The sequence below is a fragment of the Pseudomonas sp. FW306-02-D09B genome (assembly GCF_058782685.1).
Genome location: NZ_JBYSXY010000021.1, coordinates 1 through 57,671, shown reverse-complemented (window position 1 = coordinate 57,671; position 57,671 = coordinate 1). Strand labels below are relative to the sequence as shown.

Annotated in this window: 46 protein-coding genes and 2 pseudogenes (1 of these 48 running past the window's edge); 24 read left to right on the top strand and 24 right to left on the bottom strand. The window is 58.2% G+C overall.

Annotation, left to right across the window (positions count from 1 at the left end; genetic code table 11):
* A protein-coding gene (gene recB / locus AC3WK5_RS26095; protein WP_103319019.1) for an exodeoxyribonuclease V subunit beta crosses the window boundary here: on the top strand, positions 1–74 show its end. Its footprint begins 3,616 nt before the window's first position; the window shows 74 of its 3,690 coding nt (coding positions 3,617–3,690); the start codon falls outside the window, past its left edge; the stop codon is at positions 72–74.
* The gene (recD, locus tag AC3WK5_RS26090) at positions 71–2,158 is read left to right on the top strand and encodes an exodeoxyribonuclease V subunit alpha (RefSeq protein ID WP_103319016.1); all 2,088 of its coding nucleotides are present in this window, start codon (positions 71–73) and stop codon (positions 2,156–2,158) included. Before recB ends, recD begins: the two co-directional genes overlap by 4 nt.
* A gap of 65 nt (positions 2,159–2,223) precedes the next feature.
* On the opposite strand, the gene AC3WK5_RS26085 is transcribed toward recD, so the two are convergent.
* The 4 genes from AC3WK5_RS26085 to AC3WK5_RS26070 form a co-directional block, all read right to left on the bottom strand.
* The gene (locus AC3WK5_RS26085) at positions 2,224–3,762 is read right to left on the bottom strand and encodes an amino acid ABC transporter permease/ATP-binding protein (RefSeq protein WP_103319014.1); all 1,539 of its coding nucleotides are present in this window, start codon (positions 3,760–3,762) and stop codon (positions 2,224–2,226) included.
* Positions 3,763–3,861: 99 nt separating this feature from the next.
* Positions 3,862–4,662, bottom strand: coding sequence for an ABC transporter substrate-binding protein (locus tag AC3WK5_RS26080; protein ID WP_103319013.1), 801 nt, complete (start codon positions 4,660–4,662; stop codon positions 3,862–3,864).
* Between the two features lie 42 nt (positions 4,663–4,704).
* Positions 4,705–5,763, bottom strand: coding sequence for an isopenicillin N synthase family dioxygenase (locus AC3WK5_RS26075; protein ID WP_103319011.1), 1,059 nt, complete (start codon positions 5,761–5,763; stop codon positions 4,705–4,707).
* Between the two features lie 12 nt (positions 5,764–5,775).
* Positions 5,776–6,627, bottom strand: coding sequence for a sugar phosphate isomerase/epimerase family protein (locus tag AC3WK5_RS26070; RefSeq protein WP_103319009.1), 852 nt, complete (start codon positions 6,625–6,627; stop codon positions 5,776–5,778).
* 350 nt (positions 6,628–6,977) lie between these two features.
* Here AC3WK5_RS26070 and yfiR point away from each other — a divergent pair, with 350 nt between their 5' ends.
* The 3 genes from yfiR to yfiB all read left to right on the top strand — a co-directional run bounded on the left by yfiR (position 6,978) and on the right by yfiB (position 9,345).
* A complete protein-coding gene (gene yfiR, locus AC3WK5_RS26065; RefSeq protein ID WP_054594133.1) occupies positions 6,978–7,553 on the top strand; it encodes a regulatory sequestration protein YfiR in 576 nt (191 codons plus the stop codon).
* Positions 7,550–8,818 carry a diguanylate cyclase DgcN/YfiN gene (gene dgcN / locus AC3WK5_RS26060; protein ID WP_103319007.1) on the top strand — a complete coding sequence of 423 codons (1,269 nt, stop codon included), beginning with the start codon at positions 7,550–7,552 and terminating at the stop codon, positions 8,816–8,818. The genes yfiR and dgcN overlap by 4 nt, the downstream gene beginning before the upstream one ends.
* A 74-nt stretch (positions 8,819–8,892) precedes the next feature.
* Positions 8,893–9,345 carry an outer membrane lipoprotein YfiB gene (gene yfiB, locus AC3WK5_RS26055; RefSeq protein WP_081013854.1) on the top strand — a complete coding sequence of 151 codons (453 nt, stop codon included), beginning with the start codon at positions 8,893–8,895 and terminating at the stop codon, positions 9,343–9,345.
* A gap of 118 nt (positions 9,346–9,463) precedes the next feature.
* Here yfiB and AC3WK5_RS26050 read toward each other — a convergent pair whose 3' ends face one another.
* Positions 9,464–10,027 (bottom strand): histidine phosphatase family protein, encoded by a 564-nt coding sequence (locus AC3WK5_RS26050; RefSeq protein WP_103319005.1) that lies wholly within the window; start codon positions 10,025–10,027, stop codon positions 9,464–9,466.
* 290 nt (positions 10,028–10,317) lie between these two features.
* Positions 10,318–11,265: a LysR family transcriptional regulator gene (locus AC3WK5_RS26045; protein WP_054594129.1), complete on the bottom strand. Its 948-nt coding sequence runs from the start codon at positions 11,263–11,265 to the stop codon at positions 10,318–10,320.
* A 150-nt stretch (positions 11,266–11,415) separates the two neighbouring features.
* Between AC3WK5_RS26045 and AC3WK5_RS26040 the strand changes: the two genes are divergently transcribed.
* Both AC3WK5_RS26040 and mmsB read left to right on the top strand, forming a co-directional pair.
* Entirely contained in the window at positions 11,416–12,939 is a 1,524-nt protein-coding gene (locus AC3WK5_RS26040; protein ID WP_103319004.1) for a CoA-acylating methylmalonate-semialdehyde dehydrogenase, read from the top strand.
* 10 nt (positions 12,940–12,949) lie between these two features.
* The gene (gene mmsB / locus AC3WK5_RS26035; protein WP_103319002.1) at positions 12,950–13,834 is read left to right on the top strand and encodes a 3-hydroxyisobutyrate dehydrogenase; all 885 of its coding nucleotides are present in this window, start codon (positions 12,950–12,952) and stop codon (positions 13,832–13,834) included.
* Positions 13,835–14,068: 234 nt separating this feature from the next.
* Here the strand turns inward: mmsB and AC3WK5_RS26030 are convergent, their stop codons facing one another.
* The 3 genes from AC3WK5_RS26030 to AC3WK5_RS26020 form a co-directional block, all read right to left on the bottom strand.
* On the bottom strand, positions 14,069–14,413 hold the full coding sequence (locus AC3WK5_RS26030; RefSeq protein ID WP_019691702.1) for a cupin domain-containing protein: 345 nt from the start codon (positions 14,411–14,413) through the stop codon (positions 14,069–14,071).
* Positions 14,414–14,517: 104 nt separating this feature from the next.
* On the bottom strand, positions 14,518–14,889 hold the full coding sequence (locus AC3WK5_RS26025; RefSeq protein ID WP_103319001.1) for a MerR family transcriptional regulator: 372 nt from the start codon (positions 14,887–14,889) through the stop codon (positions 14,518–14,520).
* A 54-nt stretch (positions 14,890–14,943) separates the two neighbouring features.
* Positions 14,944–15,519: an NAD(P)H-dependent oxidoreductase gene (locus AC3WK5_RS26020; protein WP_177474891.1), complete on the bottom strand. Its 576-nt coding sequence runs from the start codon at positions 15,517–15,519 to the stop codon at positions 14,944–14,946.
* A 221-nt stretch (positions 15,520–15,740) separates the two neighbouring features.
* Between AC3WK5_RS26020 and kynB the strand changes: the two genes are divergently transcribed.
* Positions 15,741–16,406: an arylformamidase gene (gene kynB, locus AC3WK5_RS26015; protein ID WP_103318997.1), complete on the top strand. Its 666-nt coding sequence runs from the start codon at positions 15,741–15,743 to the stop codon at positions 16,404–16,406.
* Positions 16,403–17,269, top strand: a complete 867-nt coding sequence (gene kynA, locus AC3WK5_RS26010) for a tryptophan 2,3-dioxygenase (protein WP_103318995.1) — start codon at positions 16,403–16,405, stop codon at positions 17,267–17,269. The genes kynB and kynA overlap by 4 nt, the downstream gene beginning before the upstream one ends.
* Positions 17,270–17,336: 67 nt before the next feature.
* On the opposite strand, the gene AC3WK5_RS26005 is transcribed toward kynA, so the two are convergent.
* The 4 genes from AC3WK5_RS26005 to antA form a co-directional block, all read right to left on the bottom strand.
* Positions 17,337–18,737 (bottom strand): amino acid permease, encoded by a 1,401-nt coding sequence (locus tag AC3WK5_RS26005; protein WP_103318994.1) that lies wholly within the window; start codon positions 18,735–18,737, stop codon positions 17,337–17,339.
* Positions 18,738–18,814: 77 nt separating this feature from the next.
* Complete coding sequence (gene antC / locus AC3WK5_RS26000; protein WP_103318992.1) at positions 18,815–19,837, bottom strand: anthranilate 1,2-dioxygenase electron transfer component AntC; 1,023 nt, start codon at positions 19,835–19,837, stop codon at positions 18,815–18,817.
* An 18-nt stretch (positions 19,838–19,855) separates the two neighbouring features.
* Positions 19,856–20,347: an anthranilate 1,2-dioxygenase small subunit gene (gene antB, locus AC3WK5_RS25995; RefSeq protein ID WP_103318990.1), complete on the bottom strand. Its 492-nt coding sequence runs from the start codon at positions 20,345–20,347 to the stop codon at positions 19,856–19,858.
* A gap of 2 nt (positions 20,348–20,349) precedes the next feature.
* Entirely contained in the window at positions 20,350–21,738 is a 1,389-nt protein-coding gene (antA, locus tag AC3WK5_RS25990; RefSeq protein WP_103318988.1) for an anthranilate 1,2-dioxygenase large subunit, read from the bottom strand.
* A 562-nt stretch (positions 21,739–22,300) separates the two neighbouring features.
* Here antA and AC3WK5_RS25985 point away from each other — a divergent pair.
* Positions 22,301–23,314, top strand: a complete 1,014-nt coding sequence (locus AC3WK5_RS25985) for an AraC family transcriptional regulator (protein ID WP_103319023.1) — start codon at positions 22,301–22,303, stop codon at positions 23,312–23,314.
* Between the two features lie 21 nt (positions 23,315–23,335).
* Here the strand turns inward: AC3WK5_RS25985 and AC3WK5_RS25980 are convergent, their stop codons facing one another.
* Entirely contained in the window at positions 23,336–23,809 is a 474-nt protein-coding gene (locus AC3WK5_RS25980; protein WP_054594119.1) for an Lrp/AsnC family transcriptional regulator, read from the bottom strand.
* Positions 23,810–23,985: 176 nt separating this feature from the next.
* Between AC3WK5_RS25980 and kynU the strand changes: the two genes are divergently transcribed.
* Positions 23,986–25,236, top strand: coding sequence for a kynureninase (kynU, locus tag AC3WK5_RS25975; RefSeq protein WP_103318987.1), 1,251 nt, complete (start codon positions 23,986–23,988; stop codon positions 25,234–25,236).
* Positions 25,237–25,441: 205 nt separating this feature from the next.
* Positions 25,442–26,854 (top strand): amino acid permease, encoded by a 1,413-nt coding sequence (locus AC3WK5_RS25970; protein ID WP_103318983.1) that lies wholly within the window; start codon positions 25,442–25,444, stop codon positions 26,852–26,854.
* Positions 26,855–26,924: 70 nt separating this feature from the next.
* Here AC3WK5_RS25970 and AC3WK5_RS25965 read toward each other — a convergent pair whose 3' ends face one another.
* On the bottom strand, positions 26,925–27,824 hold the full coding sequence (locus AC3WK5_RS25965; protein ID WP_103318982.1) for a LysR substrate-binding domain-containing protein: 900 nt from the start codon (positions 27,822–27,824) through the stop codon (positions 26,925–26,927).
* A gap of 87 nt (positions 27,825–27,911) precedes the next feature.
* On the opposite strand from AC3WK5_RS25965, the gene AC3WK5_RS25960 reads away from it, so the two are divergent.
* A complete protein-coding gene (locus tag AC3WK5_RS25960) occupies positions 27,912–28,676 on the top strand; it encodes a sulfite exporter TauE/SafE family protein (protein ID WP_103318980.1) in 765 nt (254 codons plus the stop codon).
* On the opposite strand, the gene AC3WK5_RS25955 is transcribed toward AC3WK5_RS25960, so the two are convergent.
* Positions 28,666–28,980 (bottom strand): putative quinol monooxygenase, encoded by a 315-nt coding sequence (locus AC3WK5_RS25955; protein WP_019691724.1) that lies wholly within the window; start codon positions 28,978–28,980, stop codon positions 28,666–28,668. The genes AC3WK5_RS25960 and AC3WK5_RS25955 overlap by 11 nt on opposite strands.
* Positions 28,981–29,181: 201 nt before the next feature.
* Here AC3WK5_RS25955 and mdaB point away from each other — a divergent pair, with 201 nt between their 5' ends.
* The 9 genes and pseudogenes from mdaB to AC3WK5_RS25910 form a co-directional block, all read left to right on the top strand.
* On the top strand, positions 29,182–29,772 hold the full coding sequence (gene mdaB / locus AC3WK5_RS25950; RefSeq protein WP_103318978.1) for an NADPH:quinone oxidoreductase MdaB: 591 nt from the start codon (positions 29,182–29,184) through the stop codon (positions 29,770–29,772).
* A gap of 257 nt (positions 29,773–30,029) precedes the next feature.
* Positions 30,030–30,941, top strand: a complete 912-nt coding sequence (locus AC3WK5_RS25945; RefSeq protein ID WP_103318976.1) for a LysR family transcriptional regulator — start codon at positions 30,030–30,032, stop codon at positions 30,939–30,941.
* Positions 30,942–31,150: 209 nt separating this feature from the next.
* The gene (locus AC3WK5_RS25940) at positions 31,151–32,500 is read left to right on the top strand and encodes a GntP family permease (protein WP_103318974.1); all 1,350 of its coding nucleotides are present in this window, start codon (positions 31,151–31,153) and stop codon (positions 32,498–32,500) included.
* A 16-nt stretch (positions 32,501–32,516) separates the two neighbouring features.
* Positions 32,517–33,377 carry a MurR/RpiR family transcriptional regulator gene (locus AC3WK5_RS25935; RefSeq protein WP_054594111.1) on the top strand — a complete coding sequence of 287 codons (861 nt, stop codon included), beginning with the start codon at positions 32,517–32,519 and terminating at the stop codon, positions 33,375–33,377.
* Between the two features lies 1 nt (position 33,378).
* Entirely contained in the window at positions 33,379–34,836 is a 1,458-nt protein-coding gene (locus AC3WK5_RS25930) for a D-aminoacylase (protein ID WP_103318972.1), read from the top strand.
* A gap of 120 nt (positions 34,837–34,956) precedes the next feature.
* Positions 34,957–35,325, top strand: a complete 369-nt coding sequence (locus tag AC3WK5_RS25925) for a glyoxalase superfamily protein (RefSeq protein WP_054594109.1) — start codon at positions 34,957–34,959, stop codon at positions 35,323–35,325.
* Positions 35,326–35,407: 82 nt separating this feature from the next.
* Positions 35,408–35,653: a FitA-like ribbon-helix-helix domain-containing protein gene (locus tag AC3WK5_RS25920; protein ID WP_054594108.1), complete on the top strand. Its 246-nt coding sequence runs from the start codon at positions 35,408–35,410 to the stop codon at positions 35,651–35,653.
* A complete protein-coding gene (locus tag AC3WK5_RS25915; RefSeq protein ID WP_103318970.1) occupies positions 35,650–36,069 on the top strand; it encodes a type II toxin-antitoxin system VapC family toxin in 420 nt (139 codons plus the stop codon). The genes AC3WK5_RS25920 and AC3WK5_RS25915 overlap by 4 nt, the downstream gene beginning before the upstream one ends.
* Before the next feature lie 17 nt (positions 36,070–36,086).
* Positions 36,087–36,191, top strand: a pseudogene (locus tag AC3WK5_RS25910) (VOC family protein); the annotation flags it as partial.
* 43 nt (positions 36,192–36,234) lie between these two features.
* Here AC3WK5_RS25910 and AC3WK5_RS25905 read toward each other — a convergent pair.
* The 6 genes and pseudogenes from AC3WK5_RS25905 to AC3WK5_RS25880 form a co-directional block, all read right to left on the bottom strand.
* Entirely contained in the window at positions 36,235–39,036 is a 2,802-nt protein-coding gene (locus AC3WK5_RS25905; RefSeq protein WP_103318968.1) for an RHS repeat-associated core domain-containing protein, read from the bottom strand.
* Entirely contained in the window at positions 39,033–43,520 is a 4,488-nt protein-coding gene (locus AC3WK5_RS25900) for a SpvB/TcaC N-terminal domain-containing protein (protein ID WP_103318966.1), read from the bottom strand. Before AC3WK5_RS25900 ends, AC3WK5_RS25905 begins: the two co-directional genes overlap by 4 nt.
* On the bottom strand, positions 43,520–47,599 hold the full coding sequence (locus AC3WK5_RS25895) for a Tc toxin subunit A-related protein (protein WP_256585286.1): 4,080 nt from the start codon (positions 47,597–47,599) through the stop codon (positions 43,520–43,522). The genes AC3WK5_RS25900 and AC3WK5_RS25895 overlap by 1 nt, the downstream gene beginning before the upstream one ends.
* A 28-nt stretch (positions 47,600–47,627) precedes the next feature.
* Positions 47,628–50,189, bottom strand: coding sequence for a Tc toxin subunit A (locus AC3WK5_RS25890; protein ID WP_103318964.1), 2,562 nt, complete (start codon positions 50,187–50,189; stop codon positions 47,628–47,630).
* Positions 50,190–50,412: 223 nt separating this feature from the next.
* Complete coding sequence (locus AC3WK5_RS25885; protein ID WP_404943199.1) at positions 50,413–51,126, bottom strand: methyl-accepting chemotaxis protein; 714 nt, start codon at positions 51,124–51,126, stop codon at positions 50,413–50,415.
* 144 nt (positions 51,127–51,270) lie between these two features.
* Positions 51,271–52,197 (bottom strand): annotated as a pseudogene (locus AC3WK5_RS25880) (methyl-accepting chemotaxis protein); the annotation flags it as partial.
* 392 nt (positions 52,198–52,589) lie between these two features.
* On the opposite strand from AC3WK5_RS25880, the gene pmrG reads away from it, so the two are divergent.
* Positions 52,590–53,264, top strand: a complete 675-nt coding sequence (gene pmrG / locus AC3WK5_RS25875) for a lipopolysaccharide core heptose(II)-phosphate phosphatase PmrG (RefSeq protein WP_054598184.1) — start codon at positions 52,590–52,592, stop codon at positions 53,262–53,264.
* A gap of 86 nt (positions 53,265–53,350) precedes the next feature.
* On the opposite strand, the gene AC3WK5_RS25870 is transcribed toward pmrG, so the two are convergent.
* Together AC3WK5_RS25870 and AC3WK5_RS25865 are read right to left on the bottom strand one after the other, a co-directional pair.
* Positions 53,351–54,805, bottom strand: a complete 1,455-nt coding sequence (locus tag AC3WK5_RS25870) for an ArnT family glycosyltransferase (RefSeq protein ID WP_103318960.1) — start codon at positions 54,803–54,805, stop codon at positions 53,351–53,353.
* Positions 54,806–54,972: 167 nt separating this feature from the next.
* A complete protein-coding gene (locus AC3WK5_RS25865) occupies positions 54,973–56,382 on the bottom strand; it encodes a DUF2252 domain-containing protein (protein ID WP_103318958.1) in 1,410 nt (469 codons plus the stop codon).
* A 231-nt stretch (positions 56,383–56,613) separates the two neighbouring features.
* Here AC3WK5_RS25865 and AC3WK5_RS25860 point away from each other — a divergent pair, with 231 nt between their 5' ends.
* Positions 56,614–57,540 (top strand): YeeE/YedE thiosulfate transporter family protein, encoded by a 927-nt coding sequence (locus AC3WK5_RS25860; protein ID WP_103318956.1) that lies wholly within the window; start codon positions 56,614–56,616, stop codon positions 57,538–57,540.
* Positions 57,541–57,671: the final 131 nt, after the last annotated feature.

Genomic DNA, 57,671 nt, shown 5'->3' with positions numbered 1-57,671 from the left:
GACTGGACCGGCTGTTCCAGGGAAAACCAGAACCCAAGCCTGAACCGGCCTGGGAGCAGGGTATATTGCTATGAGCCGTTCCTTTTCCGATTTGTTACCCACACCGTTGACGGCTGAGAGCCTTGCGCAACTGACACCGCTGAGTCGCGCCGATGACCTGTTGCTGTTACTCGAGCGCTGGGTCGAGCGTGGCTGGCTTCGGGCACTGGACAAAGCCTTTGTCGCCTTCCTCCACGAACTGGCACCCGATGGCGATCCGCTGGTATTGCTGGCGGCAGCCTTGACCAGCCATCAACTGGGACACGGGCATGTGTGCCTCGATCTGTTCGAAACGCTCAAGGAGCCGGACTTCGCGCTATCCCTGCCGCCGGAGGGCGATCTGCAGACCGGAAGCCTGTTGTTGCCATCGCAATTGCTTGAAGCATTGGAGGGCGCTCACTGGTGCAAGGTCCTGGCGTCCAGCAGTCTTGTGGCACTGGCCGTCGATGGGCGTGATGAATCACAGCAGCGCCCATTGGTATTGTCTGGGAAGCGACTGTATTTACGCCGTTACTGGACGTACGAACGGCGCATCGACAGTGCGCTGCGCCAACGACTTATCGTCCATGAACCAACACCCGATGACCTGTCCGAACGCCTGAGTGGCCTGTTTGGCCAGGCCAGTTCCAGTGCGCAGATCGATTGGCAGAAACTCGCCTGTGCCCTGGCCACCCGTGGTGCATTCAGCATCGTTACGGGCGGGCCTGGAACCGGTAAAACCACCACGGTTGTGCGTTTGCTGGCCCTGCTCCAGGCGCCAGCCGTGGAGGCGGGCAAGCCACTGCGGATTCGACTTGCCGCCCCCACGGGCAAGGCCGCCGCGCGGCTGACAGAGTCCATCAGCCAGCAAGTTCGCACACTGCAAGTTGCCGAGAGCGTCAGGGACAAAATCCCCTCTGACGTGACCACGGTCCACCGTCTGCTCGGCAGCCGGCCGGGAACCCGGCATTTCCGCCATCACGCCGGCAATCGCCTGCCGCTGGATGTGCTGGTGGTCGACGAAGCCTCGATGATCGACCTGGAGATGATGGCCAATCTGCTTGATGCGTTGCCGACGCATGCCCGGTTGGTCTTGCTCGGTGACAAGGATCAGTTGGCGTCGGTGGAGGCCGGCGCCGTTCTCGGTGATCTGTGCCGCGATGCCGAGGCCGGTTGGTACAGCCCGCAGACCCGCGACTGGCTGGAGGCCGTCAGTGGTGAAAATCTTGGTTCCAGCGGTTTGCAGGAAGACATCGACGCCACTCACCCGCTGGCCCAGCAGGTCGTGATGCTGCGTCATTCGCGGCGCTTTGGCGAAGGCAGCGGCATTGGTCAACTGGCGCGCTGGGTCAATCAGCAGCAGGCCGATGAGGCCCGCAAGCTGCTGGCTGCCCGCAGTCATGCCGATCTTTTTTCGCTGCCCCTCAAGGGCGAGCAGGACAGGGCGCTGGAGCGTCTATTGCTCGAAGGCCATGGCGAAGGTCCGCAGGGTTATCGGCATTACCTGAGTCTCTTGCGCAACCAGCGTCCGTCCTTCAACTCACTTCCCGACGATCCTTGCTGGATCGAGTGGGCACGCAATGTCTTGCAAGCCTTTGATGCGTTCCAGCTGCTGTGTGCCGTGCGCAAGGGACCGTGGGGTGTCGAGGGGCTGAATCAGCGGATTACCGGCGCGTTGCTCAAGGCGCGGCTGATCGACAGTGATCAGCAATGGTACGAAGGGCGTCCGGTACTGATGACGCGCAACGATTATGGTCTGGGCCTGATGAATGGCGACATCGGTATCACCCTGAAATTGCCTGAGCGCGATGGCCAGGAGGGCGGACGCCAGGTGCTGCGCGTCGCTTTTGCGCGTAACGATGGTCAGGGCGGTGTGAGGTTTGTTTTGCCCAGCCGACTCAATGACGTGGAAACCGTCTACGCCATGACCGTGCACAAATCCCAAGGCTCCGAATTCGCCCACACGGCGTTGATCCTGCCAGATGCGCTGAACCCGGTGCTGACCAAAGAGCTGATCTACACCGGAATCACTCGCGCCAAGAACTGGTTCAGCCTGATCGAACCACGTACCGGGATTTTTGAAGAAGCCGTACGACGCAAGGTCAAGCGCTTGAGCGGGTTGATGCTGGAATTGGGGTGAGCAGGTGCAGTGTGGTGGCGAGAGGACTTGACCTATCGCCACCAAGACCCGGCCCGCTCCGAGGTCTACTCCGCTGCCAGCAGCATCTCGGTCTGGGCGGTCAGGCCCATGAAGCGTCGAACACGTTCGCCGGTCTGCTTGTTGCGTATGGCATACGGGCTGGCATCCAGCTGAACATTCCCGTTTTCCATGAAGATCACCCGATCGGAAATCGACATCGCGAAGTCCATCTCGTGGGTCACGATCAGCATGGTCATGCCTTCTTTGGCCAAATCGCGGATCACATTCAACACATCGCCCACCAGTTCCGGATCGAGGGCCGAAGTCGGTTCGTCGAACAGCATGATCTTCGGTTCCATGGCCAATGCCCGAGCAATCGCTACCCGTTGTTGCTGACCGCCGGAAAGCTGATGCGGATACTTGTGCGCGTGAGCCAGCAGTCCGACCTTGTCCAACAACGCATAGGCGCGTTGTTCACTCAAGGGTTTTGCGCTGCCGTGGAAGCGCGGTGCCAGAGTAATGTTGTCGAGAATGCAGCGATGGGGAAACAGGTTGAAGTTCTGGAATACCATCCCGATATGCCGCACGCCACTACGAACCTTCGCGCTGTTGGGGGTGTCGTTGGAACCGATGAAGCTTTCGCCAAATAGCATGATCTCGCCTTGATCAATACTTTCCAGTCCATTGATGGTGCGAATCAACGACGTTTTACCTGAGCCTGACGGGCCGATGATTGAAATCACCTGACCACTGCCGACAGTCAGGTCGATGCCCTTGAGCACTTCGTGATTGCCATAGCGCTTGTGGATCTTCTCCAGTTGTAGAACGGGTACCGCACCGCGATTGACTGGGAGGCCGGCAGTGCTGGTCAGCGGTTGGGATTGGGCCTTGAGTCGGCTTACGGCGGTTTCGTCTAGGGTTTGCGGCTTGCGTTGGTTCAGATCCAGATGGCGCTCCAGTCGCTGCAAAAACCAGCCGAACACGCTCACGATAAACACGTAATACACCGCTACCGCACCGAGGGTTTCCATGACCAGGAAGTTCTGCGCGTACAGGCGCTGGCCGACGGTGAGCAGTTCGGTCAGGGAGATCACCGAGATCAGCGACGTCAGTTTCACCACCGTGATGTATTCGTTGATCAAGGTCGGCAGGGAAATGCGAAAAGCCTGAGGAATCACGATCAAACGCTGCAAGCCCAGGAAGCCGATACCCAGCGCGCGCCCGGCCTCTTTCTGACCCTTGGCGACCGAAATCAGGCCACCGCGATGGATCTCTGCCATATACGCCGCTTCGGTGATCACCAGCGCGAACAACCCGGAGTAGAAGGGGTTGGACAGGACCGAGCCGGTCATCGGGAATAACTGCGGCAGGTTGTAGACGAAGACCACCAGCACCAGCAGCGGAATGCTGCGGAAGAACCAGATATAAGCGGTCGCCGGAAGTCTGAGCCAGACCGAAGTCGACAGTTTGGCCGAGGCCAGTAGAAAACCAAGAAGCATGCCGATGAACCAGGCCAGGGCACTGAGTTCGATTACGGTGACGCAGGCTTGCCAGAAGGCGGAGTCAGCGAACAGGGAGAAAAAGTACGTCCAATCGAATTGCATAAGTACCTCGAACCGCATTGAAATCTTCGCGGGTAAGCCGCTCCCGCGCTGGGAGCGGTACTTTTGTAGGCGCGTGCTGGCCCGCGAAGGGGCGTCGCCTTAGTTGGACGCTTCTTCCAGGTTGTACTTCTTCAGGATAGCTGCGTAGTCACCGCTTTTTTTCGCACCATCAAACGCCTTGAGCAGCGCCTGATAGGTCTCCTCGTTGCCTTTCTTGACGAAGATGCCGAGGGTTTGCGGATAGACCAGATGCTGGGAGGTGACCACCACACGACCGTTGGTGTGTTCGGCGATCATCTTCGCTGCGCCGGCGATTTCCATTTGGGCCTGGATATTTTTCGACAGCAGGGCCTGGGTCACTTCCGGTGCCGACGGGAACTCGCTGACAGTGATGGCGCCCTTGTTGTTCGGCACGCAATAGTCGGTCGAGAGTTTCTTCAATTGAGCGACCCAGGTGGTGCCTTGTTCCAGCCCGACTTTCAGGCCGCAGAGGTCCTCCGGGGTTTGCGCATTCAGACCGCTGTCTTTCGGTGCCATGATTGCCGCGCCCGTCACCGCGTAGCCAATGGTCATCGCTTGAGTCTGACGCTCTGGCGTGATGTACATGCCGGAGATGATCGCGTCGTAGTGCCCGGAGTTCAGGCCGGAAATCAGATTGGGGAACTTGGTATCGACGAACTCCGCCTTGGCTTGCATCTGCTTGGCGAGGGCTTGAGCCAGTTCCGGATCGGAGCCGACGATATTTTTCTGGCTGTCATAGGACTCGAACGGCGGATAGGTGATTTCCATGCCGATTTTCAACTGGCCCGGTGTGGCGGTGGAAGCCATGCTGGCGGTTGCACAGAACAGGCTGGCGGCGAGCAGGGACAAACGGGCAGCACGGTTATTTTTGTAAAGCATTTTCGGTGACTCCGATTAGAAAGTAGTGGCCGACAGCAATGATCAGGACGGTTGTGTCTGATTTTTCAGGTGCCCGAAGCTCGAAGGCTTACGCGCCTTCTCCGGCAACGTGATTTCTCCGTTTTCCACCCGCTTGCGCAGGTATTGGTAAGTCTGCAGCGCCTGGCTGTACATGTGTTCGCCAATGGCGATCTGCTCATACTCTTGCCCGGTCTTGGCGAAGCCCGGCAGGGGTTTGATCTGGGTATGGAAGTCGCAGGCATAGAACAGCGGGAAGGAGTAGCGCTCTTCGCTGACACTGCGGACACGGTGAGCCGTCGCAACGAATGCACCCGCGGTCATGACTTCGAGCATGTCGCCGATGTTCACCACGAACGCCCCTGGAATAGGCGGTGCATCGATCCACTGGCCAAGATTGTTCATCACCTCCAGCCCGGGTTTGTCTGCCAGCAAAATGGTGAAGCACTCGTAGTCGGTATGTGCACCAATCCCGGGTGCATCCTGAGCCGTGCCGTCGAACGGGTAGTGGATCAGCCGCAACTTCGAGGGCGGCCGGGTGACCATGCTGTCGAAATAGTCTTCCTCCAGGCCCAATGCCAGGGCGAAGCCCCCGAACAGCCGTCGACCGAGGGCGAAGATCGCGGCGTAGTAGGCCTGCACGGCTTCCTTGAAACCTGGCAGTGACGGCCATTCATTCGGCCCGAGCAGCGGCGTGTTAGCCAGCACCAGCGGATCGTTTTCCGGGACTTCGAAGCCGATGTCGAAGGCTTCCTTATGATCCGGTTTGCCCTTGGCGTAAACCTCTTCACCTTCCGGGACAAAGCCCTTGTGGGTCTTCGAGGTGCCGATGTAGTGCTGCATCTTGGTTTCCAGGGACTGATCGAAATAGTCCTTGGCTGCCTGGCGCAAGTTGGTGATCAACTGCGGATCGATGCCGTGGCTGGTGATATAGAGAAAGCCGACGTCACTGGCGGCCACCCCGAGCTGCTCTGCGACGACTAGCCGATGTTCCCGTTCGATGCTGAACAGACCGGCGATATCCACCACCGGAATGCTCTTGAAGTTCGCTTGGGGCGTAGTGTTATTGATCTGCTCGGACATGTTGCAAGCACCTCACGCGAGGGTTGAGTGATTGAAGCGATCGAAGTGTTCGCGCTCTGTGTTGGCCATCCAGATATTCAGCGACCACAGGTCGGCGACCGGCACATTGGTGAAGGGCAAGTGGTGCAAATAGCCGTCGGCACCGAACTCAGGCGTCAGGGTGCTGACCTGATAGCCGCGAGCCTGCTGGGAGTGCCAGATGGCTTCCCAGTGCTGCTGATGGAAGGCCAGTTCCCGGGCGTATTCCGGGGCGGCGGGATGGGGAACCTGCGGGCCTTGGTCATAACCGACGCGGGCCTGGATATGGTGTACGCGCTCGACGAAGGCACTCAGATCATCCGCCGGATCATTCAACAACCGCTCGCACGTCACGACCCAATGGCTGATATCGCTGGTGAACCGCAGGTCGGGTAGCTGCCGGATCAGTTCAAGCGTCAGCCAAGGGTTGAACAGTGACCGTGAGCGGTGGGTTTCGAAACTGCAGAATTGCCCGTGCTTGCGTGCAAGCGCCATGGCCTGGCCGAAGAACTCCACCTGCTGCGACAGCGGCCAACGGTCATTGCCGGCCAGCACATTGACGAAGCGTGGATTAAGCTCGGCAGCCCAAGTGAGTTTTTTGTCCAGGTCAAGAAGGTGTTCGGTGGGCGACGCGGATTGTTCCGGCAGCACGTCATAAGCGGTAAACACGGTGCTGATGTAAGCCAGTTCATTGGCTTTTAGAAAGGCGCCGAACTCGGTTCGTTCGCGGACGTCCAACGGCAGGCGAGCTTCCATGCCATCGAAGCCGGCTTCCAGCAACTCGTCGAGCGCCTGGGCCTTGCTCGCGCTATAGCCCCAGAGGGTACGAAATATTTCCAGTTTCATCGGTGAACCTCCACGACGCCTTCAACTACTCAAGGCTCGACGCCGGTGCATGACCGAATCGAGCTGTTATGGCAGTAGCAAAAGGTGTTCATGAGTCGGATCTCGGTGTATCCGCTCTCACTTACGTCGCTGTCAGCTTTTATTGTTATTAGGACCGCAGTGCGGTTACAGGTCACGTTGGTGCCGATGGTAGACATGGGGTGAAACAGAGAAAAATAGGAAACCCCAAATTGTTACTTCAGGATTTTATAAACAAATAGGCGCCTATCAATACTCGCTGCTTTCGTGAGCATTTCACCGGATATGCTATCGTTGCGGCATCATCCATGACGATCAACGAGAATTCCCGCATGAAGCTGGCTGTCTGGACGACAGAACGCATTGCTGGCTGGAAGCAGCTGCTGCTGGCCGGCCTTTTCTGTTTGTTGAGCCTTCCTGTATTCGCTGAGTTGCAGGCGCCACCGAGCATGGCTGATCAGCGCGCCATGTCGGTTACTCAAGTGGTGTTGGGAATCCTCAGCTACGCTCGCTGGCCGGTGGAGCCAGCGCAATTGCGTTTGTGCGTGGTCGGTCCCACCGAGTACACCGACGATTTAGTCAAAGGCACCACTCAAGCCACGGGGCGTCCGGTGGTCGTTCGGCGACTGTTGGCCAATTACCCGGCGATCGCCAGTGAGTGTGACGCAATCTACATCGGTAAACTGACCAATGAAGAGCGCAGCACGCTCTTCGCTTCTTTGACAGGCCATCCGGTGCTGAGTATCAGCGAGGGGGGCGATCAATGCACGGTAGGCAGCCTGTTCTGCCTGCGGGTCAGTGACCATCAAGTCTCGTTTGAGGTCAACCTCGACTCGGTAGCCCGCAGTGGTGTGCGCATTCACCCCAGCGTCTTGCAACTCTCTCGCCGTAAAGCGGCGGCCCCATGAACCTGTTCAGGTCCGGCAACCGCCCAACTTTGCAATCGGTCATTGGCCGTGGACACCTGATCGTTGCGCTGGTTGGCGTGGCCATGGCCAGTCTGTCCCTGACCTTGCTCGGGGTACTGGCCTTGCGGGTGTATGCCGATCACAACCTGCAGCTGATTGCCCGTTCGATCAATTACACGGTGGAAGCTGCAGTGGTGTTCAACGACAGCGCGGCGGCGACCGAAGCGCTGGCGCTGATCGCGTCCACAGAAGAAGTGGCCGATGCCCAGGTGTTCGATGAAAAGGGCCAACTGCTCGCTCGTTGGCAGCGACCGGAAACCGGTCTGGTTTCCGAATTGGAAATGCAGATCGCTCGATCGCTTCTGGAAAAGCCGATCAACATACCGATCCTCCATCAAGGTCAGGAAATCGGCAGCATCCTGCTGACCGGGCATGGCGGCAGTCTGATGCGCTTTTTGCTCAGCGGTCTGGCCGGGATTGTCTTGTGTACGGCGGTTAGCGCCTGGGTCGCGTTGTATCTGGCACGCCGTCAGCTACGCGGGATTACCGGCCCACTGCGCAGCCTGGCCGAGGTCGCTCACGCCGCGCGCCAGGAGCGGGTCCTCGATCGTCGTGTGCCGCCAGCACGCATTGCCGAACTCGACAGTCTGGGCAATGACTTCAATGCCTTGCTTGATGAGCTGGAGTCCTGGCAAACCCACCTGCAAAGCGAAAACGAAACGCTGGCCCACCAAGCCAGTCATGACAGCCTCACCGGTTTGCCGAATCGGGCGTTTTTCGAAGGTCGACTGATTCGCGCGTTACGTAATGCCAACAAACACGATGAACGGGTTGCCGTGCTGTTTCTCGATAGCGATCGGTTCAAGGGTATCAATGACAACTTCGGCCACGCTGCTGGCGATGCCGTGCTGGTTGCCGTGGCAACCCGAGTCCGGGCGCAATTGCGTGAAGAGGATCTGGTCGCCCGCTTGGGCGGTGACGAGTTTGCTGTGCTGTTGACGCCGTTGCATAAAACCGAAGACGCCGAACGAATTGCCGAAAAGATCATCGCCAGCATGGAGCTGCCGGTTCAGTTGCCAGGCGATACCCAGGTGTTGACCTCACTCAGCGTTGGCATTGCGATTTATCCTGAGCATGGCGCCACACCCGGTACCCTGCTCGATGCCGCCGATGCGGCAATGTATCAAGCCAAACGCCTCGCCCGAGGCGGGCAATACACGGCCGGGTCGGAGCACCTTGTCGCCAATGTTCAAACCAGGAGTTAACAGCCTTGTTTTCACTGACCCAGCGTTCCCTGCGATTCTTTACCTTTACCTTTACCTTTACCTTTACCTTGCTCATGGCCGTGCTGGCAGTGAGCGGTTGCCAGACCGCGCCGCAAAAAGGCCTCAGCCCGGCGCAGATCGTGGTGCTTAAACAGCAGGGTTTCGAATTGACCGAGGAGGGCTGGGCCTTCGGTTTGTCGGGCAAGGTGTTGTTTGGCAGCGACGTTGATCACTTGAACCCGCAAAGCACCGAAATCGTTGAGCGAATCGGTAAGGCATTGCACGGTGCCGGCATTGAGCGCGTGCGGGTCGATGGTCACACCGACGGGTCGGGTAAAGAGGCCTATAACGAGCAACTTTCCCTTCGCCGCGCCAAGAGTGTCGGCGCGGTGCTGACCAGCGTTGGCCTGCGCGAGGAGAACATTCGACTGCGCGGCCTTGGCAGCGCCGAGCCGGTGGCATCCAACACCACCACCGCCGGACGCACCGAGAATCGCCGGGTATCGATTGTGGTGATCGCGGACTAGTCGGCGAAGTGCATCGTGCGGGTTTCCTCCCATCAATAGCGCTTGATTCTGCTCTGTCACTTCACGGATGCATTTGCATGTCATAAGCCGGGTGTGTCCCGGTTTCTATCGACGTGCCTTAACTCTGATTCATTCGATAGACCATTGCGCTCCAGTAACGGTTGCCATTGCGTTTCTGGCGAGTCCATCCGGCAGCCTCCAACTGCTTGGCGATCATTCGATTCATGACTCCATGACCGAGCAACAGGACCGGGCCTGCGCTCGCAAGGGATCGAAGTTGTTGAGCGGCCTCGTTGGCCCGAATCCTGGCCTGACGGAAAGACTCGACCGTCCCTGAAAAGCCGCATAACCATGAGACTCGAAGGATAAATGCCCACGTAAACGGTGAAAGACGCGGCAGCGTCCAGCGGCCATGGGGCAACTGCGCCTCGCAGAAAATCGCGTCTACCAGGGTGGGCTGAAGGCCCAACGCCCGAACGGATGTCAGAGCCCGAGGCGCACTGCTCGATACAATCACTTGGGCGGTAGCGGCCAGTTGCACACTCGCCTCTGGGGCGGGCTGGTTGATGATTTCGGATAGATTGTATTGCTCGATCCAGCGTTTCATATCAAGCGCTGAAACCTTGTTGGTCACGGCCAGATTCGGCTGCCCATGGCGCATCAGGATGATCTCCCTGCTCATGTGTTTACGTCCTTGTTTTACTGCCCAAGAAGTGTTGAAAATGCACCCGGCGGGCATTTGAAGCATGGTGATCGTGCCGGTATAAACCGCACATTGAGGCGTGAGATTATCATCTGGACGTTAGGTGAAGGGAGCGACAATTGCGGCTTGCGTGAACGAGCCCCATACCCCCAAAGGCACCTGCCAATGCTCTTCGATGTCACAAGTTGCGTACCAATCCCTGTCACAAAACCTTGGCAAAGGCCTGCTGACCTCGTTACGACGCCGCTACCTGATTCCTTGAGAGGTTGTCAGTCGGCGAAGTGCATCGTTCGGGTTTCCCCCATCAATAGGGCCTGATTCTGTTCGGTCACGGCGCGGATGTAGTCCCACAACAACGTGATTCGCTTGAGCTTGCGCAGATCCTCGCGGCAGTACATCCAGAACTGCCGGGTGATGTTGATTTCCTCCGGCAGCACCGGCAGCAGTCGTGGATCCTGGGCCGCGAGGAAACACGGCAGAATTGCCAGTGAACGGCCTTGCTGCGCGGCCACGAATTGCGCAATTACGCTGGTGCTGCGCAGGTTGGCGCTGGCGCCGGGCAGTACATTCGCCAGGTACAGCAGCTCCGAGCTGAATGCCAGATCGTCGACATAACTGATGAACTGATGCTTGCCCAAATCTGCCGGGCGGCGGATGGGCGGGTGTTGGTCGAGGTAATCCTGGGTCGCGTACAGCTGCAAACGGTAGTCGCAGAGTTTGCAGCAGACGTAAGGGCCGTGTTCCGGGCGTTCCAGGGCGATGACAATATCTGCCTCGCGCTTGGACAAGCTGATGAAGTGAGGCAGCGGCAGGATATCTACCGAAATCGCCGGATAGGCATCGACGAAGTGGCTGAGCTGCGGGGTGATGAAAAAACTCCCGAAACCCTCGGTGCAGCCCATCCGCACATGGCCGGATAACGCCACGCCCGAGCCGGACACCTGCTCGCACGCCATGTGCAGCGTGCTTTCTATGGATTCGGCATAACCCAGTAAACGCTGGCCCTCGGCGGTCAATACAAAGCCATTGGTCCGTGATTTTTCGAACAACAATGTCCCCAATGCACCTTCCAGCGAACTGATCCGCCGTGACACGGTGGTGTAATCCACGGCCAGGCGTTTGGCAGCGCTGCTGGCCTTGCGGGTACGGGCGACCTCGAGGAAAAACTTCAGGTCGTCCCAGTTCAACGAGCCTAACGATGTGATGTTTTTTTGCATGTTGGACCGGCTTTTATGTGCGTTCTTATTAGAAGTTTGCACATCTATACTCCAAAAACAGTCCGACAACCAACTCGCGACACACGCCTCATCACAAGGCGACTTTTCTCGCCTTGGCTCCCTGCATAACAACAAGTCCAGGAGACCGTCATGAACGCATCGCTCACGCCAGAAACCACTGTGCAAAAGGTCAAGCTGTTGATCGACGGTCAATGGGTCGAGTCCCAGACCACCGAGTGGCACGACATCGTCAATCCGGCAACCCAGCAAGTGCTGGCTAAAGTGCCGTTCGCTACGCCTGCGGAAGTCGACGCTGCGATCAGCGCCGCTCATCGCGCTTTCCAGACCTGGAAGCTGACGCCGATTGGCGCGCGGATGCGCATCATGCTCAAGCTTCAGGCGTTGATTCGCGAGCACTCCAAGCGCATCGCCGTGGTCCTCAGCGCCGAGCAGGGCAAAACCATTGCCGACGCTGAAGGCGATATTTTCCGTGGCCTGGAAGTGGTCGAGCATGCGTGCTCCATCGGCAGCCTGCAAATGGGCGAATTCGCTGAAAACGTCGCGGGCGGTGTTGATACCTACACCCTGCGCCAACCGATCGGTGTCTGCGCCGGTATCACGCCGTTCAACTTCCCGGCGATGATCCCGCTGTGGATGTTCCCGATGGCCATCGCCTGCGGCAACACCTTTGTGCTCAAACCGTCCGAACAAGACCCGATGTCGACCATGCTGCTGGTGGAACTGGCCATCGAGGCGGGCATTCCAGCCGGCGTGCTCAACGTGGTTCACGGCGGCAAGGATGTGGTGGACGCGCTCTGCACCCACAAAGACATCAAGGCCGTATCGTTCGTCGGTTCGACGGCAGTCGGTACTCACGTCTACGACCTGGCCGGCAAACACGGCAAACGCGTGCAATCGATGATGGGCGCCAAGAACCACGCGGTGGTACTGCCCGATGCCAATCGTGAGCAAGCTCTCAATGCGCTGGTCGGTGCCGGCTTCGGCGCCGCCGGTCAACGCTGCATGGCCACCTCGGTGGTGGTGCTGGTGGGCGCGGCCAAGCAGTGGCTGCCAGACCTCAAGGCATTGGCGCAAAAACTCAAAGTGAATGCCGGCAGCGAGCCGGGCACTGACGTTGGTCCGGTGATTTCGAAACGGGCCAAGGCGCGGATTCTTGATCTGATCGAAAGCGGCATCAAGGAAGGCGCAAAACTGGAGCTCGATGGTCGTGATATCAGCGTCCCGGGGTACGAAAAAGGCAACTTTGTCGGCCCGACCCTGTTCTCCGGCGTGACCACCGACATGCAGATCTACACCCAGGAAATCTTCGGCCCGGTGCTGGTGGTGCTGGAAGTCGACACTCTCGATCAGGCTATTGCGCTGGTCAACTCCAACCCGTTCGGTAACGGCACCGGCCTGTTCACCCAGAGTGGTGCGGCGGCGCGTAAATTCCAGAACGAAATCGACGTCGGCCAGGTTGGCATCAACATCCCGATCCCGGTGCCGGTTCCGTTTTTCAGCTTCACCGGTTCGCGGGGCTCCAAGCTCGGCGACCTCGGTCCGTATGGCAAGCAAGTGGTGCAGTTCTACACTCAAACCAAGACCGTCACCAGTCGCTGGTTCGACGATGACAGTGTCAATGACGGTGTGAACACAACCATCAATTTGCGTTAAGGAGCCGGACATGAAAATCGCTTTTATCGGTCTCGGCAATATGGGCGCGCCGATGGCGCGCAACCTGATCAAGGCTGGCCATTCGCTGAACCTGGTCGACCTGAACAAAGCCGTACTCGCAGAACTGGCGCAACTGGGCGGCACTATCAGCGCCACGGCGCGTGAGGCAGCCCAAGGCGCAGAACTGGTGATTACCATGCTGCCGGCCGCTGTCCATGTGCGCAGCGTCTGGCTGGGTGAAGATGGCGTGCTGGCCGGGATCGCCAAGGGCGTTCCCGCCGTGGATTGCAGCACCATCGACCCGCAGACCGCCCGCGATGTCGCCGCGGCGGCGGCCAAGCAAGGTGTGGCCATGGCGGATGCGCCGGTTTCCGGCGGCACCGGTGGCGCTGCGGCCGGGACGCTGACCTTCATGGTCGGCGCCACGCCGGAATTGTTCGCCACCCTGCAACCGGTACTGGCGCAGATGGGCCGCAACATTGTGCATTGCGGTGAAGTCGGCACCGGGCAAATCGCCAAGATCTGCAACAACCTGTTGTTGGCGATTTCCATGGTCGGCGTCAGCGAAGCCATGGCCCTGGGTGATGCCCTAGGCATCGACACCAAGGTGCTGGCGGGGATCATCAACAGTTCGACCGGTCGTTGCTGGAGTTCGGAGATGTACAACCCGTGGCCGGGTATCGTCGAAACAGCACCGGCATCGCGTGGTTATACCGGTGGTTTTGGTGCCGAATTGATGCTCAAGGACCTCGGGCTGGCGACTGAAGCTGCGCGTCAGGCGCATCAACCGGTGATGCTCGGCGCGGTGGCTCAGCAGCTGTATCAGGCGATGAGTCAGCGTGGCGAAGGCGGCAAGGATTTCTCGGCAATCATCAACAGCTATCGCAAACCCTGATAGGGGGCGGGACTGTGGCGAGGGAGCTTGCTCCCGCTTGGCTGCGAAGCAGTCGTCAATCCTGAACACGCGGCGTATCTGACAAGTAGAATTGGCTTCATGGGTCCGCTTCGCGAACCAGCGGGAGCAAGCTCCCTCGCCACAAAAGCCGCGCTCGCCACAAGTGCGGCGCATTCCAATAGATATCTTTCCGAGAGCCCACGTCGGGTGGACTCTCGGTTTTTTATTGCTGAATCAGGCGAAAACGAAGTACTTGCGTACGGTCTCGACCACTTCCCACGTACCTTTCATGCCCGGCTCAATGACGAAAATATCACCCGCGCGCAGATGGATCGGTTCCATGCCGTCCGGGGTGATCACGCAGTAGCCTTCCTGGAAGTGGCAGTATTCCCACTTCACATACTCCACGTACCACTTGCCGGGTGTGCAGATCCAGGTGCCCATGATCTTGCTGCCGTCTTCGCTGGTGTAGGCGTTGAGGTTGACGGTGTGCGGGTCACCTTCGAGTTTCTCCCATTTGCAGGCGTCAAGCACTGGCAGTGGATGGGTATCGCGAAGAACGGTAATGGGTTTGGACATGCTGACTCCGAGCGTTAGGCAGGACTGAAGTCGCACCCTATAGCGCCCGGCTCGGTGTCAGTTGTCTGTGCTCGACACTCAGCTGTCCAGAAACGCGCTATCGATCAAACCCGCTCAAGCGGACAGTCAGATTGAGCCTGCTTCAGGCTGGCTTCGAACTCAGTCAATTGCATGTATTGGCGGGCCAACGCTGTAATTCTGTCCGCCAACTCCTGCTTTTTATCGGCAATCGCCTGATGCGCCAGATGCCACGGCAGTGCCTGCCCGTGTTGACCCTGAAGCACCGCCTGCAATTCCTTTAGCCTGAACCCCAGTTGTTGAGCGCATTTGATGAAGGTCAATAGCTCGACGCTCTGCTGATCATAGAGGCGGTATTTGCCTTGGCGTTGCGCGGGCGGCAAGAGACCGATGTCCTCGTAATGGCGAATGCTTTTGACGGTCGTGCCCGACAGTTGCGCGGCTTTGCCGATGAACATGAAAAATCCCTTTTTGTGAGTGTCTCCGTTGATCCGCGCGATTATCCGCGAGAGTCAGCCAGCACCGATAGCCTGCGCCTGCATGAGCCAGAGTTCCCGTTGATGCTCACTCGAGCCCAGGATCGGGCCGAAGGTTAGGGTTTTTAGCGGTGTGATGCCGCAGAACGCCAGTGTGGTTTTGCGCATCTGATGCAGTCCGGGCATGCGATAGATCCAGCGGTAGTACCAGGGCGGGGTATCCATGGTTACCAGCAAGTCGGCTGTGCGCCCGTGCAGGAGTTTGTCCGGGAAGGCTTTGCCCTGGCGGTACTTGAAGGCGAAACCGGGAAGAAATGTTCGGTCGAAAAAGCCCTTGAGTAACGCCGGAATCGCCCCCCACCAGATCGGATAGACAAAGGTCAGGTGTTCCGCCCAGATGATATCCGCCTGAGCTTTCAGCAGATCGTCTTCCAGCGGCTGAATCTGTTGATAGCCCTCGCGCAATATCGGGTCGAACCTCAAGGTTCCCAGGCGCAACTCACGGACCTCATGCCCGGCGTTTTTTGCCGCCTGTACATAGCGGTCGGTGAGGGCGCCGCAGAAACTGTGGCTTGATGGATGGCCGAGAATCACCAGTATCCGTTTGCTCATCACTTCGTCCCTGGGTAGCAAAGCGATAAGGATAAAGTCGGCCCCTTGGGGGAGAGTCAAGCATCGCCCAGGTGCCTGTTTCGGGCATTGAAATTTTCACCCGCTAAACTTCAGGTTCTTGGCAGTAAGTGCGAAACATTTGGGCGTTCCCGACGGATTTCGCAAGAATCTTCACAGGCATCACTCGTATCATTCACGCGAGAGTTGTCGAGAGCTATGCAATGAAAAAAACAATGTCGTGGTGGGATATCAGCCCGCCCTTAAGCACCGCAACACCGACGTGGCCGGGTGATACGCCGTTTCAGGAAGAGCGCGTCTGGACCTTCGGGCCTGAATGCCCGGTGAATGTCGGCCGCATCACCCTGTCTCCCCACACTGGCGCCCATGTCGATGCGCCACTGCATTACAGCGCTGACGGCGCGGCCATCGGCGATGTATCGCTGGATGTCTACATCGGTCCGTGTCGCGTCTTGCATTGTCTGGACAGTGGTCGGCTGGTTCAGCCCGGGCAACTGGAAGGACGCCTTGCCGATCTGCCCGAGCGCGTCTTGCTGCGCACTTATCAACAGGCGCCGCTGACGGCCTGGGATCCGGATTTCACGGCAGTCGCCAAGGAAACCGTCGACCTGCTGGCGAGCCTTGGCGTGCGGTTGATCGGTATCGATACACCGTCGCTGGACCCTCAACAGTCCAAGACCATGGATTCGCACAACGCAGTGGCCCGCCATGGCATGGCGATTCTCGAAGGCATCGTGCTCGATGACGTGCCGGAAGGCGACTATGAACTGATTGCGCTGCCGCTGCGGTTTGCCAACCTGGACGCCAGTCCGGTCAGGGCTATTTTGCGTCCACTGAACAAACCGCCACTTGAGGAGCCTGCTCAATGAGCCAATGTCCCTATTCTTCAGATCAGTCACCTTCAAACCCGCCAGAAGAATGGCATAACGCCGAGCTGAATTTTTCCGACTCCATGAGCTACGGCGATTACCTGGATCTGGGGAAGATTCTCAGTGCCCAGCACCCCTTGTCGCCGGACCATAACGAGATGCTGTTCATCATCCAGCATCAGACGTCCGAACTGTGGATGAAGCTGATGCTGCACGAGCTCAAGGCGGCTCGTGAGCATGTCAGGCTGGGAGAGTTGCCACCGGCGTTCAAGATGCTGGCGCGGGTCTCGCGGATCTTCGATCAGCTGGTGCATGCCTGGACGGTGTTGGCGACTATGACGCCGACCGAATACCACGCGATCCGGCCGTTTCTGGGCCAGTCATCGGGCTTCCAGTCGTTCCAGTACCGCGAGATCGAATTCATCCTCGGCAACAAAAGTGCAACGCTGTTGCGTCCGCATGCGCACCGGCCGGAACTGTTGGCGGAGCTGGAAAAGGCGATTGCCACACCGTCGCTGTATGACGAGGCGATTCGGTTGATGGTCAGTGCAGGATTGGCGATTGATCCGCAGCGCTTCGAGCGCGACCCGGCCAGCCCGACCGCTTATGACGCCTCGGTCGAAGCCGCCTGGCGTGTGGTCTACACCGACCCTTCGCAGTATTGGGACCTGTACCAGTTGGCGGAGAAACTGATCGACCTCGAGGACTCGTTCCGTCAATGGCGCTTCCGCCATGTCACCACGGTTGAGCGGATCATCGGCTTCCAACCGGGTACCGGCGGCACCGAAGGTGTGGGTTATCTGCGCAAGATGCTCGACACCGTGCTGTTTCCGGAGTTGTGGCGCGTGCGTTCGACCCTCTGACCCGAGATACAAAAAAGCCCCGGCATTCATCGAATGCCGGGGCTTTTTGTCGACTGGCTGAAGGCTATTAAGCGACCGACAACGCACGAGTCCGTGCAACCCGAATCCGGTAGAACACGAACAGGATCAGCACCCAGACCGGGATCGCGTAGACCGACGCACGCACCCCGGGAATCAACAACATCACGTAGATGATCATGGCCATGAACGCCAGGCACAGGTAATTGGTGTACGGCGACCAGAATGCCTTGAAGCCCGGGACGATGCCGCGTTGGCCCATGGCCTTGCGAAACTTCAGGTGCGTCAGGCTGATCATCGCCCAGTTGATCATCAACGAAGCGACCACCAGCGCGAACAGCAACTCGAGCGCTTCATTCGGGGCGACGTAGTTGACCACCACACACAACATCGTGATCAGCGCCGATACGCCCAGCGCCAGTAACGGCACCCCCTGTTTGTTCAGCTTCATCAGCGCTTTGGGTGCATCGCCTTGTTCCGCCAGGCCGTAGAGCATCCGGCTGTTGCAGTAGACACCGCTGTTGTAGACCGAGAGCGCCGCGGTCAACACCACGAAATTGAGGATTTGCGCTGCGGTGTTGCTGCCGATCAAGGCGAAAATCTGTACAAACGGACTGCCGCTGTAGGCATCGCCGGAAGCGCCCAGTGTCTGAAGCAGTTGGTCCCATGGGTACAACGACAGCAGCACGGTGAGTGCACCGACGTAGAAGATCAGCACGCGGTAAACCACCTGATTGATCGCCTTGGGAATGACCTTCCTCGGCTCGCTGGCTTCGGCGGCAGTGATGCCGACCAGTTCCAGGCCGCCAAAAGAGAACATGATGAACGCCATCGCCATCAGCAAACCGTTGGTGCCGTTGGGGAAGAAACCGCCGTGACTCCACAGGTTGCTTACCGAGGCCTGCGGGCCGCCGGTGCCGCTGACCAGCATGTAGCAGCCGAGGGCGATCATGCCGATGATTGCCACGACCTTGATGATGGCGAACCAGAACTCCATTTCACCGAAGACTTTGACGTTCATCGTGTTGATCAGGTTGACCAGTACGAAGAACACCGCCGCGCTGACCCAGGTCGGGACCTCGGGCCACCAGAACTGCACGTATTTGCCAACGGCTGTCAGCTCGGCCATGCCCACCAGCACATACAGCACCCAGTAGTTCCAGCCGGACAGGAAGCCGGCAAAACTACCCCAGTAGTTGTGCGCGAAATGACTGAAGGACCCGGCGACCGGCTCCTCGACAATCATCTCTCCCAGTTGGCGCATGATCAGAAAGGCGATAAAACCGGCAATGGCATAGCCGAGGATCATCGACGGGCCTGCCGATTTGAGCACGCCGGCGGAGCCGAGAAACAGCCCTGTACCAATCGCGCCGCCCAGTGCGATCAGCTGAATATGCCTGTTTTTCAGCCCCCGCTTCAGTACGCCCTGTTGCAGTTGTTCATCCGCCATCTGGATACCTTCTAGTTGTTATGGTCAGGCTTTGTTGCAGGTCGACAGCTTATTCAATTGGCGCGCGTTTGTGAGCCTCAAACGTTACTTTCAGTGAACTTTTCGTAATACAGCTGCACGTTGTCGAGGGTTTGATCCTGCAACCAGCTCTTGATCGACTCGACCATCGGCGGTGGCCCGCAGACGTACATGTCGACTGCGGCATCGCGCAGTTTGCTGGCATCGAAATGCTCGGCAATGTAGCCGCGTTTTCCCTCCCAGTCCGCTGATGGATCGCTGACCACCGGCGTATAGCGAAACCCTGGAATGCGTTGAGCATAGGCACTGATCCGTTCGCCTTCGCACAGATCGGCCGCGTCCCGTACACCGTAGTACAAATGCACAGGCAGCTCGCAACCGCGCGCGACGATTTCGTCGAGCATCCCCAGCAGCGCGGACAGTCCGGTGCCGCCGGCCACCAGAATCAGCGGCCGGGCGATGTGGCGAAGATAAAACGCGCCCAACGGTGCCTCCAGAGCGATTTCATCGCCGACCTGGCAGCGCTCACGAATGTAATTGCTCATCACCCCGTCGGGTAACAGGCGAATCAGAAATTGCAGCTGATTGCTGCTACTTGGGCGGTTGGCGAAGGAGTAGGAGCGCTTGCTCATGGTCCCTGGAATCAACAGGCGCGCATATTGCCCCGGCAGGAAATCCAGTGGCTGGGTGGCCGCGCCCAAATCCAGATGGAGGATCGCGGTGCTGGCCGAGACCTGACGCACATGCGTGACCATACCGCTGAGCTGTTCAGGCCCCGCGGCATTGCACAGGCTGGAAGCAAAGTCGAAATAAAACGCGGCGTCGGACTTCACTCGGGTCTGACAAGTCAGCATTTTGCGTTGTTGCAGGTCGAGGCTGGAAAGGGCTTCCTCATCCACATAATCCTGGCTGTAGTCGCCGGATTCGCAGCGGCCCTGACAGGTTCCGCAGACACCCTCGCGGCAATCCAGCGGAATATTGATGCCGTTGCGCAGGGCGGCATCGAGCAATATTTCGTTGGCCTGCACGGGAAAAAACAGTGTTTTGCCGTCGGCAAAACTGAACGCGACCTTGTGGTTCATGCCCCGGTCTCCATAGCTTCAGAGGTGGTAGAAATCGAGCACCGAGTTGATGGTGTCGTTGAGCAGCAACACGTGTTTGCGGGTAATCAGCCAGCTGTCTGCGTGAGGCTTGAGGCGATAGGTCGCGTTCCCGTAGAACTGCTCGGAGGTGGCCAGGCGATAAAACAAGGTGTGCCAGTTCAGCCGCACCTCCAGCTCACCGGCTTCGAGTTCGCTGATCCGCACGTTGTTGATCAGGTGCAGGGTGCGCGGCATCGGCGTGGCCGAGGCAGCCTTGCCGGTGCGCAGGCGGAATACACGGTCTTCCAGGCCCGAGCGATTGGCGTAGTAGATCAACGACATTTCGCGCTTGGGGTCACGGGTGTAGACGTGTTCGGAGTCCCATTGCGGCAGGTGAAACTCACTCTGCTCGTCGAAGAGCTGGAGGTAGGCGTCCCAGTCCTTGGCGTCGCAGAGTTCGGATTTACGGTAGAAAAACTGCTCGATCTGATACTGCAATTGCGGATTCATGTTCACACCTCACGTAGCTTCAGGGATTTCGCGTCCAGGCCGTCGAGCAAGAACTTCTGCCAGTTGCTGTGCTGGTTGACGTAAAGCCCTTCGTGGGTGAATTCGGTGCCGGTCATGGCCGGTGCAATGCCGATCGCCTCGCTGTTGGGCGTGGCGCCGGTTGCCCACTGGTGGCTGCCGCGCGAGATATCGCTCCAGCGTTCCAGTCGTGCCTGGAAACCGCGCTGGGCTTCGCGAAACTCCACCAGGTCATCCGGGGTGCCGAGTCCGGACACGTTGAAGAAATCTTCGAACTGGCGAATCCGGTTTTCCCGATCCGCGTCCGACTCGTTTTTCACACCCAGGCACTGGCTGATGATCTCGGTCTTGTTCCAGGCCACCGGACGGATGATCCGTAGCTGGGAGCTGATTTGATCGAGGAAAAACAGGCTCGGGTAGATGTTCAGGTTGCGCAGCCGATGCATCATCCATTCGGCTTTTTCCTGACCGTGTTCCTCGATCAGGCGCGGCATGATCGTCGCGTAGCCGGAACGCACCGTCGGGTTGGGCATGTCACTGAACAGCACGCTGTGACCGTTATTGAAGGCGAACCAGCCGTCATCGGTATTGGCGTCGCCAGCCCCCAGCTTGCTGTAGTCGAGCGTGCCGCTGGCGCGGGTGCCGTTCTCGTTGTCGACCTGCTGGCGGTGTTGCACCGTGGCCACATAGTTATAGTGGACCGTGCTGACGTGATAGCCGTCCAGGCCGTTTTCGTTTTGCAGTTTCCAGTTGCCGTCGTAGGTGTAGGCCGACTTGCCGGGCAGTACTTCCAGCTCCCCGGTGGGCGATTGGGCGACCATCATGTCGAAGAACACTTTGGCATCGCCGAGGAAGTCTTCGAGGCTGTTATCGCCATGAACGTCCAGGCTGATGAAGACGAAGCCCTTGTAGCTCTGGATGCGGGCTTTTTTCAGACCGTGTGTGGCTTTGTCGAAACCTTCCGGGTATTCGCCGGGGGCCTTGACCTTGACCAGGCGTCCGTCGCTTTTGTAGCACCAGGCGTGGAACGGGCAGGTAAACGTCGATTGGTTGCCTTTGCCGACGCGGGTCAATGTGGTGCCGCGATGCTGGCAAGCGTTGATCAGCGCGTTGAGTTGGCCGTCACCGTCACGGGTGATGATCATCGGCTGGCGACCGGCGCGCATCGTGATGAAGTCGTGGTTGTTGGCCAGCTCGCTTTCGTGACAGGCGTAGATCCAGTTCTTCTCGAAGATCAGCTCCATCTCCAGATCGAACAGTTGCGGCTCGGTAAAGATATCCCGAGCGATGCGGAATACGCCTTCTGCCGGACGGAAGTCCAGGCTGCCTTCAATGAACGCTTTCCACTGCTCGACGTTTTTTTCGCCACTCATGGGTGTGCACCTTTTTTATTCGGGTCAATCGGTGCGCCCATTAGAGAGAGTGGGGCGGGCAGGGGTCTATCCGGTTTGTCGACGAAGGCAGTCCACAAAGTTCGGCGGCCGCTGGCTGCACTGCCCCTGTGGCGAGGGAGCTTGCTCCCGCTGGGTTGCGAAGCAGCCCTAAAGTCGGCAATCGCAATTTTTCAGATAGGACGCATCCGAAGGTTTTACGACTGCTGCGCCCGAGCGCGGACCGGTCGGCGGGAGCAAGTGCCTCTCACTGCGATCTTTGCGGGTAACACCCGCGTGTATCAAGGTGGGCAGCTAATACTCAAGACCCTGCACCATTCGATGAACGGCCGCCCCTGTTTGCAGCATTGAGGTACTGTCTTGGGCAGCCTTGAGCGTTGTTCGAAGGTGAGCTCCGGTTCCAGAACAGCTGTGTTATCCACTTAGTCGATGATTGCTATCCACTGGGTTGGCGCAGGCGTTCAGTGGTCTGGAACTTGCTCGGCTCAAGTCAGAGGTGCGCCGTCAGAGCGTGCTGAAAAAATATTGCCGTGGGTGCGCCGTGATGAGTAGCAAAGCCGATCCGCAGTTTCGCGATATTCGTATCGATCACTATGACCTTGAGGGCGCGCGGACCTGGATGTCAGGGATCTGCGGGCCGCACCGTCTCGAAACCGCGACGCCCGAGCGGATTCGTTTTCATCACACGGCCAATGTGTTCAAGTCGATGGCCACGACCCTGGGCACTATCGAATACGGCACTGACGTGACCGTCGATATCGAAGACGCCGAACACTTCAGCAGCTACAGCCTCAGCCTGCCTTTGGTCGGTGAGCAGGAGTTGAGCAAGAACGGCACGTTGCTCAAATCCAATCGCGATCAAGGCGTGATCATCTCCCCGAATGAAAACCAGATGCTGGCGATCTCCGGTGACTGCCGCAAGGTCCAGGTGGTAATCACTCGGGCGGCCATGAGCGAATCCCTTGAGGGGATATTGCAGCGCCCACTGGATGTACCGCTGCGCTTCGAGCCGGTGATGGATGCGGTGGACGGTGCGTCGGCCTCGTGGTGGCGCATGGCGCGGTATTTCATCGGCGAACTTGAGCGCAGCAGCGCGCTGTTTGAGCAGGTGGTCTTCACGCGGGACATCGAGAGCTCATTGATCAAAGGCCTGATCCTCGCCCAGCCGAACAATTACTCCGATGAGCTGCGGGACGTGTTGGGTGTGAAATTGCCGCACTATCTGGTCAGGGCCAAACAGTACATTCACGATAACGCCCGCGAAGCCGTGCACCTGGAAGACATCGAAGCGGCGGCCGGGGTTTCGCGTTTCAAGTTGTTCGAGGCTTTCAGAAAGTACTTCGCCCTGTCGCCGATGGCCTATCTGAAAAAATACCGCTTGCATGCGGTGCGCCAGGACATTCTTGAACAGGGGCTGGCGCGCAATATCTCGGAGATTGCCATGGGCTGGGGGTTCACCCACATGGGGCGTTTTTCCGCCGAGTACCGCAAGTTGTTCGACGAAGCCCCGAGCGCAACCTTGCAGCGCAACGAGGCCCGGCGCATGCGCGGGCTTTGACGCAGAGGCAGTCAATAAGGCTTATTTGCGGGCGACCAGATCCAGCAGATCGTCGCGTTCCTTGATTTTCTGCAGGACGATTTCCGAGCGAATATCGGTCACCCCCGCGGTGCGATTGAGCTTGTTGACGATGAAATCCGAGAAGTGTTTCAGATTGCGCGCCTGAACCCGCAGCACATAGTTGCTGGCGCCGGTAATCACGTACGCGGTGGCGACTTCCGGCCACTCTTGCACCTTCTTGATAAAGGTCTCGTGCCAGTCCTCGACGTCCTGTCGCAACGACACATGGACGATGGCTTCCAGCTCGATGCCCAGCCGTTCGGCGTTCAGCACCGCGCGATAGCCGGTGATGATTCCCTCGCTTTCCAGCAGCCGCAAACGCCGCAGGCAAGCCGACGGCGACAGCGCAACTTTCTCCGCCAATTCCTGATTGCTGATACGCCCGTCCTGCTGCAAGTAATGCAGGATCCGCAGGTCTGTCGAGTCGAGGGTCATGGTTTGAATAAATCCGCGATTTTTGGAGTTGGATTCGAATTATCTTCGAGACAACTACTATATGACCATCCACTTTGCACGAAAATTCTCCGAAGCTTCGTTCATTATTTGCTCATTGTGCCGGCGCAAAAATGCTGAAAACACGGCGGCATGTCATCTAGAGAACAGGACCGACCATGATCACAAGAAACGATTGCCTGGCGCTTGATGCGCAAGACCCTTTGGCCCATCTGCGTCACCAGTTCGCGCTTCCCGAAGGCGTGATTTACCTCGACGGCAACTCCCTTGGCGCGCGTCCGGTTGCGGCGCTTGAGCGTGCTCAGGCGGTCATCGTCGAGGAGTGGGGCAATGGCTTGATCCGCAGCTGGAACAGCGCGGGTTGGCGCGATCTGCCGGAGCGTCTGGGCAATCGGTTGGCGGGGCTGATTGGTGCCGGTGAGGGCGAAGTGGTGGTCACCGACACCACCTCGATCAACCTGTTCAAGGTCCTCGGCGCGGCCCTGCGTGTGCAGACGATGCGGGCACCGATGCGGCGGGTGATTGTCAGTGAGTCGAGCAACTTCCCGACGGATTTGTACATCGCCGAAGGGCTGATGGATTTGCTCCAGCAGGGCTATAGCTTGCGTCTGGTCGACAGCCCGGAAGAGCTGGCGCAGGCGATTGACCAGGACACCGCGGTGGTGATGCTCACCCACGTCAACTACAAAACCGGCTACATGCACGACATGCAGGCCGTGACGGCGTTGATCCACGAATGCGGCGCGCTGGCGATCTGGGACCTGGCGCATTCCGCCGGTGCGGTTCCGGTCGATTTGCGTCAGGCGGGCGCGGACTACGCCATCGGTTGCACCTACAAGTACCTCAATGGCGGCCCCGGCTCGCAAGCGTTTGTCTGGGTTGCGCCGCAGCTGTGCGATCTGGTCACGCAGCCGTTGTCCGGCTGGTTCGGTCACTCCCGACAGTTCGACATGGCCTCAGGCTACGAGCCGAGCAGCGGTATCGCTCGCTACTTGTGCGGCACTCAACCGATCACCTCATTGGCCATGGTCGAGTGCGGCCTGGAGATTTTCGCCCAGACCGACATGCCCAGCCTGCGCCGCAAATCCCTGGCACTGACCGACCTGTTTATCCAGATGGTGGAGCAGCGCTGCGCCGCTCACGATTTGAAACTGATTACCCCACGCGAACACGCCAGGCGTGGCAGCCATGTCAGCTTCGAACACCCGCAAGGCTACGCGGTGATACAGGCCTTGATCGCCCAAGGCGTGATCGGTGATTACCGCGAGCCGCGGATCATGCGCTTCGGTTTCACCCCGCTGTACACCAGCTTCACCGAAGTCTTTGATGCGGTGCAGATACTTGGCGAAATTCTCGATCAGCAAACCTGGTCGCAAGCGCAGTTCCAGATCCGCCACAGCGTCACCTGATCCCAGCACTGTCCGTGGCGAGGGAGCTTGCTCCCGCTTGAGTGCGCAGCACTCACAAAATCGATACTCACTGCGAAGATTTTTGGGCCGCTACGCAGCCCAGCGGGAGCAAGCTCCCTCGCCACAGGGTTTAGTTCGACCGTGTGACCCGGTTTATCCAAACGATGTGCTCTCTAAAAAAACACAATATTCAGAGGACAGAGAAATGACCGACACCCTCGGTTTTGAAACCATCTCCAACCGTGAGCACGGCCTCAGGCGCCAGCTCACCTCGGGGCAGATGAGCATGATCGCCATCGGCGGTGCGATAGGCACCGGCCTGTTCATGGGCAGCGCCTATGCGATCGGCTATGCCGGGCCGAGCGTGCTGCTCAGCTATGCGATTGGCGCGGTCATCACGCTGCTGTTGATGGGCTGTCTGGCGGAAATGACCGTGGCCCATTCGACCTCGGGTTCGTTCGGCGCGTATGCCGAGTTCTATATCAGCCCGCTGGCCGGGTTTCTGGTGCGCTACGCCTATTGGGCGGCGATTGTGTTGGCGGTCGGCACCGAGGTGACGGCGGTGGCGATGTACATGAAGTACTGGTTCGCCAACGTGCCTGAGTGGATCTGGATCGTCTCGTTCTCGAGCATTCTGATCGTGCTCAACGCCATCAGCGTGAAGACCTTCGGCACATTTGAGTACTGGTTTTCGACCATCAAGATCGGCGCGATTGTCGGCTTCATCATCCTTGCGGTGTACGTTGTGTTCGGCTCGGGTAACCCGGAGTACGGCGTGCATCACTACACCAGCCACGGCGGGTTTTTCCCCAATGGTTTACAAGGGATGTGGGTGGCGGTGATCGTGTCGATCTTCAGCTACCTGAGTGTGGAAATGATCGCGGTGGCAGCCGGTGAAGCCGAGGATCCGGAGCGGGCGGTGAAGAAAGCCTTTCGCGCGACCATCGTGCGACTGGTGGTGTTTTACCTGCTGACCCTGGCCCTGATGCTGGCGATTGTGCCGTGGGTTCAGGCGGGTCATGCGCAGAGCCCGTTCGTCACGGTCATGCAAACCATCGGCATTCCCGGCGCCACCGGGGTGATGAATTTCGTGATTCTGATTGCCGCGTTGTCGGCGATGAACAGTCAGCTCTACATCACCACGCGGATGATGTTCAGCCTGTCCCGTGGCGGTTACGCGCCCAAGGCGATGGGCGCGTTGAGCAAGAGCGGCATCCCGCTCAACGCCTTGCTGCTGTCGAGCTCGGGCATTGCGCTGGCGACGCTGTTGAACGTGATGTACCCGGAAAGCTCCTTCACTTTGATGATGGCGATTTCCATGTTCGGCGCGATCTTCACCTGGTTCATGATCTTCCTCACGCACTACTGTTTCCGTCGCTATCACCAGCGTCACGGCGAGCGGAAGCTGTCGTTCCGCATGCGCCTGTTCCCTTACACCACGCTGTTGGGGCTGGTGCTGATGGGCGCGGTGATGATCACCACCTATTTCACCGAGGCGTTCAAAATGACCTTGGTGTTTGGTGTGCCGTTCCTGTTGATTCTGTCGTTGGTCTACGGGGTGTTCTTCAGAAAAGCCAAGGTGTTGGTCAGTAGTCTCGATAACGCCCCGGCCCCGTAGGAGCGGGGGGACGCCTGGTTCTTGCCCGCGATGACACCCGCAAAATCGCCATCGCGGGCAAGCCTTGCTCCTACAAGTTTGTGTCAGCGGTTTCGGATAACGCCTCAAGCAGGGCTTTGGCATAAAGGGGCAGGGCGTCGAACGAGCGTGCGCACAGCAGCAGTTTTCGCTGGGCCCATGGCTCGTTCAGCGCGAGATGTTTGAACGCTTGCCTACCCGCCCAGCGCTCGACCGCTGCCAGCGGCACAATCGCCAATCCCGCGCCATGGGCGACCATGCGAATAACCCCATCGAAACCCTCGGCGCGAATGCGGATCTGCATGCGCAGTCCGGCATGCAGCGCCTGTTCTTCCAGATAGATCGCCAACGCGCTGTTGGCACTGAGCCCGACGTAATCGTGAGACAAGGTCTGGCTGAAGTTCGGTGCTTCCCCTTCAGCCAATGGATGATCGCTCGGCATGATCAGCACCAACGGATCATCGCGGAATGCTCGGGTGTCGAGGTCATGGGTGTCCACTGCATCGGAAACGATACCAAGGTCCGCCGCTCCCTGACGCAAGGCATGGGTGATGCGCAGGCTCGGCAGTTCTTGCAGGTCGATGTCGAGGTTGGGGTGCTCTCGCAGAAAGTCCGCCAGCAACTCGGGCAGGTATTCAGTGATTGCCGTGGTGTTGCACAACAACCGCACCTGGCCTTTAACGCCTTTGGCGTATTCCGCCAGATCCTGTTGCATGCGTTCGGCCTGTCGCAGCAATACCCGGGCATGTTGCGCCAGTGCCTTGCCGGCCGGGGTAGGGCTGATGCCGCGACGCCCACGCTCGAAAAATGCTGTACCCAGCGAAGCTTCCATCGCACGGATTCGCGCACTTGCCGCCGCCAGTGACAGGTGGCTGCTGGTTGCGCCAGCGGTGATGTTGCCGGCGTCGAGGATGTTCAGGTAGAGCTTGAGGTCGATCAGGTCGAAGTGCATGGGCGTTTCCAAGGCTCTGTTAAAACAAGAGGCTGGCTCAGTATATGGCAGATTTTCAGGGCCGCCGGGAAGGCCCAGGATAACGCCATGAATACACTTCTCGCGTTCTATAAAAACCTCGGTCTGGCCTTGTCTTTATTGGTGATCATCACCTTTTTGATGGCCGGAATGATCAAAGGCGTGATCGGCCTTGGGCTGCCGACCGTTGCCATGGGCTTGCTCGGTCTGGCTATGGCGCCGGCACAGGCTGCGGCATTGCTGATCATTCCGGCGACGCTGACCAACGTCTGGCAACTGGCGTTCGGTGGGCATTTGCGTCCGTTGATCAAACGGCTGTGGCCCATGCTGCTGGCGATATTTGTCGGTACCGGTGCGGGTACGTTGTGGGTGGGGATTGGAAGCGGGGAGTGGGTGGTGCGAGGACTTGGGGCGGCGCTATTGCTCTATGCCTTGAGCGGATTGTTTCTGCCCACCTTACGGGTCAGTAGCAAAACCGAAGGCTGGCTCGGCCCGCTCAGTGGTGCGCTGACTGGCATCATCACCTCGGCCACCGGCGTCTTTGTGATTCCGACGGTGCCGTATCTGCAAGCGCTGGGGTTGAACAAGGATCAACTGGTGCAGGCGTTGGGCCTGGCGTTCACCGTGTCGACCCTGGCACTCGCTGCCGGCTTGATGTGGCGCGGGGCGCTCGGCGGCGGCGAATTGAGTGCTTCACTGCTGGCGCTGATCCCGGCGCTGCTCGGCATGCTGCTGGGGCAATGGTTGCGAGAGCGGATCAGCGCCGTGTTGTTCAAGCGGGTGTTCTTCGTCGGCCTTGGAATACTCGGCGGCCATCTGCTGATCAGCGGCTAGCCGATGATGGGCTGAGCATGTCGATGCGGCGGATATCGAAATCGCGTTCCAGGTAATCCATGCGGTTCTCGAAAAACTGCTGCATGTGCGGCAGGTTCGAGTGCACGTCCAGATGGGCCCGGGATTGCCAGATCTCGTAGAAGATAAACAGTGTCGGGTCTTGCTGGTCGCGCAGCATGTGGTACTCGATGCAGCCAGGTTCGGCGCGACTGGGTTCGACGTAAGCGCGGAACAGGGCTTCGAAGGCGTCGGCTTTTTCCGGGCGGGTTTTGGCGTGCAGGATGAAACCGTGTTGCTCGCTCATGCAGAACTCCTCAAGTCAGGGTTGAGAAAATTCTATGGCAACAATCAGCTGGTGATTCGTGCGTTTCGGTCAAATGTATTTTGCCGGCTTCGGGCTTATTCATGGGAAGGGTCATCGATACCCTGCCGCCATCACATTTGAAACTTCTCGATCCCGCGACTTATCCACAGCGCGGCGCATCGGACCCTGATGAGGCTTCCCATGAAAAAAGTTCTGTTGCTCAACGGTGGCAAGAAATTCGCCCACTCCGATGGTCGCTACAATGCCACCCTGCACGAAGCCGCCTTGAGCGTGCTGGATCGCGGTGGTGTCGACGTGAAAGTCACCCACATCGACGAGGGCTACGACGTCGCTGAAGAAGTCGCCAAGTTCCTCTGGGCCGACGTGATCATTTACCAGATGCCGGGCTGGTGGATGGGCGCGCCATGGATCGTGAAAAAGTACATCGACGAAGTCTTCACCGAAGGCCACGGCAGCCTCTACGCCAGCGACGGCCGGACCCGCTCCGATGCTTCGCAGAAATACGGCAGTGGCGGCCTGGTGCAGGGCAAGCAGTACATGCTGTCGCTGACCTGGAACGCACCGCAGCAAGCGTTCGACGACCCGAGCGACTTCTTCGAAGCCAAGGGCGTGGATGCGGTGTACTTCCCGTTCCACAAGGCCAACACCTTCCTCGGCATGAGTGGCCTGCCGACCTTCCTATGTGTCGACGTGATGAAGCGGCCGAACATTGAAGCCGACGTCGCGCGCTACGAACAGCACCTCAGGCAAGTGTTCAACTTGCCGGCGTAACCTGCGTTATGTCTCGCATCCGGCTACTATCGAACACCTGAGCAGTGGCACGTTTTTACTTGTGGCGAGGGGGCTTGTCGGAACGCCGCACCGCCCCGTTGGAGCGCGAAGCGGTCCTGACATCAGTCACCGTGTATTTTCAGACTAAGTGCGGGCAGTGAGTTTACGACTGCTGCGCAGCCGAACGGGGGCGAGCCCCCTCGCCACAAGGAATGCCTGACTCCCGCCACAAGGCGCATTCGATAGGAAGGACATACGTGAAAGCCAGATCCGATGAGTTGCAGATTTTCGTCTGCGTGATCGAGTGCGGTTCGATTTCTGCGGCGGCCGAACAGGTCGGGCAAACGCCCTCGGCGGTCAGCCGCACGCTGTCGCGTCTGGAGGCCAAGCTCGACACCACGTTGATCAACCGCACCACGCGGCGCATGGACCTGACCGAGGAGGGCAAGTACTTCTTCGAACAGGCCAAGCTGATTCTCGACCAGATGGACGAGCTCGAAGAGCGTCTGTCCTCGCGCCAAAAGACACCTTCCGGACGGCTGCGGATCAACGCGGCGTCGCCGTTCATGCTGCATGCCATCGTGCCCTACATCGATGAGTTTCGCCGTCTGTACCCGGACATCCAGCTGGAACTCAACAGCAACGACCTGATCATCGACCTGCTGGAGCAAAGCACCGACATTGCGATCCGCATCGGGCCGTTGGCGGATTCGACCCTGCACGCGCGCTCGCTGGGGGGCAGCCCGCTGCACATCCTCGCCAGCCCCGCGTACCTGGAAAAACACGGCACACCGACCACGGTTGCCGAACTGGTCGGCCACTCGCTGCTGGGTTTCACCCAGACCGAAAGCCTCAATCACTGGCCGCTGCGTCATGTGCACGGCGACCGCTGGCAGATTCAGCCGAGCCTCAGCGCCTCCAGCGGTGAAACACTGCGTCAGCTGGCGCTGGAGGGGCAGGGCATTGTGTGCCTGTCGCATTTCATGACCATCAATGACATCAAGGCCGGACGGCTGAAATTGCTGCTGGCGCAGGCCAACAGTGGCTATCGCCAGCCGATCAATGCGGTGTACTACCGCAACTCGCAACTGGCGTTGCGGATTCAATGCTTCCTGGACTTCATCCAGGGCAAGCTGGCGAGTTACGCGAACGAGGTGTTTGAAGGCTGATCCTTGCCATCACCAGCAGCCGTCGGTGTTCTCGTTCTGCCCCATGAAAATACTCACCGCGCATTTTCATTAATCACGACATGGCATATCTGTGAGCGACATTTCTTGTCTCTTCACGAAAATTACTTTCATCGGGTTTGAAAGCTGCTCCTCGAAATGATTTATGGGTTTCACAACACATCGACGTGACCCTTTTCGAGGAGTACCGCATGGCACCGTCCTTCGGCTATTGGCTGCTGGTTTATGCCGCTATCGCCATCATTGCGCTGATCGTTCTGATCGCCCGTTACCGACTCAATCCGTTCATTGTCATTACCCTGGTTTCCATTGGTCTGGCGCTGCTCGCCGGGATGCCGCCGTCGGGAGTGGTGGGTGCGTATGAAGCGGGCGTCGGCAAGACCCTGGGGCACATCGCGCTGGTGGTGGCGCTGGGCACGATGCTCGGCAAGATGATGGCCGAGTCCGGTGGTGCCGAGCAGATGGCGCGTACGCTGATCGAGCGTTTCGGCGAGAAAAACGCGCATTGGGCGATGGTCTGCATCGCCTTTCTGGTGGGCCTGCCGCTGTTCTTCGAGGTCGGCTTTGTGTTGCTGGTGCCGATTGCCTTTACCGTGGCGCGGCGGGTAGGCGTGTCGATTCTGATGGTCGGTTTGCCGATGGTTGCCGGGCTCTCGGTGGTGCATGCGCTGGTGCCGCCGCATCCGGCAGCGATGCTCGCGGTGCAGGCCTATCAGGCCTCGGTGGGGCAGACGTTGCTCTACGCGATTCTGATCGGCATCCCAACGGCGATCATTGCCGGTCCTCTGTACGCCAAATTCATCGTGCCGCGCATCCGGTTGCCTGCGGAAAACCCGTTGGAGCGACAGTTCATCGAGCGCGAGCCGCGCGACCGCTTGCCGGGTTTCGGCATCACCATGGCGACGATTTTGCTGCCGGTGGTGCTGATGTTGATTGGCGGCTGGGCCAATCTGATCTCCACGCCGGGCAGCGCTTTCAACCAATTCCTGTTGTTCATCGGCAACTCGGTGATCGCCCTGTTGCTGGCGACGTTGCTGAGCTTCTGGACCCTCGGTCTGGCCCAGGGTTTCAACCGCGAATCGATCCTCAAATTCACCAATGAGTGCCTGGCACCAACCGCCAGCATTACCTTGCTGGTGGGCGCCGGCGGTGGCTTGAACCGGATTCTGGTGGACGCCGGGGTGACTGACCAGATCGTCGGCCTGGCCCATGAGTTTCACTTGTCGCCGTTGTTGATGGGCTGGCTGTTCGCGGCCTTGATGCGCATTGCCACCGGTTCCGCGACCGTCGCCATGACCACTGCATCAGGCATTGTGGCGCCAGTGGCCATTGGTCTGGGCTATCCCCATCCGGAGCTGCTGGTGCTGGCGACAGGTGCGGGCTCGGTTATCTTTTCTCACGTCAATGACGGCGGCTTCTGGTTGATCAAGGAGTACTTCAATATGACCGTGACCCAGACCTTCAAGACCTGGACGGTGCTCGAGACCTTGATTTCGGTGATCGCGTTCGGCCTGACCCTTGGTCTTTCCTATGTGCTTTGAACAGCAGGTGCGGTAAATGGACATCCTCTATCAGATTCGCGCGCGTCAGGATTCCTTCAGCGCCGGTGAAGGGCGGATTGCCCGGTTGATGCTCGACGACGTGGGCTTCGCTGCGTCAGCGAGCCTCGACGAACTGGCACTGCGAGCCGAGGTCAGCAGCGCGACACTCTCGCGTTTTGCCCGCAGCGTCGGCTGCCGTGACCTGCGCGATTTGCGCTTGCAACTGGCGCAGGCCAGCGGGGTCGGCAGTCGTTTTCTCGACCCGGCGGGAACGCCGGAGCAGTCGGCGTTTTATCGGCAGATCGTCGGCGATATCGAGTCGACGCTGCGTCAACATTTGTCGGCGTTCGATGAGTCGCGTTTCGCCGACGCGGTGAAATTGCTGGGCAAGGCGCGGATGATTCACGCATTCGGCATGGGCGGTTGCTCGACACTCTGTAGCGATGAGCTGCAAGTGCGGCTGGTGCGCCTCGGCTACCCGATTGCCGCCTGTCATGACCCGGTGATGATGCGTGTGACCGCCGCATCCTTGGGCGCGGAGCATGCGCTAATTGCCTGTTCGCTGACCGGCATCACCCCGGAACTGCTGGAGGCTGTCGAGTTGGCGAGCAGCTACGGCACACGCATTCTGGCGATCACCCTGGCCGACTCGCCACTGGCGCAATTGGCCGATGTGCTGCTGCCGCTGCAAAGCGCCGAAACCTCGTTCATCTACAAACCGACGGCGGCACGCTACGGCATGCTGCTGGCCATCGACGTGCTTGCCACCGAGCTGGCGTTGGCAAATCCTGAAGACAATCAAGAACGTCTGCGGCGGATCAAGCTCGCCCTCGACGACTACCGTGGCGGCGATGATCATCTGCCGCTGGGAGACTGACATGCAGTACCACACGCTGATCCGCAACGCCCTGATCATCGACGGCAGCAACACGCCGGGTTATCTCGCCGACGTGGCGATTGTGAACGGACGGATCGCGTGCATCGGTAATTTGCAGGAGGCCAGCGCCGATGAGGAAATCGACGCGGACGGACGGGTGCTCGCGCCAGGCTTCATTGACGTACATACCCACGACGACACAGTGGTGATCCGCCACCCGCAGATGCTGCCCAAGCTCAGCCAGGGCGTGACCACGGTGATTGTTGGCAATTGCGGGATCAGCGCCTCGCCGGTGAGTTTGCGCGGCGATCCGCCGGACCCGATGAATCTGCTCGGTACGTCCGCAGCCTTTGTTTATCCGCGTTTCAGTGATTACCGGGCGGCAGTCGAAGCGGCCAACCCGACGTTGAACGTGGCCGCATTGGTCGGCCACACGGCACTGCGCAGCAACCACCTCGATGACCTGTTTCGCACTGCAACGTCGAGCGAAATTGCCGCAATGCGCGAGCAATTGCGCGAGAGCCTGGAAGCCGGTGCGCTGGGCTTGTCCACAGGGTTGGCCTACGCCAGCGCCTTCTCGGCATCTACCGATGAAGTCATGCAACTGACTGAAGAGCTGACGGCTTTCGGCGCGGTCTACACCACCCATTTGCGCAGCGAATTCGAACCGGTGCTGGAGGCCATGGACGAGGCATTCCAGATTGCTCGCCACGCGAAAAGTCCGCTGATCATTTCCCATCTCAAATGCGCTGGCGCCGGCAACTGGGGGCGCAGTCCGCAGCTGTTGGCGTCCCTTGAGCACGCCGCGAAAACCCATCCGGTGGGCTGCGATTGTTATCCGTATGCGGCGAGCTCCTCGACCCTGGATCTCAAACAGGTGACGGACGCATTTCGCATCACCATCACCTGGTCGACACCACACCCTGAAGTGGGCGGCCGCGACCTGATGGACATCGCCGCCGAGTGGGGCGTGCCGTTGCTGGATGCGGCCCGTCGCCTGCAACCGGCCGGGGCAGTCTATTACGGCATGGATGAGGCGGATGTGCGGCGCATTCTGGCCCACCCGTTATCGATGATCGGTTCCGACGGTTTGCCGGAAGACCCGTTCCCGCATCCACGGTTGTGGGGCGCATTTCCACGGGTACTGGGACACTTCAGTCGGGATCTCGGATTGTTCCCGCTGCACACGGCGGTGCACAAAATGACCGGGCTCTCGGCGGCGCGTTTCGGCCTGAAACAGCGCGGTGAAATCCGCGAAGGGCATTGGGCGGATCTGGTGCTGTTCGACCCGTTGCGCGTGCGTGATGTGGCGGATTTCAACGACCCGCAACGTTCGGCCGAAGGCATCGAAGGTGTGTGGGTCAATGGGGTGCGCAGCTATATCGATGGTCAGCCGAATGGACGTCGGGAAGGGCGGTTTTTGGCGCGCGAAGGAACTCTCGGTTCAGGCTTCAGGTAACAGTGATCTGTGGGGTTGATCACAATGATGGCACTGTGCAATTAAAGAATGCCTTCCCCAAGCCGAAGCGCTGTCATGCAACCCACTTAGAGTGGGGCCTTTCAGTTTGGGAGTAGCGCAATGAGCTTCGGTAAAACCACCCCGATCCTGCGGATCTTCGATGAAGCCAAGGCGCTGGAGTTCTACGTCGACTTCCTCGGTTTCACGCTCGACTGGCAGCACCGTTTCGAGGCGAACTTCCCGCTCTACCTGCAGGTGTCGCGAGGTGAATGCGTGCTGCATCTGTCCGAGCACCACGGCGACGCTACGCCGGGTTCGGCGCTGCGCATCGAGACCGATGAGCTGGAAGTGTTCCAGCAGCAATTGCTGGCCAAGGAATACCGCTTCGCTCATCCACAGATTCAGGCCATGCCCTGGGGGAGCCAGGACATGACCATCAGCGATCCGTTCGGGAATCGGTTGGTGTTTACCAATGCGATTTGTGTTTGAGACCGCTGGGCGGTCTATTGAGTTGTACAAGCGGGGGGTGTGCTAGTCTCAATCAATGATTTCATTGATTGCAGGAGGCATCATGGCCAGCATCACGATTCGAAACCTTGACGACCAGATTAAAGAACAACTGCGAATAGCCGCTGCCCACAATGGGCATTCGATGGAAGAAGAAGCCCGTTTGATTCTGGGAAGAGCATTGGCCACTGTTGATCGGGCAGGAGGGCTTGGTAGCCGGATCCGCAGCCGGTTTAGCGCAAACGGTGGGGTTGAACTCGATTTGCCTTCGCGCCAGGAGAAAGCGACAGCGGTGGATTTCTCCGAATGATAGTGCTCGATACCAATGTTCTTTCAGAGTTCATGCGGGCTGAGCCCGATATACACGTGTTGGCCTGGGTTGACGCACAACCGGCGATGGATCTGGCAATCAGCGCGGTTACCGTCGCAGAAATTCTCCATGGCATTGCCCGGCTGCCATTCGGTAAGCGTAAACAGAAACTTGAAGCGCATGCGATGGCGATGTTCGAAGAGGACTTTGCCGGAAGAATATTGCCTTTTGATGCTCATGCCGCTGTCGAGTACGCGACGCTGGTGGCGGGCTGCGAAGCCAACGGCCGAGCGGCGTCGATGGCCGATGCGCAGATTGCCGCCATTTGCCGAACTCACGGTGCCTCGATTGCTACTCGCAATGTTCGGGACTTTGAGTTTCCCGGGGTTGAGATGATCAATCCGTGGGAGGCCTGAGCGCTGGATTGATCACCTTTGCTCATCCACAGATTCAGGCCATGCCCTGGAGGAGCCAGGACATGACCGTCAGCGATCCGTTCGGGAATCGGTTGGTGTTTACCCATGCGATTTGTGTTTGAGCGGATAAATGTATGGGGTGGCGGGTCAGTCAAGACAGACCTGTCATCTTCTATTCCGACTACCTCCCGGACGCGTGCGTTGTACCTGGTTTATTTGCTGGACACGTGCGTTGTATCCCGCATAGTCGGGGGGATTGCGTCCGGTCGGGATATTGACCCCTTCCGGAATGATGCCGCTGCAGTTAATGCAGGCAGGGAATGGCTGAGGGTTAGACCCCCGAGATAATGTGTCTGTGAATACAGTGGTGTCGGCAAGCATCCTTTCCGCTCTATCCGGATAGAGCGCAACAATTGAGTTCACCAGTCGGACTTCTGCATGGGTCCCCGGGCCACCGGCGAGTATCGGCATGATCCCCCCCATTCTATCGATATGAGTTGCTATCCAGTCTCGCGTAGGTTGTTGCAGTTCATGGGCGTTACTGGACAGCCTGCTGATCGTAGGCGCATCTCTTAATACGTCTTCATCGATTGTTAAATTGTGGAACATGTCATTGCCCGCCGCGGCGTACCGGTTGGACACATCGGTCACATAGTCGGCCGTGTTACTGATCCTGTAGGTTCCGAATTGCAAGTAGTGACCGGCGTTCGTGGCGTTGCCTGAGTAACGCATATCTACCCCTGCATATCCCCTCATACTGCCTTGAGGCTTTGGGATATTAAAAAAGTCGCTGAGCCCAATTTCGCTCGTTTTGATGTATCCATACGAGTGAGCAAGAAATTCCTGCCTCAGCAATCTCTTGTCTAAAAATTGATCAGAGCTTTTATCGTAGTCATCCGGCATCAAGCGATAGGTAAGGTCACCGTTAGCGGTATCCATGATTTCCTGTGAGCGGGCTCTGCCCCAATCCTCGAATTCTCTGAGGTCTTCGTCTCGCATCAGGCCCTTGTGATCGACAAATCTCACCGGGTTGTTTCCCACCATGCAATACAGATTCAACCCGTCAACCGCTCCCGCCGGATCAGGACTGATCCAACGCTGTAACCATGGCGCGTAATACCGGTGCCCGTAGTAATACAGTCCACTGGCATCACGCTCCTTGCCGGAATATCGAATCGTTTTGTAATCGGCCTCCACAGCCGAACGGGACGCCGTCCACGCCGTACCGCCATAAGGCAAATAACCTTCCTGACTGATCAGCGACGCCTGGTCGTCAAGCTCCAGCGAGCTGGACCTCAGATGGTCATCAAGGCTGTAGCGTATTTGATTGGCCGCGATATCGGCCGGTCGGCCTTGGGTCCAGTGCAGGTAGCGAACGCTACAGCGACCCGCCTGCAGGGTGATGACTTCCAGTCGTTCGTGAGTGCGGGTGCGGATTTCGAGGCCCGGCAGATAGCGAACTTCTCGGGTGTGAGTCACCGAGGCTGCGTGCGTAGTTTGAATCTTGCGTACACGTTGACCGCTGCTGTCGTAGCTGTAGCGCTCAATGTCATCGTGCCCGTCTTCACGTTGGATCAGCGTGACACTGGCGAGTTGATTGCGGGTGTTCCATTCCAGCGCCTGGCCCGGTTGCAGCGCGTGCAGGTTACCGTTGGCATCGAAGTTTGCTGCAATGTCAGGAGTTGAGTCGCCCTTGTTCCAGGACTGGAGGCGATTGTTTGCGGCGGCAATGTTCAGGGTCCGGGTGTAGTTATTACGATCGCGAACATGGCGCAGTTCGCTCAGGTTGCCCCCGGTGTCGTACGTATAAAGCTCGGTAAAGTTGAACAATTGCCGGGCGTCGATCGGTGCTCTGCTGGAGATCGGAAGGTGGGGTTGGTTGTTGGGGCCTTCCGCTTCACGGCCTGTCGCGCTGGTCAGTTGGTAAAGGCTGTCGTAGGTGTAGGTGCTGATGGCTTCGACTCGCTGGTTGCTGCCAAATTGCACTGGCTGGGTCTTGTCCTCGATCTGCGTCACATTGCCCACTGCGTCATAGGTGTAGTGCAAGTCCTGCAGGGTGCTGCCAGACACGGACGCGCCGAGTGAGGTCAAGCGGCCGCTGGCCGGATCGAACAGGGCGCGACTGGTAACCCCGTTACCGGCAGTCTGGGATTCCACTTGGCCAAACGCGTTGTAGAGCAGATCCTTCACGATGTTTTTTTCGAAAACGGCGTCTTTTGTTTTCAGGCTCACGGACTTGAGTTGACCCGCAACATCAAACGCGAAGCGTTGTTGGTGCTGACCGGCATCGATTTGCTGGATGAGCTCTGCGAGCGCGTCGTAGCGCCAGATCGTTTTGTGACCCTCGCCCTTTTCAAGCAGTACATTGCGGTCCTTCTCGTCTGTTGGCCAATGCGGCTGCCGGGGATCGATGAGGAAGCGCCGTGTCTGGCCAGCAGGTTTGGCGCAGAGTGCATATTCATGGATGAGCAGGGTACCGGCGCTGTCATCGTGACGGGTCAGTGCACCACACAGGTTGCTCGCCGCAGCGGCTGACGAATTATCGCCATAGCTGAAGCGTTCTATTACGCGTAGATCCTGGCCTGCTGCTTGCTCCTGGATGTCGGTCGGCCGTAGCTGATTGTCGTAGCTCGTTTGCCAGTGGCTGCCACGCTGATCCCAGCTGCGCAGTGTCTGTCCGGCGTCGCCAGGCAGACTCAGGCGCCACCCGGCATCGACACTGTCGACCAACAACGGCTTGCCGGACAGGCTGTAGACGGTGGTCAGATTGGCCTTTGGCATTTTGCCAAACAGTCGTGGGTCCCACTGCGCAACCAGGTGTCCGGCAGTGTCGTGGTCCTGGCGGGTAATACGTGCTTGAGGGCTGTCGTCTGCGCTGCCGCGCCAGTAAGCGATGTGCCGCACAGGCAGGCCACGGCTGTCGATGGCGTTGATCGTGGGTGTCTTGCGGTGAAGGCGTACGTTCATGCCTCACCTCCGGTTGTCGGGAGTGGTTTGGGCATGACCTCTTCGAGTGTGTCGTTCTCGTCTTCATCCACGGTGTACCAGGGATGACGGGTTTGCCGCCGCAGACAGGAAAGATCACCTTGTTTGGCGAGTCGTGTGTGAGTCGGTCGCCCCAATGCATCGTAAAACTGCAAATCGCAGTGGCCGAACTTCCGAAAGGACACATCGTTGATGTAGCGGTGCTGATCGGCGAAGTAAGGACGGTAAGTTCGGATCGCCAATCCCTTGTTGTTGTATTCGACACGTTCACTGACGCGCCAGCGCTGCGCGGCGATCTGTTGCTGCGGTATTTTTCCGTTGAGCGTCAGCTCTCCTGTGTTGCTGACGACGTAGGCTGTTCCTGACTCGACCTTGAGCTTTTGTTGCAGTGTCCGGCCAAAGCCGTCACTGCAGGTCGCGGCGATTCGGATTTGCCTTTGGTCGTCATCGGGATAACGATCGGCGGTCAGTGCAACAATGTGCACCGGCTCGCGGGCCGAGATGTCGAGTTCGGCTTTCAGTTTCGCTTCATCGGCCGAAAGTGTCTCAAGGTCCGCCAGACGACGCCGAATCGAGGCACAGATATGTCCGCTCGGCAGTAAGTCGCCGTTGGCTACGCAACGGGTCAGCCAGTCGGTGTCCTTCAGAGCGGTGTCCGAGGCGCGCCCCATCCAGCTAAAGGGTGCGTAATAGATGGCAATGGCGGCGTCTTTCAGAGCGTCTTCTTTGTTGGTGATCGCCTCGCTCGGACGGGTGAATACCGGACGTCTGTATTGGGCAACAGGTTTGAAACCGGTGAGCTTGTTACCCTCGCTGCGATAAAAACTGCTGGCCAGTATCTGGCCAAAACTGTCGTAGAGGCCTTCTTGAATGTTCCCGTTCGGATCGGTGATGCGTCGGGGCGCTAGCGAGCGGTAATCGTAGGCGGCCTGGGTGATGCAGCCATCGGGCAGTTTGAACGCGGTGATGAGGCAGCCGTACTTGTCGTGGCTGATCTCGGTCACGCCCTGGCTTGTGCTCGGTTGGAGGGTTTTTTTTTTGTAAAAACCCTCCAGTGTGGCGTAGGTCGAGAAACCGCTTTTGACTGACCAGAGCTTTTTGGGGGACGTGGACGTCGGGAGAAAATCGGTCATGCGGTGATAGCCACTTCGTTCAAGCAGTTTTCCCTTGGGGCGAGTTGCTTGCGACAACACATCGAAGGCTTTCAGGGCTGTATCGTCCAGCTCGGCGGTTTCCAGATGGTCGGCCAGGGCTTCGAAGTGAGCGGTGCCGTCTGGCAAGGTTTCTGCGGTAGAAGTGTTCTTGTAGCGTTGCACGGACAGGCCCGTCAGGATGCTCTGGGTCGTCCAGTCGGTTCCCTTGATGAGTTCGATGAGCTTTTCGTAAGTCATGTCCTTTGTGGCCAGCCCTCCAGATGCAGGCGCCTTGGGTCGTTTCAACGCATGGGTACGCTGGCGATAAGGCAGACCCAACCGCCATCCCTGGGGTGAATCCAGATGAATGAACTCGGTGCGGGTTTCGTTCAGGTAGTAGAGCTGTTGCGCCGGATCATGAGCATCGCGCCACCATTGCTGTTGGTCGGCATCGCTGAACGGCGGGGTATCACTGTCGGTTTTACGTCGGGCGCAGTGGACGCTTACGTTGTGGATCAGTGCGCCGAACCTGTCGTGCTGCAGATTGAAGATGTGCTGGCATTGCGGATCATCGGTAATACCCTCGTACTGGTAACTGATGGACTCCAGTGGCAGCGGCAACATCCGGGCGTAGCGCTGGCTACTGTCTGGCACTTGTAGCAGACGGACCTGATAGCGGTTTTCCTGAACCGAATAAAGCGTTCTGGTTTTCAGGCGTGTATCGATTCCGAGGATCTCGCAGCGCAGTAAATGACCACTCAGGGCGCGCGCCATTTCGAGGGTTGTCGCAGTATCAGGGGTAACGAGTGTGTCGCCCCCGATCTCGGGTTGGTATTGGCAAAGCAGTGCCTTGCCCAGTGCCACCGCTGCTTTGTCAGCGCTGTGATAACCGGTTCGGGGCAAGTCCACTGCTTGTCCGGTGTGGAACCAGCTCTTTTTCAGGCTCGGTGTCGTAAAACCTTGCGAGTCGGCATCACCGGGATTGGCTTCACTGTCGGTTTGCAGCAACAGGCCGAAGCCGCGAAATTCCCGTTCGATACCGTCGTAATAGCCTTGGCGATAGGAAAAGCTCTGGGTCAGTTGATTGCCGGTAATCTCGTCGAGTTGGGTCTGGCTCGAAACCAGATGCAGGGCAAAGGGCAGATGACAGCTGCGGGGCTTGCCGGCTTTGATTCTCTCTGCTTTTTCATCCAGCCATTCCTGTGCCGAACTTCGGTAGCGGATGCTGCCGGCGGCGCCCATGTTGTTATTGGTGCCAGTGAGCAAATACGGTTTTTCACTGACGAAGTCGTAGCGCCAATGCTGCGTTGTCATGTGCGGCACGCTGAGTATCAGGCTGGAACAACCGAGCCCTTGCAGGTCAGCGATGCTCACCTGGCAGAAACGATCGTAGCGCACACCTTGCGGCCAGGGCAGGGCAACTGACAGGTCGAAAGCATTGCCGCAGCGGTTCATGAATATCTGCGCATGGTCCGCATGCAGGTAGATCAGATCGGCGGCGCCCGAACCGTCCAGATCTGCCAGGCGAATACGTGAAGCGTCGAATGTCTCGTAGTCAAGTTTCGGCGAGCCCAGCACGAAGCCTTTACCGAAACGTCCATGTCCCAGGTTTGGCCAGCACTTCACTTCATTGTGGCGAACACGGACCAAGTGCGGTTGGCCACTGCCCAGGATATCGCTGAAAGCCACCAGCTCGGTGGGTGAAGACGTGAGCACGGGAAGGGCGTCTTCGTCCTCTTCCCGAGGCACTTCGCGGGCAGCAGCAAAGCCCTTTTCTCGTTGATTGGCATATAGCCGAACGCTGCGCGGGCCTATCAGCGTCAAGTCGCTTAGCCCTTCGCCCATCAGATCGGCCAACTGTCCTTGTGGATGAAAAAACTCCGTAGGGAACGCATCGAGTGAGGCAAAATTCGACCAGTTTCGATCGGGGCCCAGGGAGAAAACCCCACTCAATCCTGGCTGAGCAATGACCCAGTTCAGTCGACCATCGCCTGTGAGGTCGCTCAGTGATTGGCGCACAGGTTTGGCAGTATCGGCGGTCGGGATCGTCGGCAGGGCGCGCCACTGATCGTAAGTCACTTCATTGCTTTTGGCCTTGGCGCGTAGGGGCTCACGGTAATACCAGGCATTTTCACTGGAATGAAGTACCCCCGGTAGCCCTTCACCGTACAGGTCTACCAGTTGGTAACGCTGACCGTCGTTGAGACCGGGCATGTCCTGAAACTGCTGCCAGTTGTGGGCGTCGGCCGGGAGCTTGAACGGGCTGTAGCTGAACTCAACGGGAGGACGGCTATGGGCTGTTATCGCGTTGCCAAACGCCTGTTCATGGGCCGCGGTCAGGTGTTGATAGCCCAGAGACGTTTGACGGTAATCGAGCAGCAGGCGTCGGACCAGAACGGGGTCGGTACCCAATTCATCGGGAAAGCGGTGAAACATCAGCACCTGGCGGCACAGGCGCTCTGTACGTAATTCATAGCCGTAGGCGAAGTTGGAAAACCCGTCGCTGCGGGATTGCCACTGTTGGCCGTCATATTCCGGTTTCTGTTCGTACGCCGTGCTCCGTTCGCCGTAGTCGAACAGCAGTTCGAAGTGCCATTGCACAAGCCTCAGGTGATCGGCTTTCCATAAGTAAAGGTGCGCATCGGCCTTGAAATTGCCATAGCTCACACGGCTCAAATAGCGCTGGGCCTTGGCGCCATCTGCCTTGTACTGGTAAAGGATGTGCTCGCCATGTGCGTTCAGGCTCTCCTCCAGCAGCCATTCGCCGACACGGTTCGAATCCTGCGGATCGGCACGACGCGATGCGGGATTCTTGCCGAACACGCGAAGGCTGCCATCAGCACCGTGCACCAGCCAGAAACCCGCTTTGTCGCTCTGGGAGGCCCAATGTTCAATGCGGTCGAAGCTGCTTTCGATTCTCGGGAAGTGGCGCGTGACGGTATAGGTTTCGCCTAGTTCCAGGTCGTTGTAATGGTCGATGCGGGTTGAGGTGATGACGCCTTGTGGATCGCGCTCGGGCAACCATACAACTCCACTGGGGCCGACAATCTCGTCATCCTCGGTATAGGCCGGCACACCTTTGCTGGTGCGTCGCCCGACGGTGGGCAATGACATCCCCCAACCGATACCAAACACACTGTTACCCACCGAGCTGCCATAGCTCAGAGACAGGGAGGGAGCGAAGCCACGACCCGGCGAAATCGGCAAGGCAAGCTCATAAGAGGCCGCGCCGTGGGCGCCGACGGCTCCCCAGCCTTTGCCAATGCTGTGAATGGCACCACCACCTTTTGGTAGCGACGGCGCGATGACAGGCAATGCGTTTTGTTCACTCATTACGCACCTCCCGCTCTGGCTGTGTAGCTCACGTGCACGATGATGTCGGTCAGTGAGTCCAGCATGGCTTTCTGCGCTTCGGGATTGGGAAAGGTCAGGCGCCATGTGGAGATGGCGCCGGTGTATTCGAAGGGCAGGTAGCGTTCATCGTTGAAGTTCAGGGTGAACAGGCCGTTGTCGTCGACTCCGGTGGAAAGGGCGATTTGCTGGCTGGCTCGCTTGTTTTCCATGAGCTGTCCTTGGTCACCTGGAGACATGAACACTTTGCTTGCGGTCTGGGTCAGCGTTGCCCGGATGTTTTCATAGGGGCCGAGGAGAGCCGGCAAGGAGACGCTGAGGGTCTTGATGCGTCGCAGGTAATGCTTCTGGGCTTTGTAATCGTCTTCGAACATGGCGTGGGTCAGTTCGAAATCACAGATACCGTCCTTCAGATCGATTTGAAGGTCCTTCCATTCTTTGTTGATTGAGCTGGAGCTGTCCTTGTCTTTGATCTGACGCAGCGACACCGTTTTACGAATCTCCAGTTCTCGCTCGTTACGCTGCAAATATTCGGCCTGCATTTTCAGCAGGCTCAGCTTCAACTGCTCACCCGCTCCAAGCCCACGGTAAGTTGTGTTCCAGGTCCCAGGTTGAATAAATCGTGTGCTGAAGTCGGCGCGCTCGTATTGCCAGCAGGCTTCGGCGGCCAGGCACAAGGCTAGTGTCGCGTCGTAGGCCTGGTAGTACAGCGTGGCAAACTGGCTGTTGAGCCATTGGTAGAGCTGCGCTTTGGTAAAGCGTTTGCTGAGGAAGTCGTAGCTGGCCTTGGTCTGGCTCAGTGCTGTTTCAGTCTGGCGTAATTGCAGGCGTGTGGCGGTTTCCTGCTCGGTGAAGTGCGCGAGTTGTGCGTCGATCTGGTCCAGTTCGAGTTGTGCCTGATCTCGGGTCAGGGTCCACTCCTCCCGCCGCCGACTGAATTGCGCCGTACGGTCGAGATGGCTGGCCGCGGTGCGAGTCGCTATCGCGCAGCCTTGGGCGAGCGCAGTGGCGGCATGCATCCCGCCTTCCCAGCGGCTACCACCATTACTGAAACCAAAAATATTGGGGACCATCATCATGCCACCCGCGACGACCTGGGAGGCTGATGCCGCCAGTTCGGATGCGCCGCTGCTCAAGTACAGTTGGCTGGCGGCAGCTTCTTCTTGAGTGACATCCTTCTCCAGCAACTGCTGATAGTGGCTGATTCGGCCCCGGACGATCGCTTTGCTGGCCAGCAGGGCCTGGCGGTTTTGCCGGTCGATGCGCAGCGCCTGGGTTTGCAGGCCGACGGACATTTTCGCCAGGTCCCAGGCGTGCTGTTGCTGCAATTCCTGCAACCGGGTTTGTTCTTTACGCTCGATCAGCGACAGCAGCGTGGCGCCGAACTGGTTGACACTTTCCACTGCACTCAGGGCCTGACTGTGCATGACCGTGAAGCGATAGTGCGGGATTTGTGTGCTCGGCAGGTTCGAAGCTCCGCCGCTTGAGGCGCTCAATGCATTGGCGCTGAGCAAGGCGCGAGGGTCCAATGGCGCCGCGAATAACGGCAAATGCAAGGGCTTGCCGACGATGTCGAGGTTATGCCTCAGGTTGTATAAACGACTCTCGGCGATGTCCCAGCGCTTGAGCAACTCCGGGTTGAACGGCAAACGCAGATGCGGGGTATCGATAGCGGGTAAGGATTTCTGCGGACTGCCTTCGCGTAATTGCAGGTTTGAACGGATCAGTGAATCTTCGAATGTGCGCAGGCTTTTACTGGGTGCCTTGCTCAACGCTTGCAGGCTGATAGCCGACCACTGATCGACTTGTTGAACAACCGGGCGTGGCCCCAACAGATCCAATGCCCGCACATACCAGCGCTTTGCCTCGCCGAGGCTATCGGGTGTCAGTTCGCGGTATGCGGCATCGCCTCGGTTGATCAGAATGTCGAGGTACAGGAAGTACAGCGTCTTGCGAAAATGCACAGGATGGCTAAGGGCGATCTGGTGCGGATCGTGAGGTGCCTGGCTGGAATATGAAGGGACATCGGGGCCGGTCAAAGGGACGGCATTCCAGTAACCGGACTGCTTACGGCCTGGATCGAAGGCGTAGCGAATCCAGCGTTCGGCCTCGTCGTATTGGTGTTCTGTGTTCAACCGATGGGCGATCAGCCACGGCAGGTACAGGAACAGTTCTGTGAAGTAACGACCGTAAGGGCCGTGGAAATCCATGGTTGTTCCGAAATCGGTGTCTGCAATTTTGGGCTCTGGCAGACGTTGTGTTTCCATACTGAACAGTTTGTCCAGACTGTTTTCGGTACGTTGGATCATCTCGGCAGCAAACACGGTATTGAGTCTGATTGGCTGGCGGGCGGACAGGCCGCTTTCGCTGAGCGATATCGTTGCCCCTGAGAAGTCGAGAAACTGTGCCTTGTCCGAATGTCTAATGTCGGGAGTGCGGAAGTTGTTACCTAACCTGAGCTTGATGGAAGCAAGGAAGTACTCTTTTTGGTGTTCTTTGTTAGTGATGCAATATCCGTAGTGAAAATTTTCGCCACTTTCACTGAATCTCTGGGTGTGGAAACTAAATGTGTAATCTTTCGGTATGGTCGCTGTGCCGGAGTTGTTAGAGGTACTTTCTGTTGGCGAAACTGTGGTCTCTGGTCGCCGTACAACGTAGTTAAATGAAGAACCCGGCTCTCTACCGATGTCCAATGTGCCGATGGACCTGAAGCGTAGGGTGATCTTCGTTGTGCTTGAGTCGTAGTTTATGTCGACGGTAAGGGCGAAACCTCCGTCAAGTGGTTTTACGTTTTTATCCTTTAATTCAGCGGATGTGGAGAGTTTTTCTAATGTCTTGCGTGCGCCAAGCTTTGCTTGTATAGAGATTTTTAGTTGAAGCGAGCTTTTGTTGTGGAATGTGAAAAAGTCTCTTGTCAGTATGTAATGTGGGTGCTGTTGGTCTTCTTCTGCGGCTTTTTTAGAGATGAATATTCCTGGGCTGTGCGTGAGGTTTTTGTCGAAGCTGGCCGTTTTCAGGAAGATGAATCCGTTATTGGCCATGTCGTGTTGTTTGACGAATAGGCCAATGAGCAGGCAATCCTGCGAATGCTCCTGGTGATGGACGGCGACGGTACCTGTCAGCGACTTGATTGAACTCAAGTCCTTGTCTTGCAGTGTTACATCGTCGCCGTAACCCTGCAGGCAGGTTCGCGCAGTGCTCCAGCTGCCATCGTGTTTACGGTAGCTGAGGCTTAGCCGAAACAGGGGATTGTTCCTGGTCGTTTGGCTTTCGCTGGAGTGGGCGGCAGGATCCTGATGAATGCATTCGGCCCAGACGACAAACAGGCGATTGTTGAACCAGACCGGGCGAATCGAATGCTCGATGGCGTCATCCGGAATGGGCACATCGGCTTTTTCCCAGTCCGACCAGGCGAACGGGTCGGGTTGATCAGTTTTTTGGGGGCGTTGCGCCATGTTCAGCGAACGCCAGAAATAGGTGTTCTCGCTGCGGGATTTGGCGATGAAGTAATAAGTGCTGTTGGCGAAATCTGCACCCTCGATATAGCCATTGAGGATGTTCAGGTTGGCGACTTCTTCGAACCGGGTCAGGTAGGCCAGCACGGCAGTCTGAACGGCATCGGGTTGAATCCGGTTTTGGCTGAGGTCGTTTTCCAGTTGCTGGAAGTTATCGCTCTTGTTGTTTCTCAGGCCGGGGTCCAGATAAATCGCGGGGAAGTACAGCAGCTTTTGATGGGCGGCCCAGGTTGGGTACTGGTGCATCTCATTGCGCCATGTCTGCACATGCTCGGGAGCATCGGTTGCCGAGTCATAACCGGGCTCCATGTTCATCAGAATGCGATTGATGTAGTGCTGCAGGCTGGCAATGGCACAGGCCACGGGGGTGGTGGGCACATCCTGGCTGACCAGCACATCGAGTAACCAGTATTCGTAGAGATCCTGGGCGGTCTTGAGCTTGAGGTTTTTTGTCGTGGCGTCGACGGGCACGACTTTGTTCAGATACAGCGCCAACAGTGCATCGCGCAGGCGTTCATCAAGCTGCTTTTTAATGGCAACGGTCATATTCGATCCTTGAATAGAGGTGTACGGGTCAATGACGGGCAGCGAGCACGGCTTCACCCACGGTTTTCCAGTCGGATGTTGAGCTGTCGGCTGTCAGGGCCGTAGCGTTGAGCAGGAAGCTTGCTGAGAGTCCTGTGCTCTTGCAGCACGCTTGGCAGCGCATGATCCAATCCACTTCCTCCATTGTCCTGGCGCGGTTTTGCCCTAATAGCGCGGTCAGGCAACTGACCTCTTCGATGCTCCAGTTCAGGAGGTTGGCCAGCAGGCCGTTGGAGTCTTTCGCCGGGGCCTCATTCGCCAAACGCAAGTAATGCAGAAGGTTTTCTTCTGACTGCGGCTGATGGCGGGCGCAATGACTGAAGCGTTCGAGCAAGTACAGCGTTTGAGGTGTCAGGGTTCCTGGGCTGTTCGAGGCGAGCCACGCAGGATTACTCATCAATTGCTGTAGCGTGCTGCTGTTCAGGTGCAGCCCCTTGCAGGCTCCGGCAGCGCGAAGGACCTTCGCCAACGATTGGGGTATTTTTCCTGGCGAGAAGTTTTTGATCTCCGTGACGACTGCCATTGTGGAGGTGTCGCCCATCGCCATCACGCTGGGGACGTATTCGGCGGATATGTCGGCAATGTCATGCAGCAGCGTTTCCACCAGGCGCTGTTGATGGTCAGCAGAAGGATTGGTGTCCGCTTGAAATGTCTCCAGCCGTCTCTCCAGCTCAGGGGGGAACGGTAAGTCGTCCTTCGTTGAACTGAACAAGCGACACCATTGCAGCACATCACGGTTGTTTTGCTTGAGCCAGTCAACCGCCCATTCCATGGCCATCAATACGTCAAGTATGTCGGTTGAATGATTATAGGGGTCGCTCAATTTACCTTTAGCCAACAGCTCGCAGAACGCTTCCCCTCCCAGCGTTCGCGCCACTTCTGTGCATTCGACAGGCGACAAGCCAAACATCTGTGCGATGCGGGCCTGGCGGTAAAGTGAAGACACCGTGGGTAAGTCGTGTTTAAGCGAAGAAAGGTGTTCTTTGGTCTGTGCCGCGAGCAGTAACAGCGAGTCTTGCGTGACGGTCAGCCCCAACCCCGCGCCGAGATAGTTGAGGCTCGGTTGCGATTTGGGGGCTTTGATATCAATGTCCTGTCCCTCGTTCTGCAGCAGAGGATTCGGGAGCAATTGAGTGCGGTTAAACACTTGATCGAACAACGGAGCACGATCACCGCAAGCGGATGTCGGCATGTCGTGCAGTAGCGAAGCAAACTCCTCGGGCGCGATGCCGTAACGCTGATTCAGGTATCGATACACCCCCAGGACGCGGAAGGTGTTTGGATTGAGCCACAGTGATTTCAGGCCGGGCAGTGATGTCGTGCCGTCCGAGTGCATGGCGTTGACGAGCAGTGTGTCCAGTTCGGTCGCGGGGATACCGGTCCAGCGTTGCAGTCGGACCATACGCAACAGGACGTCAAAACAAATTACGGGGAGGATATTGAACGTCGGGGGGCTCGTCGCTACCACCATTATCTTGTCGCGAGCTGACGCCGTGTTGATGTACTCGCAGCCATAAAAATGACGACCGGCCCCCGGGCTGTTGGTTGAGGCTTTCGGACGGTGTTTACCCTGCGCCAGCAACTGATCAATCTGCTCCATCGTCAGCCCGGTAAGCTCCTTGAAGCGCTCAACGCTAAGCCTTGGATCGGAGACTTTAGTACCGTAAGCCTTCACCTCTATATCGGGGGCGAGTGGCTCGATCAGTATCTTCTGCTGCTCCGGGCTCAGGCCGGACATCAGTCTCTGAGCCTCGGAAGAGGGCTTGGAAATGCTTCCGTATTCAGACTCGTCGAGCAAAAAAGGCAGTTTCAGACTGACCTGATAATTCAACTCGCCCAGTGCCGGTTTATCTGCACCCAACCCAAGCAAGCACTGGTGATGATGAAGGTCATAGGGCAGAGAGAGCGGGTAGCGCTCGCTGGCCAATACTTCGTGAACGGACTTCGCGTTGTTGGTTTTTTTCAGGTGTTCCTGGACATGACTGCTCAAGGTGTCATTGACGATGCTCAGCATCGGCTTTGCTGCGAAGGCACTCTGGTGATCCAGCATCAGGTTTTTGAGGTCCGGACGCCTCTTCTCCAGGGTGATCTTGTTGGGGTGTGTGGACGATTTTTCCAGTTTCCCGGCAAACAGATACAGCACTCGCAGATAGGCCACTGGCGAGTCGATTGCAGCGATATCACCGTCCTTGCAAAACTGCTCCCAATTCTCGTTGAACAATGCTTGATAGGTGGCGGGCCCTGACGTCGACTCGGTACCAACACTGCGCCGAACACGTCGACTGGCATCGCCGGATGACAGCTGATGCTCCTGATACAGACGGCTGATCTGTCGGGCATAGCTCAGCGCGTTGCCATACGCCTGCTCGGCGTTTGCGTCGGTATGCCTGGCGAGTTCAAGGGTGAACTCCTCTTTGGTCATGCGCACGATGTCGAACACCGACTCAAAGCCCATGCGCTGCATGGCTGTCTTGAAGTCTGCTTTTGTCTGGTCTTCGTTGCCTGGAGAGTCAATCAACCTGTGTAACAGCGAGCCGTTGCTTACGTCCATGTCTTGTCATTCTCCTGTTCGAACGGAATGTTCTTGGGCAGAAGAAAACGTACAGGAGTCAGTCTGGAATCGCGGTAGGTTGGCTGGGGATTGGGTTGTACGAAAAAGCAATCCGTTGTTCGGATTTATCGTTGAGAGAACGCCGGTATTCAGCCCCCATACCAGTTGCAGGAAAGGGGCTGAATGGGCGCGTTACGGGCCGAGAGTATTGAAGGTTGGCAGGTCAGACGCGGAAGTGGCTGACCATCATCTGCAACTGATTACCCAGCCGTGCCAATTCAACACTGGACGCGGCTGTTTCATCACTGGCGGCAGCCGTTTGCTCGGAGACGTCGCGCACGTTGATGATGCTGCGGCTGATCTCTTCGGCCACCGCGCTTTGCTGCTCGGCAGCGGCGGCGATCTGCTGGTTCATCGACTGGATGTTCGACACCGTGCGGGTGATGTTTTCCAGTGATACACCGGCCTTGCGGGTCAGCTCGACGCTGCTGTCGGTGAGGCTGCGGCTGTTGTTCATCACCGCGGCGACTTGCTGGGTACCGTTCTGCAGGCCGGCGACCAGGCCTTCGATTTCTTCGGTGGATTTCTGCGTGCGTTGGGCCAGGCCACGCACTTCGTCAGCAACCACGGCGAAACCACGGCCGGCTTCACCGGCGCGTGCCGCTTCAATGGCAGCATTGAGCGCCAGCAGGTTGGTCTGTTCGGCCACTGCCTTGATCACGTCCATGACGCTGCCGATCTTGTCGCTTTCCTGTTGCAGCACGGTCATGGCTTCGGTGGAACGCACCACTTCACTGGCCAGGCGTTCGATCTGAGCGATCGCTTCGTTGACCACTTTATCGCCTTCGCGGGCTTCACCGTCAGCCGCTGCTGCCGCTTGCGACGCTTCTTCGGCGTTGCGCGCGACTTCCTGCACGGTGGCGGTCATTTCGTGCATGGCGGTGGCAACCTGATCGGTTTCGATTTTCTGGCTGTTGACCCCGGCACTGGTTTCTTCAGTCACCGCCGACAGCTCTTCGGCAGCGCTGGCGATTTGGGTGACGCCGTCGCGGATACCGCTGATCAGTTCGCGCAGGGTGACGCCCATCCGTGCGATGCCTTGCTGCAATACGCCAAGTTCGTCACGACGGGTGACGTGGACATCATGGGTCAGGTCGCCGCCGGCGATGCGTTCGACCACCGCCAGGGTTTCGCGCAGTGGGCGAGTGATCTGTCGGGTGATGATCACGGCCGCGAGAACGCCAACCAGCAATGCCAGCACTGTACTGATCAGTTGCAGGGTACGCGCCTGAGTGCTTTCGGCGTCACGGCGATCCAGCTGGATCTGATACAGCGCGTCACTGCGCGTAACGATGTCATTGCCCTGGACAGTCATTTCCTGGCGAGCCACGACCGCGTCATTGTTGGCCGCTTTGTAGGCCTGCAATGCGTTGCGGTAATTGAGCAAGGCGCTTTGCAATTGGCGCAACGCATCTTGCTGGCTGTCGGCGAAATGCGTGTTGAGTGTTTTCAGGCTGGCAATGGCCGCGTCCATCTGGGCGAAGGCTTTTTGCTCGGTGGCCGGATTGCTGTCAGCGATGTAACCGCGAACCTCGTAGCGGGCGAGCTGAAACTGTTCCTTGGCTTCGGTGATGGCCAGGAGTTGTTCGAAGCGTTGATCGCTCAAGGGCATCTGGCGCACACGGGTGTCGATGTCATTGATCAGCGTGTTGGCGCTTTCGGCATTCTCACCCATGGTCTGACGCACACTGCTCACGGTCCGATAGGCGCTGCGCATTTTGTTCAGCGATTGCTGGTAGGCATCGATGACTGTGCCCTGTTCATTGAGCAGCTTGAGGTTTTCCGGGCTCTTGAGGCTCGACAGCAGTTTTTGCTGCTGGGCCTTGAAGCCGTCGAGGGCGGTTTGCACAGTCTGCGCCACGGTTTCGTCACCGTTGGCCAGCATGTACTGCAAACGGGTAACCCGCAGTTTGGTCAGACCCGCATTGAGCTGAGTGATATCGCTCATCCAGTTGCTGCGGTCGATCAGTCCACCCAGGCTGGTCCAGCCGGTCAGGGCGAGAATGCACGTAAGGGCCAGCACCAGGCCGAAGCCTAAGCTCAGCTTCAGGTTGACGCTGATGTTGGCGAACCAGCTATTCATCAAAAATTCCTCCAGGAACGTTGTGCTGCTTATCGTCAGTTGGCTGGAAGATTATTGTTTTTGGAGGCCAGCAGAATGTATTCGTAGAGGGCGTATCGGCGGCAGGCGCGATAGCTGAAACGTTTTTCGTAACAAGAAAATACGGGGCATGCTTGTCGGTTGAGCATTTTTTCACATTCATTTCACTGGGTACTTACGCATCGACTTTTAATGTTGCCCGTACAATTGGGTATTCGTGTGTCCGAGGCAGTGTGAAGGTGGAGTCAAGATTGGGTTTTGCGGGTATCAAGCGTTCACTGAACCGGGGTGGGCTCACTCGCGCTAAATACATTGCCCTTGCACTACTGGCATCACTCTTTGTTATCGCGTTGGCATTCTGGCTGCTGCGCCCAGTCGGTCCGGCGGACCTGGCCCACGGCAACATTGCCGGGGACAAGGCCCTGGCGGCCAGTTGGGCCAAGGGCGATACGATTGTGCTGATCCGTCACGTTGAGCGATGCGACCACTCCACTGCCCCTTGCCTGGACAGTGCCGATGGCATTACCGAACGCGCGCGTGCGGTGGCTGTCGGGATAGGTTCGCAATTCGCACACCTGGGCCTGACTAACGCCGACATCTACAACAGTCCGTTGACGCGGACCACGCAAACGTCGCGCTATATGTTCAATACGCTCGGCAGTGCCCAGGATTGGCTCTTCAACTGCAAAGGCACGATGCTGCGTGACGTGCTGGCGCACAAGGTCGCCGGCCGTAACCTGGTGCTGGTCACCCACAGCGAGTGCATGGCGGATCTGGAAAAAGAACTGAAGTTGCCAGCATCGACCCCTGGGTATGGCGCGTCGCTGTTTTTTACGCTGGATACCGCGCAAACCCAGCCGAAACTGCTGGGGCTGATCGAAGCCTCTGACTGGCAATCAGTCGATATCAAATAGCCCGGAGGGTTGATCCTCCCAGGCTACTTTTGCCAGGCAATAAAAAACGGCACCTGTATCAGGTGCCGTTTTTTTTGCTGGCCGTTTTACTGTGCGACGAAATAGTAATCCTGACGCCCCACCAGCATTTTCTTCAGTACCTTCAACGGGGCCTTGGGCTCAGTCTCGGCGGCAATCAGCGCCACATGCGTGGGAGAGGCGGCGAGAAATGCCGTCAGCTCGGCTTCGGTCTGCAAGTCCTTGAGCAGGGTGTGGGTGTAGAACACCGTTGCCCCGGCAGTCCGTTCGTTCGCCTGATACAGCGCAACTTCTTGTCCGTTGGCCTGCATGGTCTGGATTTGCTCGGTCAATGGCAGGAACGACAGTTTGCGGTCAGCACGCGGGACGATCCATTGGGCTGCGGCCAGATAACTGACGAACAGCACGCTGATGATGCCGATTGCGATACCGCGACGATTGCGGGCGATTTTGCCGAGCAACGTTGATGCTTCGGTGTGCTTGCGCAAGCGCTCGTATAACACTGCCGCATATTCTGCGGCCAGTACGGCGGCGGCCGGCGTCAGCGACATCAGGTACACCGTGCGCTTGCTCGACGCGAGGGTCAGCATGAAGAACTGGGCGAGCAGCCACAGCGTAAAAAACAGCAGGTAGCGATTGTTCACCAGGCTCTTACGGAAATGCCACAACCCCAGGTACACCAGGATGTTCCACGGCAGGAAGGCTTCCGGCAGTTTGGCCAGGTAGTAATAGAACGGCTCGTAGTGGCCGGCTTCAACGAACGAGCCGTTGAAGCGCCCGACGCTGTTGGTCAGGAGCACTTCGGCCAGTGCCTGCGAGCCACCGCGCTGATAGAGCATGAACAGCCAGATCACCAAAGGGATCAGCCCGAGCAGGGTCGCCAGTGCCGGCCCCATCCAGCGCGGCAGGCTGAAGCGTTTGTCGATCAGGCTTTCGGCCAGCAGGTAGGCGAAGATCACCACCCCCGGCATTGCCAGGCCCAGCACACCTTTGCTCAACGTGGCGATGGCGATGCCGACAGCGAAGAGCAGCCAGCTACCCAAGGCTGCGCGCTGTTCGGCATGTTGGCGATGAGCCTGATAGAACGACAGCAGCGCCAGGGTTACGCCCAGGCTCAGCAGTGCATCTTCGCCAACACCGCGAACGTTGCCCCAGTAACTGGCCATGGTCGCCAGCATGATCCCGGCAACCCAGGCGATGGTCGTTGGACGGCCAAATCGGCGCAGCATGGTGTACAGCAGCATCACGCTGAACAACCCGGCGAAGGCCGAGGCCAGGCGCACGGCCAATGGCGTGCCACCAAACGCACGGATCGCTCCGGCATCGAGCCAAAGGCTCAGCGGTGGTTTTTCTAGAAAGGGCTGACCGAACAGGCGCGGAGTCACCCAGTCATTGTCCAGGTGCATTTCCATCGCAATCCCGGCAACGCGGGGTTCGGTGGAACCTTGCAACTGGTGATTGCCAAGGGCGAAGAAGAACAGCAGGCATGTGAGTAACAACAGGAGTGGGGCGGGGCGTGACATAGGCATCAGGCTACCAAAGGATGAGGGCCGAGAGTAAAACAGGACTCGGAAGTATACGAGGCCACTTCTTAACAAAATGTGAATCGGAAAAATTATGCGCAAGAGCGACCGGTTTATAGCTCAGTAGAACCGGGTCGGTCACCCTTTGCATTGATTGAGGTGCGCACCTAAGGCAGATGATCAGCGGCAAAATCAGTTTCCGAACGGGCCTGTAGTTTGCCTTTGCGGCAGGCTCGTTGAAAGCGTTCGAAGTCGCGCTCGTTCTGGTCGGAATAGGCCTTGGCGTACTTGAACAGGGCATTGGCCATAACCTCGCTCTTGCCAATGTAACCGCTGATTTGTGCAGCTTGTCCGCTGGCTTTGGCATGGGCTCGAGCCAGGGCTTTGCCACAGATGTGGCCATACGCGGAAAACGTTTCGGCATCGAAGGTTTCCAGCTCCGCCGATATTTTCATGTCCCGTAGCTGGCGCACATAGAAGTGCTGGCCGTTGGGGCTGGTGGTCCAACCGAGAAACAGATCGCTGGCCGACTGCATCAGGCGCTGGCCTTCAACCACGCGCTGGCCGTCGTGACGTATCCGCGATTTGGCTTTGACGTAATCGGCAATCACCGAACGGCGTGCTTCCTTGAGCTGCAAAAACAGCGGTCGCTCCTGATCGTCGGTCAGCAGAGCAACCAGGCAGCGCGTCCCGACGCTGCCCACCCCAACGACTTTGAACGCCAGGTCCTGGACCTGGAAGCGCGCCAGCAAATCACGACGATCGCCCATCAACGTGGCTCGGTAATCGTGCATGAGGCTGTCGTACGGTGGTCGCCAATCGTCCACGCGCATCCAGTCATCATTGGCGTCCAGTAGCGTGGAGTCTTTGTGCAGATGGAAGATATGTGGCAGATCATCACGGATCAGCAAGCGGCCGTGTTTATCGCGCTCACATATCTTGGGCAGCAGTTCGGCATGGGTACGATGCTCGGCTTTGTTAATGGCGTTTTTCACATGCTCCAGCGTGCTGGTGGAGGGTTCCTGTTTGAGCAATTCGTTGTAACCGAGGGCGTCGTACCAGATCTCCAGGGCGCTCTGTTCGGCGCATTCGGCCATGCTCTCTTGATAGGCTGAGACCACGCGGCGACAGATGTCTTCCTCCACTGACGCAACGTGGCGCAGGTCGCGAATGGCGACCAGAAAGCTTGTCACCAGCCGTTTCAGGTCCCACTCCCATGGACCCGGGTGAGCTTCATCGAAGTCGTTGACGCTGAACAGCAGGTTGCGTTCCGGCGTGCCAAAACCACCGAAGTTCATCAGGTGACAGTCGCCGCAAATGGTTGAATGCAGGCCCATGTCCGGCGTCCCGGACAGGTCGTGGGCGTGCAGCAGAGCGTTGCCACGATAGAAGGCGAAAGGCGAAACCAGCATGCGCCCGAAGCGCAATTCGTTCAGCGAACGGATTCGCCCTGCACTGGAGGCTTTGATCAAGGGCACTGGGTCGCGATCGGTCTTCCCGTGCAGCGCCTGGTCATTGCGCGAGCACTGCTTGCGCGCATCCTTACCCTGTTTCAGGCGGTCTTTGAGGGTGTTCATGAGGTCCCTTCGAGGTGGGCTGAATGGCTGGCGCAGGCGGGGAAGGCGCCGCTTGGCGAAGTGTAGGACTCGCTTGAAAGCTAGCAGGAATCCCGCTGTTAGCCAGTCTTTGCGTTGGCTGACAACATTGAGCGGGTCGATACGATGGCGTAGTTGTCGCCTTGGCGAGCCCACTGAAAAGCCGACTAGTCTTTAACCCATCGATGGGCCTGTCGAGGTGTCAGGAGGCGTGTGCTTTCGTTGCTGATCGCGTGGTTGCTGGCATTCCTGATTGGCTGGGTTTCGCAGCGGATGGGCATGTGCCTGGTCAAAGCCAGCGCTTTAATGCTCAAACGCCGGCCCACCTTGTTCGTAGCACTGGTTTCCTGCGGGTTGTTTGGCCTGCTCCTGGCGCCGCTTTATCACCATTTCGGCATCAGCCAGCCGTTGTTCACGCCCGAAGTCGGGTATCCGTTGCTGATCGGTGGCGGACTGTTATTTGGCGTCGCCTCGGTGCTCAACGACGGTTGCAGCGTCGGCACCCTGACCAAACTCACCTGCGGCAATCTCAATAAAGCCTTTACGATTGTCGGCTGGGTGCTGGGGATTGTGCTCTGGTATCGGCTCAACATGTTGCCCGAGCACAGAACCCTGCTGATGCCCGAAATCTCCAGCAGCCACTACCTGCTCACCCTGGGTGTGGTGCTGATGGCGTTGCTGTTTCTGGCCTATGTTCACGGCGACAAACATCTGGTGTTCTCCAGCATGCTGCTGGGGGCGCTGACCAGCGCGCTGTACACCTTCGAACCGCAATGGACGCCCAGCGTGTTCTTTTACCACCTGTCACAGCTGTTCTGGATGCCCGAACAAACGACCCTCACCGGCCAGCGCGTCGTGGTGTTCGTGATGTTGCTGGTGGGCATGCTCAGCTTCACCCTGCGCCGCAAGACTTTCAGCTATCAGCCGTTCAACCTGTCAAAGGCATGCGTGCACTTATTGGCCGGGGTGCTGATGGGCATTGGCGCGTCGATGATGCTCGGCGGCAACGACTCACAGATTTTGCTGGTATTCCCGACGCTGAATTTGACCTCGACGTTGCCATTGGCCTCTATTGTCGTGGGGATTGTGGGGACGTTGTGGGTGAAGCGGTGGTGGGGGGGCAGGACCGCTCTGAAATGAAAAAGTCCGGTGTAGGGCCGCAATACTGTTCACTTAAGCCGATGTTTCAGGCACATCCGCAGTTGTGGCGAGGGAGCTTGCTCCCGCTGGGGCGCGAAGCGGCCCTGAATTGGGCCTGCTACGCAGTCCAG

Coding starts and splice junctions, on each gene's coding strand:
- recD (WP_103319016.1), top strand. CDS start 71: ATGAGCCGTTCCTTTTCCGATTTGTTACCCACACCGTTGACGGCTGAG.
- AC3WK5_RS26085 (WP_103319014.1), bottom strand. CDS start 3,762: ATGCAATTCGATTGGACGTACTTTTTCTCCCTGTTCGCTGACTCCGCC.
- AC3WK5_RS26080 (WP_103319013.1), bottom strand. CDS start 4,662: ATGCTTTACAAAAATAACCGTGCTGCCCGTTTGTCCCTGCTCGCCGCC.
- AC3WK5_RS26075 (WP_103319011.1), bottom strand. CDS start 5,763: ATGTCCGAGCAGATCAATAACACTACGCCCCAAGCGAACTTCAAGAGC.
- AC3WK5_RS26070 (WP_103319009.1), bottom strand. CDS start 6,627: ATGAAACTGGAAATATTTCGTACCCTCTGGGGCTATAGCGCGAGCAAG.
- yfiR (WP_054594133.1), top strand. CDS start 6,978: ATGAAGCTGGCTGTCTGGACGACAGAACGCATTGCTGGCTGGAAGCAG.
- dgcN (WP_103319007.1), top strand. CDS start 7,550: ATGAACCTGTTCAGGTCCGGCAACCGCCCAACTTTGCAATCGGTCATT.
- yfiB (WP_081013854.1), top strand. CDS start 8,893: ATGGCCGTGCTGGCAGTGAGCGGTTGCCAGACCGCGCCGCAAAAAGGC.
- AC3WK5_RS26050 (WP_103319005.1), bottom strand. CDS start 10,027: ATGAGCAGGGAGATCATCCTGATGCGCCATGGGCAGCCGAATCTGGCC.
- AC3WK5_RS26045 (WP_054594129.1), bottom strand. CDS start 11,265: ATGCAAAAAAACATCACATCGTTAGGCTCGTTGAACTGGGACGACCTG.
- AC3WK5_RS26040 (WP_103319004.1), top strand. CDS start 11,416: ATGAACGCATCGCTCACGCCAGAAACCACTGTGCAAAAGGTCAAGCTG.
- mmsB (WP_103319002.1), top strand. CDS start 12,950: ATGAAAATCGCTTTTATCGGTCTCGGCAATATGGGCGCGCCGATGGCG.
- AC3WK5_RS26030 (WP_019691702.1), bottom strand. CDS start 14,413: ATGTCCAAACCCATTACCGTTCTTCGCGATACCCATCCACTGCCAGTG.
- AC3WK5_RS26025 (WP_103319001.1), bottom strand. CDS start 14,889: ATGTTCATCGGCAAAGCCGCGCAACTGTCGGGCACGACCGTCAAAAGC.
- AC3WK5_RS26020 (WP_177474891.1), bottom strand. CDS start 15,519: ATGAGCAAACGGATACTGGTGATTCTCGGCCATCCATCAAGCCACAGT.
- kynB (WP_103318997.1), top strand. CDS start 15,741: ATGAAAAAAACAATGTCGTGGTGGGATATCAGCCCGCCCTTAAGCACC.
- kynA (WP_103318995.1), top strand. CDS start 16,403: ATGAGCCAATGTCCCTATTCTTCAGATCAGTCACCTTCAAACCCGCCA.
- AC3WK5_RS26005 (WP_103318994.1), bottom strand. CDS start 18,737: ATGGCGGATGAACAACTGCAACAGGGCGTACTGAAGCGGGGGCTGAAA.
- antC (WP_103318992.1), bottom strand. CDS start 19,837: ATGAACCACAAGGTCGCGTTCAGTTTTGCCGACGGCAAAACACTGTTT.
- antB (WP_103318990.1), bottom strand. CDS start 20,347: ATGAATCCGCAATTGCAGTATCAGATCGAGCAGTTTTTCTACCGTAAA.
- antA (WP_103318988.1), bottom strand. CDS start 21,738: ATGAGTGGCGAAAAAAACGTCGAGCAGTGGAAAGCGTTCATTGAAGGC.
- AC3WK5_RS25985 (WP_103319023.1), top strand. CDS start 22,301: ATGAGTAGCAAAGCCGATCCGCAGTTTCGCGATATTCGTATCGATCAC.
- AC3WK5_RS25980 (WP_054594119.1), bottom strand. CDS start 23,809: ATGACCCTCGACTCGACAGACCTGCGGATCCTGCATTACTTGCAGCAG.
- kynU (WP_103318987.1), top strand. CDS start 23,986: ATGATCACAAGAAACGATTGCCTGGCGCTTGATGCGCAAGACCCTTTG.
- AC3WK5_RS25970 (WP_103318983.1), top strand. CDS start 25,442: ATGACCGACACCCTCGGTTTTGAAACCATCTCCAACCGTGAGCACGGC.
- AC3WK5_RS25965 (WP_103318982.1), bottom strand. CDS start 27,824: ATGCACTTCGACCTGATCGACCTCAAGCTCTACCTGAACATCCTCGAC.
- AC3WK5_RS25960 (WP_103318980.1), top strand. CDS start 27,912: ATGAATACACTTCTCGCGTTCTATAAAAACCTCGGTCTGGCCTTGTCT.
- AC3WK5_RS25955 (WP_019691724.1), bottom strand. CDS start 28,980: ATGAGCGAGCAACACGGTTTCATCCTGCACGCCAAAACCCGCCCGGAA.
- mdaB (WP_103318978.1), top strand. CDS start 29,182: ATGAAAAAAGTTCTGTTGCTCAACGGTGGCAAGAAATTCGCCCACTCC.
- AC3WK5_RS25940 (WP_103318974.1), top strand. CDS start 31,151: ATGGCACCGTCCTTCGGCTATTGGCTGCTGGTTTATGCCGCTATCGCC.
- AC3WK5_RS25935 (WP_054594111.1), top strand. CDS start 32,517: ATGGACATCCTCTATCAGATTCGCGCGCGTCAGGATTCCTTCAGCGCC.
- AC3WK5_RS25930 (WP_103318972.1), top strand. CDS start 33,379: ATGCAGTACCACACGCTGATCCGCAACGCCCTGATCATCGACGGCAGC.
- AC3WK5_RS25925 (WP_054594109.1), top strand. CDS start 34,957: ATGAGCTTCGGTAAAACCACCCCGATCCTGCGGATCTTCGATGAAGCC.
- AC3WK5_RS25920 (WP_054594108.1), top strand. CDS start 35,408: ATGGCCAGCATCACGATTCGAAACCTTGACGACCAGATTAAAGAACAA.
- AC3WK5_RS25915 (WP_103318970.1), top strand. CDS start 35,650: ATGATAGTGCTCGATACCAATGTTCTTTCAGAGTTCATGCGGGCTGAG.
- AC3WK5_RS25905 (WP_103318968.1), bottom strand. CDS start 39,036: ATGAACGTACGCCTTCACCGCAAGACACCCACGATCAACGCCATCGAC.
- AC3WK5_RS25900 (WP_103318966.1), bottom strand. CDS start 43,520: ATGAGTGAACAAAACGCATTGCCTGTCATCGCGCCGTCGCTACCAAAA.
- AC3WK5_RS25895 (WP_256585286.1), bottom strand. CDS start 47,599: ATGACCGTTGCCATTAAAAAGCAGCTTGATGAACGCCTGCGCGATGCA.
- AC3WK5_RS25890 (WP_103318964.1), bottom strand. CDS start 50,189: ATGGACGTAAGCAACGGCTCGCTGTTACACAGGTTGATTGACTCTCCA.
- AC3WK5_RS25885 (WP_404943199.1), bottom strand. CDS start 51,126: ATGCACGAAATGACCGCCACCGTGCAGGAAGTCGCGCGCAACGCCGAA.
- AC3WK5_RS25870 (WP_103318960.1), bottom strand. CDS start 54,805: ATGTCACGCCCCGCCCCACTCCTGTTGTTACTCACATGCCTGCTGTTC.
- AC3WK5_RS25865 (WP_103318958.1), bottom strand. CDS start 56,382: ATGAACACCCTCAAAGACCGCCTGAAACAGGGTAAGGATGCGCGCAAG.